Origin of the sequence: Streptomyces olivochromogenes, assembly GCF_021538895.1 — a bacterium.
Classification (GTDB): Bacteria; Actinomycetota; Actinomycetes; order Streptomycetales; family Streptomycetaceae; genus Streptomyces; species Streptomyces olivochromogenes_A.
Genome location: NZ_JADDRL010000083.1, coordinates 1 through 42,469, shown reverse-complemented (window position 1 = coordinate 42,469; position 42,469 = coordinate 1). Strand labels below are relative to the sequence as shown.

The 42,469-nt window shown below is 71.6% G+C and carries 39 protein-coding genes; 15 read left to right on the top strand and 24 right to left on the bottom strand.

Annotated elements, in window-relative coordinates:
- On the bottom strand, positions 1-2,104 hold a 2,104-nt coding region (gene glgX, locus IPZ69_RS32855; RefSeq protein WP_235458311.1), incomplete at its 3' end, for a glycogen debranching protein GlgX.
- Positions 2,105-2,298: 194 nt separating this feature from the next.
- On the opposite strand from glgX, the gene IPZ69_RS32850 reads away from it, so the two are divergent.
- The 4 genes from IPZ69_RS32850 to IPZ69_RS32835 all read left to right on the top strand — a co-directional run bounded on the left by IPZ69_RS32850 (position 2,299) and on the right by IPZ69_RS32835 (position 6,694).
- Positions 2,299-3,117, top strand: a complete 819-nt coding sequence (locus IPZ69_RS32850) for a Tat pathway signal sequence domain protein (RefSeq protein ID WP_235458310.1) — start codon at positions 2,299-2,301, stop codon at positions 3,115-3,117.
- 75 nt (positions 3,118-3,192) lie between these two features.
- Positions 3,193-4,515, top strand: a complete 1,323-nt coding sequence (locus IPZ69_RS32845) for a copper amine oxidase (protein ID WP_235458309.1) — start codon at positions 3,193-3,195, stop codon at positions 4,513-4,515.
- A gap of 103 nt (positions 4,516-4,618) precedes the next feature.
- Positions 4,619-5,866, top strand: coding sequence for an SAV2148 family HEPN domain-containing protein (locus IPZ69_RS32840; protein WP_235458308.1), 1,248 nt, complete (start codon positions 4,619-4,621; stop codon positions 5,864-5,866).
- A gap of 102 nt (positions 5,867-5,968) precedes the next feature.
- Positions 5,969-6,694 (top strand): 3'-5' exonuclease, encoded by a 726-nt coding sequence (locus IPZ69_RS32835; RefSeq protein ID WP_235458307.1) that lies wholly within the window; start codon positions 5,969-5,971, stop codon positions 6,692-6,694.
- A gap of 55 nt (positions 6,695-6,749) precedes the next feature.
- On the opposite strand, the gene IPZ69_RS32830 is transcribed toward IPZ69_RS32835, so the two are convergent.
- Positions 6,750-7,613, bottom strand: coding sequence for a phosphotransferase enzyme family protein (locus IPZ69_RS32830; protein WP_235458306.1), 864 nt, complete (start codon positions 7,611-7,613; stop codon positions 6,750-6,752).
- A 420-nt stretch (positions 7,614-8,033) separates the two neighbouring features.
- On the bottom strand, positions 8,034-10,277 hold the full coding sequence (locus tag IPZ69_RS32825; RefSeq protein ID WP_235458305.1) for an MMPL family transporter: 2,244 nt from the start codon (positions 10,275-10,277) through the stop codon (positions 8,034-8,036).
- Between the two features lie 400 nt (positions 10,278-10,677).
- On the opposite strand from IPZ69_RS32825, the gene IPZ69_RS32820 reads away from it, so the two are divergent.
- On the top strand, positions 10,678-11,229 hold the full coding sequence (locus IPZ69_RS32820; protein WP_374294651.1) for a DUF1697 domain-containing protein: 552 nt from the start codon (positions 10,678-10,680) through the stop codon (positions 11,227-11,229).
- On the opposite strand, the gene IPZ69_RS32815 is transcribed toward IPZ69_RS32820, so the two are convergent.
- On the bottom strand, positions 11,210-12,070 hold the full coding sequence (locus tag IPZ69_RS32815; RefSeq protein WP_235458304.1) for a transglutaminase domain-containing protein: 861 nt from the start codon (positions 12,068-12,070) through the stop codon (positions 11,210-11,212). The two genes, IPZ69_RS32820 and IPZ69_RS32815, sit on opposite strands and share 20 nt — an antisense overlap.
- Positions 12,071-12,126: 56 nt before the next feature.
- Between IPZ69_RS32815 and IPZ69_RS32810 the strand changes: the two genes are divergently transcribed.
- From IPZ69_RS32810 to IPZ69_RS32800, 3 genes are all read left to right on the top strand, one after another.
- On the top strand, positions 12,127-13,149 hold the full coding sequence (locus tag IPZ69_RS32810; RefSeq protein WP_235458303.1) for a ketopantoate reductase family protein: 1,023 nt from the start codon (positions 12,127-12,129) through the stop codon (positions 13,147-13,149).
- A gap of 25 nt (positions 13,150-13,174) precedes the next feature.
- Positions 13,175-13,777, top strand: a complete 603-nt coding sequence (locus IPZ69_RS32805; RefSeq protein ID WP_235458302.1) for a TIGR03086 family metal-binding protein — start codon at positions 13,175-13,177, stop codon at positions 13,775-13,777.
- A gap of 123 nt (positions 13,778-13,900) precedes the next feature.
- Positions 13,901-16,528 carry a right-handed parallel beta-helix repeat-containing protein gene (locus IPZ69_RS32800; RefSeq protein ID WP_235458301.1) on the top strand — a complete coding sequence of 876 codons (2,628 nt, stop codon included), beginning with the start codon at positions 13,901-13,903 and terminating at the stop codon, positions 16,526-16,528.
- A 212-nt stretch (positions 16,529-16,740) separates the two neighbouring features.
- Here IPZ69_RS32800 and IPZ69_RS32795 read toward each other — a convergent pair whose 3' ends face one another.
- Complete coding sequence (locus tag IPZ69_RS32795) at positions 16,741-18,045, bottom strand: MFS transporter (RefSeq protein WP_235458300.1); 1,305 nt, start codon at positions 18,043-18,045, stop codon at positions 16,741-16,743.
- A gap of 56 nt (positions 18,046-18,101) precedes the next feature.
- Between IPZ69_RS32795 and IPZ69_RS32790 the strand changes: the two genes are divergently transcribed.
- Complete coding sequence (locus IPZ69_RS32790) at positions 18,102-19,085, top strand: ArsR/SmtB family transcription factor (RefSeq protein ID WP_235458299.1); 984 nt, start codon at positions 18,102-18,104, stop codon at positions 19,083-19,085.
- 47 nt (positions 19,086-19,132) lie between these two features.
- On the opposite strand, the gene IPZ69_RS32785 is transcribed toward IPZ69_RS32790, so the two are convergent.
- From IPZ69_RS32785 to IPZ69_RS32720, 15 genes are all read right to left on the bottom strand, one after another.
- A complete protein-coding gene (locus IPZ69_RS32785; protein ID WP_235458298.1) occupies positions 19,133-19,885 on the bottom strand; it encodes a sirohydrochlorin chelatase in 753 nt (250 codons plus the stop codon).
- A gap of 5 nt (positions 19,886-19,890) precedes the next feature.
- Positions 19,891-20,775 (bottom strand): ABC transporter permease, encoded by an 885-nt coding sequence (locus IPZ69_RS32780; RefSeq protein WP_235458297.1) that lies wholly within the window; start codon positions 20,773-20,775, stop codon positions 19,891-19,893.
- Entirely contained in the window at positions 20,762-21,547 is a 786-nt protein-coding gene (locus IPZ69_RS32775) for an ABC transporter ATP-binding protein (RefSeq protein WP_235458296.1), read from the bottom strand. The genes IPZ69_RS32780 and IPZ69_RS32775 overlap by 14 nt, the downstream gene beginning before the upstream one ends.
- A gap of 33 nt (positions 21,548-21,580) precedes the next feature.
- Positions 21,581-22,693: an aliphatic sulfonate ABC transporter substrate-binding protein gene (locus IPZ69_RS32770; protein ID WP_235458295.1), complete on the bottom strand. Its 1,113-nt coding sequence runs from the start codon at positions 22,691-22,693 to the stop codon at positions 21,581-21,583.
- 220 nt (positions 22,694-22,913) lie between these two features.
- Positions 22,914-24,248, bottom strand: coding sequence for a sulfate adenylyltransferase subunit 1 (locus IPZ69_RS32765; protein ID WP_235458294.1), 1,335 nt, complete (start codon positions 24,246-24,248; stop codon positions 22,914-22,916).
- A gap of 2 nt (positions 24,249-24,250) precedes the next feature.
- A complete protein-coding gene (gene cysD / locus IPZ69_RS32760; RefSeq protein ID WP_235458293.1) occupies positions 24,251-25,186 on the bottom strand; it encodes a sulfate adenylyltransferase subunit CysD in 936 nt (311 codons plus the stop codon).
- A complete protein-coding gene (gene cysC, locus IPZ69_RS32755; protein ID WP_235458312.1) occupies positions 25,183-25,719 on the bottom strand; it encodes an adenylyl-sulfate kinase in 537 nt (178 codons plus the stop codon). The genes cysD and cysC overlap by 4 nt, the downstream gene beginning before the upstream one ends.
- A gap of 26 nt (positions 25,720-25,745) precedes the next feature.
- Positions 25,746-26,456 (bottom strand): phosphoadenylyl-sulfate reductase, encoded by a 711-nt coding sequence (locus IPZ69_RS32750; protein ID WP_235458292.1) that lies wholly within the window; start codon positions 26,454-26,456, stop codon positions 25,746-25,748.
- A complete protein-coding gene (locus IPZ69_RS32745) occupies positions 26,453-26,635 on the bottom strand; it encodes a hypothetical protein (protein ID WP_235458291.1) in 183 nt (60 codons plus the stop codon). The genes IPZ69_RS32750 and IPZ69_RS32745 overlap by 4 nt, the downstream gene beginning before the upstream one ends.
- Positions 26,632-28,329: a nitrite/sulfite reductase gene (locus IPZ69_RS32740; RefSeq protein ID WP_235458290.1), complete on the bottom strand. Its 1,698-nt coding sequence runs from the start codon at positions 28,327-28,329 to the stop codon at positions 26,632-26,634. The genes IPZ69_RS32745 and IPZ69_RS32740 overlap by 4 nt, the downstream gene beginning before the upstream one ends.
- A 126-nt stretch (positions 28,330-28,455) precedes the next feature.
- Positions 28,456-28,539, bottom strand: a complete 84-nt coding sequence (locus IPZ69_RS47960; RefSeq protein ID WP_310739661.1) for a putative leader peptide — start codon at positions 28,537-28,539, stop codon at positions 28,456-28,458.
- A 148-nt stretch (positions 28,540-28,687) separates the two neighbouring features.
- Positions 28,688-29,260 carry a GNAT family N-acetyltransferase gene (locus IPZ69_RS32735; protein WP_235458289.1) on the bottom strand — a complete coding sequence of 191 codons (573 nt, stop codon included), beginning with the start codon at positions 29,258-29,260 and terminating at the stop codon, positions 28,688-28,690.
- 17 nt (positions 29,261-29,277) lie between these two features.
- Entirely contained in the window at positions 29,278-30,627 is a 1,350-nt protein-coding gene (locus IPZ69_RS32730; RefSeq protein ID WP_235458288.1) for a hypothetical protein, read from the bottom strand.
- A gap of 166 nt (positions 30,628-30,793) precedes the next feature.
- Entirely contained in the window at positions 30,794-32,062 is a 1,269-nt protein-coding gene (locus IPZ69_RS32725) for a GAF domain-containing protein (RefSeq protein WP_235458287.1), read from the bottom strand.
- 305 nt (positions 32,063-32,367) lie between these two features.
- A complete protein-coding gene (locus IPZ69_RS32720; protein WP_235458286.1) occupies positions 32,368-34,005 on the bottom strand; it encodes an acyl-CoA dehydrogenase family protein in 1,638 nt (545 codons plus the stop codon).
- Positions 34,006-34,091: 86 nt separating this feature from the next.
- Between IPZ69_RS32720 and IPZ69_RS32715 the strand changes: the two genes are divergently transcribed.
- Positions 34,092-35,270 (top strand): YihY/virulence factor BrkB family protein, encoded by a 1,179-nt coding sequence (locus tag IPZ69_RS32715; protein WP_235458285.1) that lies wholly within the window; start codon positions 34,092-34,094, stop codon positions 35,268-35,270.
- A gap of 42 nt (positions 35,271-35,312) precedes the next feature.
- Here IPZ69_RS32715 and IPZ69_RS32710 read toward each other — a convergent pair whose 3' ends face one another.
- The gene (locus IPZ69_RS32710) at positions 35,313-36,149 is read right to left on the bottom strand and encodes an NmrA family NAD(P)-binding protein (protein ID WP_235458284.1); all 837 of its coding nucleotides are present in this window, start codon (positions 36,147-36,149) and stop codon (positions 35,313-35,315) included.
- A gap of 82 nt (positions 36,150-36,231) precedes the next feature.
- On the opposite strand from IPZ69_RS32710, the gene IPZ69_RS32705 reads away from it, so the two are divergent.
- The 3 genes from IPZ69_RS32705 to IPZ69_RS32695 all read left to right on the top strand — a co-directional run bounded on the left by IPZ69_RS32705 (position 36,232) and on the right by IPZ69_RS32695 (position 39,384).
- Positions 36,232-37,170 (top strand): AraC family transcriptional regulator, encoded by a 939-nt coding sequence (locus IPZ69_RS32705; RefSeq protein ID WP_235458283.1) that lies wholly within the window; start codon positions 36,232-36,234, stop codon positions 37,168-37,170.
- A gap of 10 nt (positions 37,171-37,180) precedes the next feature.
- Positions 37,181-37,885, top strand: coding sequence for a helix-turn-helix transcriptional regulator (locus IPZ69_RS32700; RefSeq protein ID WP_235458282.1), 705 nt, complete (start codon positions 37,181-37,183; stop codon positions 37,883-37,885).
- Positions 37,886-37,998: 113 nt separating this feature from the next.
- Positions 37,999-39,384 (top strand): FAD-binding oxidoreductase, encoded by a 1,386-nt coding sequence (locus IPZ69_RS32695; RefSeq protein WP_235458281.1) that lies wholly within the window; start codon positions 37,999-38,001, stop codon positions 39,382-39,384.
- A gap of 15 nt (positions 39,385-39,399) precedes the next feature.
- Here the strand turns inward: IPZ69_RS32695 and IPZ69_RS32690 are convergent, their stop codons facing one another.
- A complete protein-coding gene (locus tag IPZ69_RS32690) occupies positions 39,400-39,792 on the bottom strand; it encodes a VOC family protein (RefSeq protein ID WP_235458280.1) in 393 nt (130 codons plus the stop codon).
- A gap of 110 nt (positions 39,793-39,902) precedes the next feature.
- Between IPZ69_RS32690 and IPZ69_RS32685 the strand changes: the two genes are divergently transcribed.
- The gene (locus IPZ69_RS32685) at positions 39,903-40,298 is read left to right on the top strand and encodes a hypothetical protein (RefSeq protein WP_235458279.1); all 396 of its coding nucleotides are present in this window, start codon (positions 39,903-39,905) and stop codon (positions 40,296-40,298) included.
- 31 nt (positions 40,299-40,329) lie between these two features.
- Here the strand turns inward: IPZ69_RS32685 and IPZ69_RS32680 are convergent, their stop codons facing one another.
- Together IPZ69_RS32680 and IPZ69_RS32675 are read right to left on the bottom strand one after the other, a co-directional pair.
- Positions 40,330-41,211 carry an MBL fold metallo-hydrolase gene (locus IPZ69_RS32680; RefSeq protein WP_235458278.1) on the bottom strand — a complete coding sequence of 294 codons (882 nt, stop codon included), beginning with the start codon at positions 41,209-41,211 and terminating at the stop codon, positions 40,330-40,332.
- Between the two features lie 126 nt (positions 41,212-41,337).
- Positions 41,338-41,970 carry a VOC family protein gene (locus tag IPZ69_RS32675; RefSeq protein ID WP_235458277.1) on the bottom strand — a complete coding sequence of 211 codons (633 nt, stop codon included), beginning with the start codon at positions 41,968-41,970 and terminating at the stop codon, positions 41,338-41,340.
- Positions 41,971-42,046: 76 nt separating this feature from the next.
- Between IPZ69_RS32675 and IPZ69_RS32670 the strand changes: the two genes are divergently transcribed.
- Positions 42,047-42,469: membrane lipoprotein (locus IPZ69_RS32670; RefSeq protein ID WP_235458276.1), on the top strand; the 423-nt coding region annotated here is incomplete at its 3' end.

The window sequence follows — 42,469 nt, the reverse complement described above, 5'->3', positions numbered from 1 at the left end:
CGGGCCGCTGCAGCACCGTCAGGCTGCGGTCCACCAGGGTCAGTCGTTCCCCGGCCTGCACCTTCGGGCCCGTGCCGGGCGGTACGCCGTCGACGCGGGCCGTGTCGGCCACGACCTGCCACTGCCGGCCGTGGTCGACCGGCACGACGAAGTCCAGCGGCTTCGGCGAGGCGTTGAACATCAGCAGGAAGGAGTCGTCGCCGATGCGCTCCCCGTGCGGCCCGGGTTCGGAGATGGCGTTGCCGTTCAGGAACACCGTGAGCGCCGAGGCCTGCGCCGAGTCCCAGTCCCGCTGCGTCATCTCGCGCCCCTGCGGGGTGAACCAGGCGATGTCCGACAGCTCGTCGTGCGTGCCCTCCACCGGCCGGCCGTGGAAGAAGCGCCGCCTGCGGAAGACCGGATGGTCCCTGCGCAGCCACACCATCGCGCGCGTGAAGTCCAGCAGGCCGGCCCCGTCCTCGGGCCACTGAAGCCAGGACACCTCGTTGTCCTGGCAGTACGCATTGTTGTTGCCGCGCTGGGTGCGCGCGAACTCGTCCCCGTGGCTGATCATCGGCACGCCCTGGGACAGCATCAGCGTCGCGACGAAGTTCCGCATCTGGCGGGCCCGCAGCTCCCGCACGTCCGGGTCGTCGCTGTCGCCCTCGACCCCGCAGTTCCAGGACCTGTTGTGGCTCTCGCCGTCCCGGTTGTCCTCTCCGTTGGCGCTGTTGTGCTTGTCGTTGTACGACACCAGGTCGTGCAGCGTGAATCCGTCGTGGCAGGTCACGAAGTTGATGGAGGCCAGCGGACGCCGCCCGTCCGACTGGTACAGGTCCGAGGACCCGGTCAACCGGGACGCGAACTCCGCCAGCGCGCGCGGCTCGCCCCGCCACAGGTCCCGTACCGTGTCGCGGTACTTGCCGTTCCACTCGGTCCACAACGGCGGGAAGTTGCCCACCTGGTACCCGCCCTCGCCCACGTCCCACGGCTCGGCGATCAGCTTCACCTGGGAGACCACCGGGTCCTGCTGCACCAGGTCGAAGAACGAGGACAGCCGGTCCACCTCGTGGAACTGCCGGGCGAGCGTCGCCGCGAGGTCGAAGCGGAAGCCGTCGACGTGCATCTCGGTGACCCAGTAGCGCAGCGAGTCCATGATCAGCTGGAGGACGTGCGGGGACCGCATGAGCAGCGAGTTCCCGGTGCCCGTGGTGTCCGTGTAGTAGCGGGGGTCGTCGGCGAGGCGGTAGTAGGAGGGGTTGTCCAGGCCCCGGAAGGACAGCGTCGGGCCCAGGTGGTTGCCCTCGGCGGTGTGGTTGTAGACCACGTCCAGGATGACCTCGATGCCGGCCTTGTGCAGCGCCCGGACCGCCGACTTGAACTCCAGGACCTGCTGGCCGCGGTCGCCCCAGGAGGCGTACGCGTTGTGCGGGGCGAAGAAGCCGATGGTGTTGTAGCCCCAGTAGTTGTTCAGGCCCATGTCGACCAGGCGGTGGTCGTTGACGAACTGGTGCACCGGCATCAGCTCCAGGGCCGTGACGCCGAGCTCCGTCAGGTGCTCGATGACCGCCGGGTGCGCGAGCGCCGCGTAGGTGCCGCGCAACTCCTCGGGCAGCCCCGGGTGGCGCATGGTCAGGCCCTTCACATGGGCCTCGTAGATCACCGTGTGGTGGTACTGGGTGCGCGGCCGGCGGTCGTCGCCCCAGTCGAAGTACGGGTTGATCACGACCGACGTCATGGTGTGCGGCGCCGAGTCCAGGTCGTTGCGCCGCTCCGGGGTGTCGAAGTGGTAGCCGTACACCTCCTCGCCCCAGCGGATCGAGCCGCTGACCGCCTTCGCGTACGGGTCGAGGAGCAGCTTCGCGGAGTTGCAGCGCAGGCCGCGCCCGGGGTCGTACGGGCCGTGCACCCGGAACCCGTACCGCTGTCCCGGCATGACGCCCGGCACGTGCGCGTGCCGTACGAAGGCGTCGCTCTCGCGCAGTTCCACCGCCGTCTCCGAGCCGTCGTCGTGCAGCAGACACAGCTCTACTCGGTCCGCGGCCTCCGTGTAGACCGCGAAGTTGGTCCCGGCACCGTCGTACGTGGCACCGAGCGGATACGCCTCTCCAGGCCAGACCTGCATGGATACGACTCTTCCAGGTGTCCCGCGCCGCCGGGGGTCCCTTGGCTCCGAGTCTGCCGGAAAGTGATGGAACCCCTTGTGACTTATGCCCCTCTTAGCGGGCGACCAGTGCACACCGCGACGAGAGCGGCCGCGTGTGCCGAACCAGTGGGGCAAACACGTACTCCCGGGGACAGGGGGAGTAGGGGGAAGATGTGCGCAAGATAGTGCACCGCCATCTGGGCAAGGTGGTGGCCGGTGCGGCCATAGCGGTGGCCGGGACCGCCGTCATGGTGGGGATCACCCTGCCGGGCACCGCGGGAGCCGATGATTCGGGCGGCAGCGGCCAGAACGCCCGGTCCGCGCAGCAGGCGGGACAGGAGCAGGGCCAGGGCGGCGTGCGGCCCGGCGTCGTCGAGCAGGCACCGGCCGCGGGCAAGACGGGCAAGGGCCGTGACCCGCTGACCGACGACGAGATCTCGCGGGTCGAGAAGATCGCGGTGAACCGTCAGCTGCTCAATTCGAGCGAGAACGTCGACGGGGACCACGGCCCGCAGCGGCTCAGCGTCGACCTCGCCGATCCCGACGCCGACGAGGTGGACGACCCGAACGCGCCGCGCCGGGCCGACGTCACCTTCTACGACTACAAGACCGACACCCTCGTCACCAAGATCGTCGATCTGGCGACGGGGAAGGTCGAGCAGACCTCCACGCAGCACGGCGTCCAGCCGCCGCTGACCCGCGCGGAGAACGCCGAGGCGGCGAACATCCTGATCGCCGACCCGCTGGGCGCGGGCCTCAAGGCCGACTACAAGGACGCCACCGGCCAGGAGCTCACCTCCGCGGACCAGCTGCTGCTCAACGGCGCGGTCTACCGCGCGACTGCGGGGGCCCAGCCCGCCGCGCTGGACAAGTGCGGCGAACACCGCTGCGTGCGGCTGTTCCCGAAGGTCAAGAACGGCGCGTGGATCGACGCCAGGTCGCTGATCATCGACCTGAGCGCGCGCAAGGTCGCCAAGCTCGACCGCGACTGAGCCGCCGCCCGGCCGGCCGCACGCCCTTCAGCTCACCTTTCCAACTTGCTCCTCCTGCTAGGGAGTCATCTCTTCATGCGCGTGAACAGAATCAGCCGTGCCCGCAGGCGGACGGCCGTGGGCCTGTCCGTGGCCGCGCTGGCCGCCGGCGCGACGACCGGCGCGGGACCGGCCGTCGCCCAGCCGAAGACCGCCGGCTCGGCCGCCGCCGCCGAGTGCAGCGCCGCCTACCGGATCGAGCAGAAGCTCTCCACCGGTACGACCTGGCGGATGTGCTGGCGCTACGACAGCAAGGCCGGGCTCGTCCTGGAGAACGTCTCGTACCAGCCCAAGGGCGAGGCCAAGCCGATCCACGTCCTCAACAGCGCCCGGCTCGGCCAGATCGACGTGCCCTACGACGACGGCAGCGTCGAGTACGACGACCTGACGGGCTTCGGCTTCGCTCAGGGCCTGGTGAACCTGGCACCGGGCGAGTGCCCCGGCGGCACCATCAAGAGCGTCAAGGTCCCCGAGGCCTGGGACCCGCAGCACCCGAACGTCAACGGCCTGTGCACCACGACCCGTTCCCGCGGCCACGCCTACCGCATGCAGGGCAACAGCGCGAACAAGGTCTACCAGGCCCAGGGCAAGGACCTGCTCGTCTACACCGTCAACCAGGTCGGCTGGTACGAGTACATGACGGAGTGGCGCTTCCAGGACGACGGCACGATCAACATGAACGTCGGCGCCACCGGCAGCCTCTCCTACGAGGACTACGACGCCGGTGACGGCCGCGGCTGGCCCATCGGCAAGGGCGCCAAGGCCTACGCCACCAGCCACAGCCACAACGTCTTCTGGCGGCTGGACTTCGGCCTCGACGGCTCCTCCAAGGGCAAGGTCGAGCAGTACGACTCCGCGGTCACAGCGCCGCGGCCCGGCCAGGAGGCCCCGACCAACAAGACCACCCGCACCAAGGTCACCAAGGAACTCGCGGGCGACGCCAAGACCTACCGCTGGTGGCGGATGGTCAGCGCCACGGGCAAGAACAAGGACGGGCACGCGCGCTCGTACGAGATCGTCCCCGGGCCCACCACCAAGTACCCGGGACGCAGCTTCACCAAGCACGACGTGTACTTCACCGAGTACAACAAGTGCGAGCAGTTCGCCAGCAACAACCTGGGCAACTGCCCGGCCGGGGCGGGCAAGTCCGTCGACAAGTGGGTCAACGGCCAGACCCTCACGCACCCGATCGTCTGGATGAATGTCGGCTTCCACCACATCGCCCGGGACGAGGACCAGCAGCCCATGCCGGTCCACTGGCAGGGATTCTCCATCGCTCCGCGCGACGTCACGGCTATGAATCCGCTCACTCCGGACGAGCTCGCCTGGCAGAACGGCCACTGGCGGCCCCGCAGTTGAGAAAACGACCTGTCCATCCGGCTGCATCGCCGACCGCTTGCGGAGTACCCTTCCTTGATCGTTGAGACGGGGAGAGCTCGGGGGAGCGGAAGGCGGTGCACGGGTGGGCTCGGGAGGGCTGGAGCTGCCCCCTGGTGACGAGGGTCACGAGGGGAACTCCACGGAGGTCCCGCCCGGCGCGGTGTCCCTGGCGCGGCCCATGGACGCCGGGGCCATCGGGCCGGAACTGGACTGGGACGCCGACGCCTGGCTCGAAGTGCGTACGCGCGCACAGCGGGCCGGCCGGGCCTACATCTGGCTGAACCTCGTCGAACAGCGGTTGCGCGCGGTCGTGGCCGCTGTTCTGCGTCCCATCTACGAACCCGTCCACGGCGACGACTGGGTGGTCGCCGCGGCCGGTCCCGCCGGGCAGGAGTGGGTCCAGCGCGCGGTCGCCGTGCGCGAGGTCAGCCGCCGCAAGGGCTATCTGCTCGACCCGGCCGACGACAACGTCATCAGCTTCCTCACGCTGCCGCAGCTGCGCGAGCTGATGGTGCAGCACTGGCCGTGCTTCGAGCCCTACTTCGACGAACGCCGGGACGTCGAACTCGCCCTGGACGAACTGGAAGTCACCCGCAACGTCGTCTCCCGCAACCGGGCCCTGTCCGAGGCCGTCCTCAACCAGGCCGAACGGGCCTCGGCGCGGCTCCTGGAGATGCTCGGCTCGGGCGGCGACGTGCCCTCCGCGCGCCGGCTGCCCGTCGACGCGGTCGAGGACCTGGTCGGCGACCGGTACGCGGACGTCGTGGCCGTGCATTCCGACCGGGTGCGGTTGATGCGCCAGTTCCCCGCCGAGGACCTGTTCGGCGGCGCCCGCCGCCTCGACGCCATCGGCATCGGCCTGAACCTGCTCGTGCAGAACTTCTCCGGCCGGCGGCTGGTGCGGCTCGCCGAGTCCGGCTGCCGGGTGCGGCTGCTGTTCCTCAACCCGGCCTCCAGCGCGGTCAAGCGCCGCGAGCGCGAGCTCGGGATGAAACGGGGCGAGCTGAGCCGCTCCGTCGAGATGAACATCCTGCACATGCGCCGGGTGCGGTCCCGGCTGCGTGATCCCGGCGCCTTCGAGATCCAGGTGTACGACGAGACGCCCCGCTTCACCGCCTACCTCGTGGACGGCGACGGCACGGACGGCATCGCCGTGGTGCAGTCCTATCTGCGCGGGGCGCGGGGGATGGAGTCGCCGGTGCTGGTGCTGCGCAACGGAAGCCGTCTGGTCAAGTCGGGTGATGTGCCCGGAGCGGACGAAGGCGGTCTCTTCCCGACATACCGCGAGGAATTCGAGTTCACCTGGGCTGATTCACGGCCTGTGTCCTGAACTGTCCGGGCGGACAAGCGGAACGCGATCCTCGGATTGTCAGTGGCGCATGCGATGGTGGAGATCACTGGGGGAAAGCACCACCAAGAAGGGGGGCCGCCCATGGGCTGGCACCAGGAGCTGCTCGTCGGCTTCGACCTGGAGACGACCGGGACCGATCCGCGCGAGGCACGCATCGTCACGGGGGCCGTGATCGAGATCCGGGCCGGGCAGCCCGTGGGGCGGCGGGAGTGGCTCGCCGACCCGGGCGTGGAGATCCCGGCCGACGCGGTGGCGGTGCACGGCATCAGCAACGAGCGCGCGGCGGCCGAGGGCCGCCCGGCCGACCAGGTCGCGGACGCCATCGCGGACGTCCTCGCGGGCTACTGGAAGACGGGCGTGCCCGTCGTCGCCTACAACGCGGCCTTCGACCTCACCCTGCTCTCCGCCGAACTGCGGCGGTACGACCTGCCGTCGCTGTCCGACCGCCTCGGCGGCATCGACCCGGCACCGGTCATCGACCCGTACACCATCGACCGCCGGGTCGACCGCTACCGCCGCGGCAAGCGCAACCTGGAAGCGGTCTGCGCGGAGTACGGCGTCGCGCTCGACTCCGCCCACGACGCCGCGGCCGACGCCCTGGCCGCGGCCCGCCTGGCCCGCGCGATAGCCGACCGCCACCCCAAGATCGCGGCCCTCGGCCCGGCGGAGCTGCACCGCCGTCAGATCGGGTGGTACGCCGAGTGGGCGGCGGACTTCCAGAAGTTCCTGCGCGGCAAGGGGGACGCGGACGCGGTGATCGACGGGGTGTGGCCCCTGCGCGAGCCGGCGGAGAGCCGACCCGCGTGAGGCCGGCCTCGGTGCCGACGCCGCGGGCCTGACGGCACCGGCCCGCGCGAGGGGCTCAGAACGGATACCACCGCACCGTCTCGTCCCCGTCCCGCAGGGACGCCACCCGGCGCCGGAACTCCTCCAGTGCCTTGGGGTTGGCCGGGGCGTGCTGGGCGACCCAGGCGCAGCTGGCCGTCTCGCGGGCGCCGCGCAGCACCGAGCAGCCCTCCCAGGCGCGCACGTCCCAGCCGTAGGTCTGGGTGAAGGAGTCGTAGGCCTCGGCGGGCAGGCCGTAGCGGTCCCGGGAGAGGGCCATGACCACCAGGTCGTGCTCGCGCAGGTCGGCGGAGAAGGTCTCCAGGTCGACCAGGACCGGCCCGTCGGGGCCGATGTGCACATTGCGGGGCAGCGCGTCGCCGTGGATCGGGCCCGGCGGCAGCCGGGGCGTCAGCGCGGCCGCGGCCGCCGCGAAGCCGTCCCGGCGCTCGCGCAGATAAGCGGCGTCCGCCGGGTCGATCGCGTCGCCCGCGAGTCGCAGCCAGCGCTCCACCCCGCCCAGCAGCTCGCGGGGCGGCAGGTCGAAGGAGGGGGCGGGAAGCGCGTGCACGAGCCGGAGCAGTTCGGCCAGATCCCGTGGCTCGGCGGGCCGTACGGGTTCGGGGAGCCGGTGCCAGACGGTCACCGGGTGCTCCTCCACCAGCAGTGGCACGGGCTTGGCCGCCCGTACCGCCGGCACGCCCGCCTCGGCCAGCCATCCGGCGATCTCCAGCTCGCGCCGGGCCCGGTCCAGGAGTTCGGCGTCGCGGCCCACCTTGACCACCAGGTCACCGGCGGCGAACACCGCGTTCTCGCCGAGGGCGAGGAGCCGCGCGTCCGCTGCCGGGCCCGGCACCACGTCCGCATAGGCCAGCACGTTCCGCGCCCGTGCCTCGTCCATCGTCCGCCTCCGTGTCCCGACCTGCGCCGTCCTGCCGTGTCCGGCATCGACCAGTCTCGCATTCGCCCAGGTCGGACCGGGAACGGCGGCCTCAACTTCCGGGACCTGCCGCAGCTCGTGCAGCAGGCGCCCAAGGGCTTCGCCCGGGAGGTGCTGCCCGCTCCCGCGGGCGCAACCTGGTCCTCGACCGCCATCAGCGCTGAGCGGCGCGCAGCGCAAGGGCCTCCTGGAAGTCGGCGCACGCGTCGGTGTACCGCAGGGCCCGGATGGCCGAGGAGGGTGGCACCCGCCGGGCGGCCGACCTCATCGAGGCGGCACTGCGCGCGTAACGGCGTCGCGAGCAACGCACATGACAGCAGGGCCTGTTGGTTCCCCCCGGAAACCAACGGGCCCTGTGTGTCAGGGAGACGTGCGGTCGGATCAGACCCGCACCGGCTCACTCTCGCCGGACCTGACCGGGGCGTGCGCCTCCGGCGACTCGTCGTGGGTCAGGTCGGGCATGCGGTTCAGCCACTTCGGCAGGTACCAGTTGCGCTCGCCGAGCAGTGCCATCACGGCGGGCAGCAGCACACCGCGGATGATCGTCGCGTCGATGAGCACCGCGGCCGCCAGGCCCACGCCCATCTGCTTCATGGACTGCATGGACAGCGTGCCGAAGATCGCGAACACCGCGACCATGATGACGGCGGCGCTGGTGACGACGCCGGCCGTGGTGACCACGCCGTGCTGGATCGCGTCCTTCGTGCTGCGGCCGCGCACCCGCGCCTCGCGGATCCGCGAGACCACGAACACGTGGTAGTCCATGGACAGGCCGAACAGGATCACGAAGAGGAACAGCGGCAGCCAGGTGACGATGGCGCCGACGCCCTCCGCGCCCACCAGCGAGGCGCCCCAGCCGTGCTGGAAGACCGCGACGAGGATGCCGTAGGCCGCGCCCACCGACAGCAGGTTCAGCAGGATCGACGTGATCGCGACGGTCAGCGAGCGGAACGACAGCAGCATCAGCAGGAAGGCGAAGACCACCACGAAGGCGAAGACCGGCACGACCGAACCGATCAGCTGGTCGTTGAAGTCGTGGTTGCCGGCGACCTGTCCGGTGACCGGTGCCTGGACGCCGTCGACCTTGCCGAGCGTGGCGGGCCGCACCTCGTCGCGCAGCTTCTGAAGGTTCTGGCCCGCCTTGTCCATGTCGGAGCCGCCGACCAGCGGCACGGACACCAGGGCCACGTTCTGCGCGTCGTGCAGCTTGATGTCGATCGGACCGCGCGAGGCGCCCGAGTCGATCGCCCGCTGCTTGAAGTCGGCCAGCGCCTGACGCACCTCGGGCGCGTTGATGTCCTTCGCCTTGACGACCACCTGGGCCGGCTCGGAGCCGCCCGGGAAGGCGTCGTTGACCCGGTCGTACGTCTGCACGATCGGCAGCGAGTCGCCGAACTCCTGGTCCAGCGTGAGCTGCGAGGTCTTCATGCCGAGCGCGGGAGCCGTGACCGCGAGCAGCGCGCCCGTCGCGACGACGACCGAGATCAAGGGCTTGGCGAGCACACCCTTGAGGACGGCGGTCCAGAACCGGCTCTCCGAGCCGCCCGCGCGCTTGCGGCGGCGCAGGAAGGGGATCCGGCCCTTCTCGACCCGCTCGCCCAGCAGCGAGAGCAGCGCGGGCAGGACGGTCACCGAACCGACCATGGCGACCGCCACGACCATCAGCGAGGCCAGGCCCATCGCCTCGAACTCGGGGAGCCCGGTGAACAGCATGCCCGCCATCGCGACGCAGACGGTGACACCGGAGACGATGATCGCGCGGCCGCTGGTGGCGGCGGCGATCCTGAGCGCGGCACCCGCGTCGCGCCCGGCCTCCCGCTCTTCGCGCTCGCGGCGCAGGTAGAACAGGCAGTAGTCGACGCCGACGGCCATACCGACCAGCAGCATCACGGAGTTGGCGGTGTCGCTCATCGGCTGCAGGTGACTGACGATGCCCATCAGGCCCATCGTCGCCATGATCGCGGTGACCGCCAGCGCGACCGGCAGCAGCGCGGCCACCAGGGCGCCGAAGGCGATCAGCAGGATGCCGAGGGCGACGGGCACGGCGGAGAGCTCCGCCTTCTGGAAGTCGTCCCCGAAGGCGTCCTTGTACTGCTTCTGCATGCTGGCCGAGCCGATCTCCTCGACCCGCACCGACCCGTGGGCCTTCTGCACGCCCGCGACGGCCTTCAGCACCGGCTCGACCCGGTCGACCGCGGTGTCCGCGTCACCGCGGATGTCGAACTGCACCAGGGCGCTGCGGCCGTCCTTCGAGATGGTCCCGGCGTCGTAGGGCGAGGTGATGCCCGTGACCTTGCCGGTGTTCTCGACCGCCTTCACGACGTCGGTGACGGCGGCCTTGAACGCGGCGTCCGTGGCCTTGACCGAACCGTCCTTCGACTGGACCAGGACCGACTCGCCGGCCGGGTTCTTGATCCCCGCGTCGTCGATGATCTTCGCTGCGGTGTGCGTCTCGCCCTGCAGCTGGTCGGCCTGGTCGACGTCCACCCGGCCCGCCGCGGAACCGAGTCCCATCGCCAGGACGACGAACAGCACCCATATGCCGACCGCCGCCCAGCGGTGCCGTGCGCTCCAGCCGCCGGCCCGGGCGGCTATGCCCCGGACCCGCGTGTCTCCGTTCCCCATGACGGGCTCTCCCCCTTGTGTGCGGTGGCGGTCCCTGCCGCCACGTTGCGCTCCGTACTTCGTTCGATTCGAAGGTATGGGCCGGATAAGAAGATCTCGTCCTGCTGCCCGGTGAAGTCCGGCACCGGCCTCTCACCGCTGAGGAGGATGAAGGCCCCTTACATCTATCCGCGCTTCTCGGGGACGGTGATCAGGGACGGGGTGAGCTCGCACCCGTAGGACGTCCGATCCGTCGGCAGAGATCCACTTTGTGATTACGAAAGCTTGTTGAACAAGTCACAGCTGCGTGTATCGGTTGATCCGGGCCGCCCGATCGGCGAGAGTTTCGCGCAGCCCGGCGACGGGCGGCGGCCGTCGTGCCCACCCCCACGGGGCACGACGGCCGCTCTATGGTGTCCGGATGACGATGTACGCGGCGCTGCTGCGCGGAATCAACGTGGGCGGCAGCAAGAAGCTCCCGATGGCCGAGCTGCGCGCGCTCATGGAGCGCCTCGGCCACGACGCCGTACGCACCCATCTGCAGAGCGGCCAGGCCGTGTTCGCGGCCGGCCACGGCGACGAGGAGTCCCTGGCCGCGGAACTCACCGAGGCGATCGAGAAGCACTTCGGGTTCTTTGTCGAGGTGATCGTGCGCGACCACGCCTATCTGGCGGCGGTGGCCGACGCCTGCCCCTTCCCGGCGGCCGAGCTGCAGGGCAAGGAGCTCCACGTCATGTACTTCTCCGCGCCGGTCACCGCCGAGCGCTTCGCGGAGATCGACCAGGCCGCCCACCTCCCCGAGGAGTTCCGGCTCGGCGACCGCGCGCTGTACCTGTACGTCCCGGCGGGCCTCGGCCAGTCCAGGCTGGCGGCGGTCCTGTCCCGGCCGCGGATCACCAAGGGGCTGATCGCCACGACCCGGAACTGGAACACCGTCATGAAGCTGGTGGAGCTCACGGCCGGGGAAGAGTGACCGTCCGCGGGCCGAGGAAGGGCGAGCAGGAGAGGATCTCGCGGGGTACGGCGAGTCGTGGGTCCTCGTGGAGGTGCCGGTACTCCTCCGTCGTACCGGCCGCGGCAACGGCGTCGATCAGGGCGAAGTCGTCCTCGGTCAGCGACGCGTAGCTCTCCGGTCCCGCGAGCCCCCAGCCGTCCCAGGGCAGTGGCTCGGTGCCGTTGAGGGCCGCGAGGTCCAGGACGACGGAGTTGAACACGAGCCACATGCCCCGCAGTCCGGGATCGACCCAGACCCCGAACGTCTCCGGATCGGCCCGACCTGCCCGGCACGCCCGCCACGCCTGCCCCGCCACGACGAACCGGTCCCGGGGCACGTCCAGCGGGTCGAAGGGTACGTCGTAGAGGTCGGCGGACACCTGGGGGTCGGCCAACCGCCAAGTCCCGTCCGGCCGTTGGTACTCGGTGACCCAGTGGTCGTCGTGGAAGCCGTCGACGAAGTACGTGCCGTAGCCGCCCCGGAGGCGGGCCGGGGTCCCGGTCGCCCGCAGCAGCGCGCACAGCAGGAGGGCGTAGTCGCGGCACGTGCCGACGAACTGCTCGTCGTAGGACCGCTTCTCGGTGAGCGGAGCGTCCTTGCGGGAGCGCAGGATCCGCAGGATCTCCGTGACGTACCGGGACTCGCCGTCGTGGTGCAGCCGCTCCTCGGGGATGTCGTACCCGATCCGCTCGCCCTCCAGCCGATGGAGGATCAGACCGCGTACGACAGCGGTGAGTTCACGCGGATCGCGGGGCAGGCCGACGACGTCGAGGGCGCCCGGGTCGCTGTACGGCGTCTGCCGCAGATAGAGGTCGTCCATGCCCGCACCCTCGACTCTGCCCCAGGGGCAAGGTCAACTGTGCGAGGCTCCTCGGTATGCGCTACATCATCATCGGGGCAGGCGCGGTCGGCGGCACCGTCGGGGGACGGCTGGCCCAGGCCGGGCGCGAGGTCGTGCTCGTCGCGCGGGGCAAGCACCACACGGCGCTGGACGAGCGGGGGCTGCGGCTGCGGGTGCCGGAGGGCGAGCTGACGTACCGGCTGCCCGTCGTGGACGGGCCCGGCCCGCTCGGCGAACTGCGGGCCGACGACGTGCTCGTGCTCGCCGTGAAGACGCAGGACAGCGTGGCCGCGCTGGACACCTGGGGCCCGGTGCCGGTCGCGGGCGGCGGTACGGCGCAGGAGCGACTGCCGCTGGTGTGCGCGCAGAACGGGGTGGAGAGCCCGCGCCTTGCCCTGCGCCGCTTCCGGCGGGTGTACGGCGTCTGCGTCTGGCTGCCCTCGACCCTCGTCGAACCCGGGGTCGTCTCGGCCGCCGGCACCCCGCTCACCGGCATCCTGCACCTCGGCCGCTACCCGCACGGCAGCGACGACACCGCCCGGCGGATCGCCGCCGACCTGGCGGCCGCCCACTTCGAGGCGCCGGTCGTGACCGACGTCGCCCGCTGGCAGTACGCCAAGCTGCTCGGCAACCTCGGCAACGCCGTCGAGGCGATCAGCGGCCCGGTCGAGGACGAGGCCGCGCGGGCCCTGTACGCCCGGGTGCGGGCCGAGGGCGAGCGGGTGCTCGACGCCGCCGGGATCACCCACGTGAGCGCCGAGGAGCAACAGGAGGCGCGCGGCGACAAGGTCACCCTCGTCCCGCTCGAAGGAGCCCCGCGCGGCGGCGGCTCCTCCTGGCAGTCGCTGAGCCGGGGCACCGGCACCATCGAGGCCGACCATCTCAACGGCGAGATCGTCCTGCTGGGGCGCCTGCACGGCGTACCGACCCCGCTGAACGAGCTGCTCCAGCGGCTCGCCAACGCGTTCGCGCGGGAGCGGCGGGCCCCCGGCTCGATGCCCGTCGCCGAGCTCGTCCGGCGGGCGGACGAGGCTGTCGCGTTTGTTCAAGAGGGCTGAGCGCGGCCTGCCTAGCGTGGGGCGCATGACGCACGAAGACATGCACCCGTACATGATCGAATGTGCCGCCGAGGCCGCGCGTGTCGCGCGCGGCGTCCCGGCGGCGCGGCTGGCCGACCCGACCCACTGCCCCGACTGGGACGTGCGCGCCCTCGTCAACCACTGGGTCCTCTACACCTCCTACGGCCTGGAACACCGCGCCCGGCGCACCCAGCTCCCCGAGGAGCTGACCGCCCGCGACTTCACGGCGGACGCGGACTGGGCCGAGGTCTACGCCGCCCAGCTGGACCGTGCCGTCGCCCTCTGGGCGGACCCGGCGGTGTGGGAGGGCGAGGTCGATCTAGGCATGGCGAAGATGCCGGCGGCCGAACTCGCCTCGATGATCATCAAGGAGATGGCGGTGCACGGCTGGGACGTCGCCACCGCCACCGGTCAGGAGTACCGCGTCTCGGAGGGGGCCGCCCGCCTCGTCCACGACGTGGTCGAGACCCACGGCGCTCTCTACCGGCAGTACGACGGCTTCGCCGACCCGGTGCCCGTGCCCGAGGACGCGCCCGTCTTCGACCGGGCGCTGGCGGCGAGCGGCCGGGATCCCCGACTGGGCACGGGAGCGCTCCGCTCCGACTGATCGGATGACTTCTCGGCCAGTCGGAGGATCCGCGTCATTTCCGGTCGCTTTCATTGACTGGCGCATCCAAGTGCTCCTACCTTTCCGGGCGTTGGGTACAGGCTGATCCCACGGGAGGGGTACATGCCCACGCACCGAAGAGCCGCCCTCGTCACCCTCGCCTCCGCCGGCCTCGTCCTCGGGGTGGTGGCCGGGCCCTCGGCCCTCGCCGCCCCGCTGCGGGCCGCCTCCTCGGACGTCCACGTCTCACCCGCCGGCGACGACCACGCCGACGGCACCCCGCGACATCCCGTCCGCACCCTGGAGCGCGCCCGCGACCTGGTCCGCGCCAGGGCCGGGAACCTGAGCGCCGACCTCACGGTCCACCTGGCGCCCGGCACCTACCGCCGCACCGGGCCGCTCGTCCTCGACGCCCGCGACTCCGGCACGAACGGCCACCGGGTGATCTGGCAGGGCACCGGCGACACCGTCATCAGCGGCGGCCGCCGGGTCACCGGCTGGCACCCGGTACCGGGGCGGCCGGGTCTGTGGTCCGCGCGCGCACCTCAAGGGCTCGCCGCCACACGGCAGTTGTACGTCGGCGGAGTGCGCGCCCAGCGGGCCCGCGGGGCCGTACCGGTCACCCTCACCCAGACCGCCACCGGCTACACCGCGTCCTCCGACACCCTCGCCCACTGGAAGCGTCCGGCCGACGCCGAGTTCGTCTACACCAGCGGCGAGGCCCTGTGGAACGTCGAGCGCAACGGGCTGGGCCAGTGGACCGAGCCCCGCTGCCCGGTCGCCTCCGCCGAGGGCACCACCATCACGATGGCCCAGCCCTGCTGGGACAACTCCAACAAGCGGGTCGAGTTCCCCGACATCCCCGGCCGCACCGTCAGCATGGTCGGCCCGGGGCACCTCACCAACGGCGGCAGGCCGTCGTACGTCGAGAACGCCTACGAACTCCTCGACCAGCCCGGCGAGTGGTACCTGGACAAGGGGTCCCGCACCGTCTACTACCTGCCCCACAAGGGCGAGGACCTCGCCCGCGCCGACGTCGAGGCGGCGTCCGCGGAGAAACTGCTCGACGGGCGGGGCACCGCCGACGCCCCCGTCCACGACATCGCCCTGCGCGGGCTCCGGTTCAGCTACGCGACCTGGCTGACCCCCTCCACCCCCGAGGGCTTCTCCGAGATCCAGGCCGGCTACACCATCACCGGCGACAAGGGATGGGCCACCCAGGGGCTGTGCCGGTACGTCGAGGGCGGCACCTGCCCCTTCGCGTCCTGGACGAAGATGCCGGGCAACGTGTCCGTCACACACGGGCGGCGCATCGAGTTCGCCGACGACGTCTTCGCCCATCTCGGCGCTTCCGGGCTGGAGTTGGGGACGGGCAGCGAGGACGCGGCCGTCACCGGCAGCATCTTCACCGACATCTCCGGCAACGGTCTGGAGATCGGCGGTGTGGACGGGCAGACCCCGGCGTCCGGCGTGACGGTGACGAACAATCACCTCTACGGCCTGCCCCGCGAGTACCACGGCGGAGTCGCCGTCCTCAACGGCTACACCCACGACAACACCATCGCCCACAACCAGATCGACCACGTCGGCTACTCCGCGATCTCCCTGGGCTGGGGCGGCTGGCCCGACAAGATCGGCGACCCCGCCACCCCCAACCCGAGCCACGGCAACGCCGTGCGCGACAACCTGATCTTCGACTACATGCAGATGCTCGACGACGGCGGCGGCATCTACACCCAAGGCCTGACCGGCACCTCGATGGCCGACGGCGAGAAGGTCACCGGCAACGTCGTCCACGACCAGTGGGGCCTCGGCAAGAGCGTCTACACCGACAACGGCTGCACCTACGAGACGGTCCGGGGCAACGTGCTCCACCACGCCTCGTACGCCAACGTCGCCTCCCGCCACACCGACTACCGCGACGGCCTCGGCAACAACGACCCGACCCTCGTGCAGGACAACTGGTGGGAGGAGGGCACGGCCGACGGCGACAACAAGGGCCTCGTCACCACGGGCAACCGGATCATGGCGTCCCCCTCCGACGTCCCACCGGAGATCCTGGGCAACGCCGGACTGGAGCGGCCCTACCGCGTCCTGCTGGAGCGCACCGTCGCGGCGCCGTCCGTCCCCGAACCGCCGTCCCGGGTCGGGACGACCACCGCGGGCGTCGACGCCCTGTACGTCACCTTCAACCCCAGCTTCGTGGCCGGGGGTTCACCGGTGACCGGGTACACGGCGCGGGCCTACGACACGTCGGGGGGCAACGTCGCCGAACAGGCCGTCTCCGCAGCGGAGTTCAAGCGCACGGCGCTCGTGCGGATCGGCGGACTGCCCTCGTCCGGCGGGCCGTTCAGGGTGACGGTCACCGCGGCCAACGCCCGCGGCAGCAGTGCCCCGTCCCTCGCCTCGGCACCGCTGGCACCGACGGCCGCGAGCACGCTGCCCGGAGCGCCGACAAGTCCCAAGCTGCGTACGGCGGCAACCGCGGCGACCCTCGCCTGGACCCCGCCGACCGCCACGGGCGACGCGAAGGTCGTCGGCTACCGGGTGACGGTCTCCGACGGCCGGGATCCGATCGGCGTCACCGGCCGGGACGTCCTGGTCACCCAGCCCTCCGCCAAGGGCATGTTCCGGGTGATCGGCGGGCTGCGGCCCGGCACGTCCTACACCGTGACCGTCGCGGCGGTGACGGCGGCCGGCACCGGACCCGCGGCCACGGTCACCGCGACGACCCGAGCAACTGCCCCATAACGGCGGTCTGTTGGCCATTTCGGTTCGACTGCGACGGAAAACTCCCCTGGTGTGACACGTTCGGCGCCGGCGACGCAGTATCAAAAGCGGGATGCGGCATACCGGCTCGGGCGAGCCGGTAGCCGTGTGCCGGCCGGTCGTCCGCGGACCGACGTCACAGGGGAGCGCCGGACCGCGGACGGCCCAACGCCCCGCAGGGCGGGCTCGCCCCGTCAGGCGGGCTCGCCCCGCCAGTCACCGTCCCGTCGTGCCCAGCGCACGGCGGGACGCACCGCGAGACCGGCCGCCGCGAACATCACGCCCAGCAGCGCCCAGCCCACCCTGCCGTGCTGGATCGCGGTCACCGTGACCAGCGCCGGGCCCGCCATCATCCCGGCCGACATCCCCGCACCGAACACACCCTGGTAGACGCCGTGGGCGCGGGCGTCGGCGAGTTCGTAGCCCAGCGTCCAGCCGCCCGCGGCGGCCAGCACCTCGGCGAAGACGTGTACCACCGCGCCCACGGTCAGCGCCAGCACGGCCCACACCGCGGGCAGCCCCGCCGACACGGCGTACACGGCGCAGGACGCGGTGAGCAGCGGGCCCGCCCAGCCCATCGCCCGTACCGCGGAGGGGACTTGGGAGGCACCGCGGGCCACCCGCACCTGGAGCAGCGCCACCAGCACGCAGTTGACGATCAGCAACAGGGCCGCCGTCCAGCGCGGCGCCTCGGTCCGCTCGACGATCCACAGGGGCAGACCGACCTCGATCAGGGTGTACTGCACGCACAGCACCGCGTTCAGCACGGTCACCGTCAGATACGGCAGGTCCCGCACCGCGCGCCAGCGGTCGGCGGCCGGTGCGTCGGCCGCGTGCGGCTGCCGGTCCCGTGCGTGCGGCGCCAGCGGCAGCCGGCGCACCATCAGGGCGGGCCCGAGGAACGACAGCGCGTTCAGCACGATCGCCATCACATACGCGGCCCGCGTGTCGAGTTGGAGCGCCACAGCCCCGAACACCCCGCCCACGCCGATGCCCACGTTCGTGACCATCCGCAGATAGGCGCGCGCCTCCACGCGGGTGGCCGCGGGCAGCACGTCCGCGTAGACCGCGCCCTGCACCCCGCGACTGGCCATCTGCAGCCCGGTCGCGCACACCACCGAGAGAAGGAAACCGGCGTACGAGTCCACCAGGACGTAGGCCGCCGTGGCCACCCCGGTGCCGCCCCACAGCAGCGCCCCCACCTGCCGGGCGCCCCACCGGTCGGCGGCCCGTCCCGCCGGGACGCCCGCCACGACCCCGACCAGCCCGGCGACCGTCATTCCGAAGCCGACCGCGGTGGCGTCGAGGCCGACGATGCGGGTGAAGTACAGGACGCCCAGCGGGAAGTAGAGCCCGTTGCCGAGGGAGTTGACCACGGTGAGGAGCGTGGCCCTGCGCAGGGCCGGATCGGCGGGGAGCAGTCCGGCGGCTCGGGTGGCGCGCTCCGGGCGCGCGTCCGTCCCTGGGCCGGAGGCCGGGGAATCCGGTGTCGTCGTCATGGAACCAGCGAAACCCCGGGCCATGGGATGCCGACAATCATTTAGCGTGGCGCTCAATGATTGAGTTCCGCTTCGCCGTCGACGACCTCGCCACCACCTCCTTCGCCTACTCCCCGCTGCAGGAGGCGGTGTTCTCCCTGCGCTGTCTGCACGACCCGGCCCGCTATCCCCACCACCGGCCCTGGCTGCGCCGCATCCGCCCGCGCATGGAGTCCCTCGACCGCGAACTGCTCACCGCCCTCGTCTCGCCCTGGCTGTGGCTGCCGGACTTCGTCACGCCGCGCCCCGAGCGGGCCCGCCCCGCCTTCGCCGACGAACTGGACCAGGTCCGCGCCACTCCGGTGGACGTGGTCGTCGCCGACTTCCGGGCCACCTACCGCACCGAGGACGCCCTGCCGCCCGTCGTCGCGCGCGGCCTCGCCGACCCCGCGGCCTTCCTCGCCCGGCTCGCGGACGCGGTCGACGCCTACTGGCGCACCTGTCTCGCCGCCGACTGGTGGCCGCGGGTGCAGACCATCCTGGAGGCCGATCTCGCCCACCAAGCGCGGGTGCTCGCGGAACAGGGCGCGGGCGCGCTGTTCTCCGGGCTCGATCCGCGGCTCGTGTGGAGCGACGAGCACCTGTCGCTGACCCGGCCGCCGGACACCGCCCCCTGGCCTTCGGGTGACATCCGCATCGCGGGGCGAGGCCTGGTGCTGATGCCGACGATCTTCGCCAAGGGCGCGCAGACGGTGCTGGACCACTCGCTGCCCCCGGTGCTCATCTATCCGGCACGCGGCCGGGCGATCCTCTCCGAGGAACCGCCCCCGGTCACCGACCGCGCCCTGATCCGGCTCCTGGGCCGCCCCCGGGCCCGCCTGCTCCTGCTGCTCGCGGAACCGGCGTCCACCACGGAACTCGCCCTCCGCCTGGGCGTCACGGCCGGTGCGGTCAGCCAGCACCTGGCCGTCCTCTACGACGCGGGGCTCCTCGGCCGCACCCGCAGCGGCAGGATCGTCCGGTACGCACGGACCCGGCTGGGCGACGAGTTGTGCCGTTAGACACCCGCAGCCGTCAGGCCCCCGCAGCCGTCAGGTGCCTACGGCCGTCAGGCGCCCACGGCGGCCAGCATCGGGGCGCGCGCCGCGTCGTACCGCTCCAGCAGCAGCCGTGCCACCTCCGGCGCCGGGCCGAGCACGTCGGCGAGGACGTCCGCCTCGGCCGCGCCCCGCGCGATGCGGTCCGGCAGGAAGCCGGGGGCCAGGACGTACGGGGCGACGGCGACGCGCTCGCAGCCGAGGGCGCGCAACTCCCGTACGGCGTCCTCGGTGCGCGGGACCCCCGCGGGAAATGCAGCGGAGGCGAACGCAGGTCGCACGGCGCACCAACCGGTGTGCCGCCACTCCCGCGCGATTTCTGCGATCACTGCGATCGCCTCCGGGTCACTGGACCCCGCCGAGGCCAGGACGACCCCGGTCGAGGACTTGTCGGCGGGTGTCAGGCCCGCCTCGTACAACCGTCGCTCCAGCGCCGACAGCAGCAGCGGGGAGGGGCCGAGCACCTCCGCCTGCCGGATCCGCAGCCGTGGCGGCGCGTCCCGCAGCACCGCGGGGATGTCCGCCTTCGCGTGGAAGGCGCGGGTCAGCAGGAGGGGTAGGGCCACGACGTCGCGTACGCCCTGTGCCGCCAGGGACTCCAGCACCCCGTGCACGGACGGGACGTTGAAGTCCAGGAAGCCGGTCTCCACGCGCAGCCCCGGCCGCAGCGACCGCACCCGCCGCACCAGGGCGTGCACGGTCGCGGCGTGCCGCGGGTCGCGGCTGCCGTGGGCGATGACCAGAAGGACCGGCTTGGGGGACATGGGTATCAGCTCTTCACCAGCAGGCCGCGGCTGCGCAGCACCCACCGCTCCAGCGGGCTGAAGATCAGCAGGTCGATGGCGATGCCGACGAACAGGATCAGGAAGATCGCCTCGAACACCATGGCCATGGAGCTGGCGTTGCGGCCGTTCTCCAGCAGCGCGCCCAGGCCGATGCCCAGGTCGGGGGAGGAGGCGATGATCTCCGCCGCCATCAGCGAGCGCCAGGAGAACGCCCAGCCCTGCTTGAGACCCGCGAGGTAGCCCGGCAGCGCGGCCGGCAGGACTATGTGCCAGGCGCCCTTCAGGCCCGTCGCGCCCATCGTGCGGCCGGCCCGCAGGAACAGCGGCGGCACCTGGTCGATGCCGGAGACCAGGCCGTTGGCGATGGAGGGGACCGCGCCGAGCAGGATCACCGCGTACATCATCGAGTTGTTCAGGCCCAGCCAGATCACCGCCGGCGGCACCCAGGCCACGGACGGCAGCGACTGCAGTCCGGACAGCACCGGGCCGATGGCCGCGCGCACGAACTTCACCCGGGCCACCAGCAGACCGAGCGGGGTGCCGATCGCCAGCGCGAAGGCGAAGCCCAGCAGACCGCGCGAGACACTCGTCCAGATGTAGCCGAGCAGCTTGCCTTCCAGCCAGGCGCTCTTGAACTCGTTGCCCACGTCGGCGGGCGACGGCAGCTTCGTCGGATCGTCGACGATCTTGAACGAGATCAGCGCCTGCCACACGACCAGCACCACCGCGGTGGCGACGAGCGGCGGCAGGATCTTGCTGGTGAAGGTCTGCCGGAACGGCGTCCGGCCGGCGACGGCGGTCTCCAGCGCGTCCAGGCCGGCCTCGACGCTTCCCGCGTCCGTGGCGGTCTTCGTCTCAGTGCTGGCCATGACGGCGGATCTCCCCACGCAGTACATCGGTGATCTCAAGGGACAGTTCGGCGACCGGCGCGTCCTCGATGCGCCGCGGCTGCGGGATGTCCACCCGCCACTCACGGGCCACCCGGCCCGGACGGGACGACAGCAGCACCACCCGCTGCGCGAGCCGCACCGCCTCGCGCACGTTGTGCGTGACGAACAGGACGGACAGCCCCGTCTCCGCCCAGATCCGGGTCAGTTCGTCGTGCAGCAGGTCACGGGTGATCGCGTCCAGCGCCGCGAACGGCTCGTCCATCAGCAGCAGCCGGCTGTCCTGCGCCAGCGCCCGGGCCAGCGCCACGCGCTGGCGCATACCGCCGGACAGCTCGTGCACCCGCTTGCCGTACGAGCCCTTGAGCCGTACGAGTTCGAGCAGCTCCTCGGCCCGGCCGCGGCGCTCGTTCTTCGGAACTCCCCCCAGCTTCAGGGCGAGTTCGATGTTCTTGCCCGCGGTCAGCCACGGGAACAGGGCGTGCTCCTGGAACATCAGGGCGGGGCGCCCATGGGTCGCGATGCTGCCGGCGGAGGGCTGGTCCAGCCCCGCCACCAGGTTCAGCAGGGTCGACTTGCCGCAGCCCGAGGCCCCCAGGAGGGTGACGAACTCGCCGGGCGCGACATCCAGCGTGATGTCGTCGAGGACGAGTTGCTGCCCGGCGGGCCCGGCGAAGGACTTCGAGACGTGCTCGATGCGGGCGGCGTACTCGACCACCTCGACGTCATCGGCCTTGGCGAGGGCGGTTGCCATGATCGTCACCTCCTGGGAATCTCGGATCCGGACTTACTTGACGCCGAGACCGGCGTCGTTGACGGAGCGCTGACCCGCGGCCACGAGGACCTTGTTCAGCGGGGCGAGGTCGTAGATGCCGGCCAGCTTCGGGTTCTCGAGGAGACCCGCCTTCACCGCATGCTCAGCCTCGGTGTCGAGCGTGGCGGCCAGCGGGTCGTCGGTGATCTGGATGGACTTCCACGCCGGGTCCAGGACGTCGGCCGGCAGCGCCTTGCCGGAGTCGATCCCCAGCTGCCTGTTGGCAGCGGCCTTCGCCAGGTCCGGGTTGGCGTTGATCCACTTGTTGGTCTCGACCGAGGCCTTCAGGACCGCCTCGACGGCCCGCGGGTGCTCGTTCAGGAACTTCTGCGACACGACGATGTTCGTGATCACGAACTTCTTGTCCGGCCACAGCGCCGACTCGTCGAGCAGCACCTTGGCACCCTCGGCGACCAGCTTGGACGCGGTCGGCTCCGGCACCCAGGCGCCGTCGATCGAGCCCGACTTGTAGGCGTCCGGCGTCACCTTGTTGTCGGTGCGGACCACCGACACATCGCCCCGGCCGCTCTGCGCGTCGACCTTCCAGCCCTGCTCCGCGACCCAGTTCAGGAACGCCACGTCCTGCGTGTTGCCCAGCTGCGGGGTCGCGATCCGCTTGCCCTTGACGTCCTTCAGGGACTTGATCTTCTTCGGGTTCACCACGAGCTTCACACCGCCGGAGGCCGAACCGCCGACGATGCGCAGGTTCTTGCCGTCCGACTTGGTGTAACCGTTGATCGCCGGGGAGGGACCGATCCAGCCGATGTCGACGGAGCCCGAGTTGAGGGCCTCGATCTCCGAGGGCCCCGCGTTGAAGACCTGGTACGCGGCCCGGGTGGCGCCGAGCTCCTTCTGGAAGAAGCCCTTCTGCTTGCCGACCAGGGCGGTGGCGTGGGTGAGGTTGCCGAAGTAGCCGATCTTGACGGAGTCGAGGCCGTCGATCTTCTTGGCGCCGGCGGCGACCTGCGCGCCCGTGGTGTTGTCGTCGGCCTTCGACCCGTAGCCGCAGGCGGCGAGCGCCAGCAGGGGGAGGGCGGCGACCACGGCCAGGCCGCGGCGGTGGAGCGATGAGCGGGAGGCAGGCACGGGAGGGGTTCCTCTCGTTGGCCCGGCGGTCACGGTCCGTCAGATCGTGGCCGGGAGATCGGCAGGTCTTCGCTTGCGGTGGGGGGCGAGGGCGCGCAGGCAGTGCGCGTACGTCACCGCACACATCGCGCGACTCCGCCCTGCCCGCTGCCGAGGGCGCCGCTGCCGACGCGGCCGCCCTCCTTCGCGAACGACGAGAAGAAATCCGTCGACTTCATGGTCAGAAGTCCCAACCGTCGTCTTCGGTCTCGTCCTTGACCGGCTCCGGGGCGGCGAACGACTCGCCGACCATGCCCGCGGTGAGCGTGGTGCCGTCGCTCGGGTCGATCAGGATGAAGGAACCCGTGCGGCGCGAGTCCGCGTAGGAGTCCACCGGCAGCGGTTCGGCGGTACGGATCTTCACCCGGCCGATGTCGTTGGCGACGAGCTGTCCCGGGTGCGGGTGCAGGGACAGGTCGTTGAGCGTGAGCCGGGACGGGATGTCCTTGACGATCGCCTTGACCGTGCGGGTGCCGTGCTTGAGCAGCACCCGGTGGCCGACGGTGAGCGGCTGGTCGGCGACGTGGCAGACCGTGGCCTCGACGTCCTGGGTGGTGGGCGGGGCATCCGTGGCGGGCACGATCAGGTCGCCGCGCGAGACGTCGATGTCGTCCGCCAGCAGGACGGTCACCGACTGCGTCGTCCAGGCCACGTCGACCGGCTCGCCCAGCAGGTCGATACCGGCGATCGTCGTCGTCCGGCCGGACGGCAGGACCGTCACCCGCTCGCCGACGCGAAACGTTCCGGCGGCGATCTGGCCCGCGTAGCCCCGGTAGTCCGGGTGCTCGGCGGTCTGCGGCCGGATCACGTACTGCACGGGAAGCCGGGCGTGGCAGTGCGCGAGGTCGTGGCTCACCGGGACGGTCTCCAGGTGCTCCAGCACCGTCGGGCCGCCGTACCAGTCCATGACGGCGGAGGGCTCCACGACGTTGTCACCGGCGAGCGCCGAGATCGGGATCGCGGTGACCTCCGGGACGCCCAGCTCGATCGCGTACGCCGTGAACTCCTCGGCGATGGCGGCGAACACGGACTCCTCGTAGTCGACCAGGTCCATCTTGTTGACGGCGAGGACCACGTGCGGGACGCGCAGCAGGGCGGCGATGGCCGCGTGCCGCCGGGTCTGCTCGACGACGCCGTTGCGGGCGTCGACGAGGACCACGGTGAGCTCGGCGGTGGAGGCGCCGGTGACCATGTTGCGGGTGTACTGCACATGGCCCGGGGTGTCGGCGAGGATGAACCGGCGCCGGGGCGTGGCGAAGTAGCGGTAGGCCACGTCGATGGTGATGCCCTGCTCGCGCTCGGCACGCAGGCCGTCCGTGAGGAGCGCCAGGTCGGGGCCGTCCTGGCCGCGGCTCGCCGAGGCCCGCTCCACGGCCTCCAGCTGGTCGGCGAGGACCGACTTGGAGTCGTGCAGCAGCCGGCCGACGAGGGTGGACTTGCCGTCGTCGACGGAGCCCGCGGTGGCGAACCGCAGCAGGGTGGTGGCCGAGAGTTCCTCGGTCGTGGTCGTGCTCATGGTTAGAAGTACCCCTCGCGCTTGCGGTCTTCCATCGCGGCCTCGGAGAGCTTGTCGTCGGCGCGGGTGGCGCCGCGCTCGGTCAGCCGGGACGCGGCGATCTCGGCGATGACCTGGTCCAGCGTCACCGCGACCGAGTCCACGGCGCCGGTGCAGGACATGTCGCCGACGGTGCGGTAGCGCACCTTGCGCTTCTCGACGGTCTCGTCGTCCTTCGGGCCGCCCCACTCGCCGGCGGTCAGCCACATGCCGGCGCGCCGGAACACCTCGCGCTCGTGCGCGAAGTAGATCTGCGGCAGCTCGATGCCCTCGCGGTCGATGTACTGCCAGACGTCCAGCTCGGTCCAGTTGGACAGCGGGAAGACGCGGACGTGCTCGCCGGGCGCGTGCCGCCCGTTGTAGAGGTTCCACAGCTCGGGGCGCTGCCGGCGCGGGTCCCACTGGGAGAACTCGTCGCGCAGGGAGAACACCCGCTCCTTCGCGCGCGCCTTCTCCTCGTCCCGGCGCCCGCCGCCGAAGACGGCGTCGAACTTCTCGCTCTGGATCTTCTCGGTGAGCGGAAGCGTCTGCAGCGGGTTACGGGTTCCGTCGGCACGCTCCTTGAGCACACCCCGGTCGATGTAGTCCTGTACGGAGGCCACGTGCAGGCGCAGCCCGTACTTCTCCACCGTGCGGTCCCGGTACTCCAGCACCTCGGGGAAGTTGTGGCCGGTGTCCACGTGCAGCAGCGAGAATGGCACGGTCGCCGGGGCGAAGGCCTTCAGCGCGAGGTGCAGCATGACGATGGAGTCCTTGCCGCCGGAGAACAGGATCACCGGCCGCTCGAACTCACCCGCCACCTCGCGGAAGATGTGCACCGCCTCGGACTCCAGCGCGTCCAGGTGGCTGAGGGCGTACGGGCTGTCCGTGCCCCCTTCGAGCTTCACGGCGGCGGTCATGCCAGTCCCCTTTCGCTGAGCAGGGCGTACACCGACGCCGCGGACTCCCGCACCGTCTGGTTCTGCGACTCGATCCGCAGGTCGGGCGTCTCGGGTGCCTCGTACGGGTCGTCGACCCCGGTGAGCCCCGTGAGCTCACCCGCGGCCTGCTTGGCGTACAGACCCTTCACGTCGCGCACGGAGCACACCTCGACCGGGGTCGCCACGTGCACCTCCAGGTACGCCGTGCCGCCCTCCTCGTGGCGCTTGCGGACCGCCTCGCGGCTGTCCGCGTAGGGCGCGATCACCGGCACCAGGGCCTTGACCCCGTTGCGGGCCAGCAGTTCGGCGAGGAAGCCGATGCGCTGCACGTTGGTGTGCCGGTCCTCCCGGCTGAAGCCGAGGCCCGCCGAGATGAACTCGCGGATCTCGTCGCCGTCGAGCACCTCGACGAGGTGGCCCTCCGCGCGCAGCCGGCCGGCCAGCTCGTACGCGATGGTGGTCTTGCCGGCGCTCGGCAGACCCGTGAGCCAGACGGTGGCTCCGGTCGTCACGTCGTTCTCCTGTATGTCGGTCATCGTCAGCCGTGCAGCCCGCACTCGGTCTTGGCGCGTCCGGCCCAGCGGCCGGCGCGCGCGTCCTCGCCCGCCAGGACGCGGCGGGTGCAGGGGGCGCAGCCGACGGAGGCGTAGCCGTCCATCAGCAGCGGATTGGTCAGGACGCCGTGCTCGGCCACGTACCTGTCCACGTCGTCCTGGGTCCAGCGGGCGATCGGCGAGATCTTGACCTTCCGGCGCTTCTCGTCCCAGCCGACGACGGGCGTGTGGGCCCGGGTCGGGGACTCGTCGCGGCGCAGACCGGTCGCCCAGGCCCGGTAGTCCTTCAGGCCCTCCTCCAGCGGCTGGACCTTGCGCAGCTTGCAGCACAGGTCCGGGTCGCGGTCGTGCAGCTTCGGGCCGTACTCCGCGTCCTGCTCGGCCACCGACTGCCGCGGGGTGAGCGTGATGACGTTGACGTCCATCACCGCCTCGACCGCGTCACGGGTGCCGATGGTCTCCGGGAAGTGGTAACCGGTGTCGAGGAAGACGACGTCCACGCCCTTCATCGCCCGGGAGGCGAGGTGGGCGACCACCGCGTCCTCCATGGAGGAGGTCACGCAGAAGCTCCGGCCGAACGTGTCGGCCGCCCACTGGAGGATCTCCAGCGCGGAGGCGTCCTCCAGCTCGCGTCCCGCCCGCTCGGCGAGCGCCTTCAACTCGGCGTCCGTACGCTGTTGCTGAGCCGTGGTCATATCCGCTCGTCCCCTCCGTCGTCGGCTCGCTCAAGACCCCGGGCCAGCAGGCCGAGGAACTTCAGCTGGAAGGCCCGGTTGCACGCCGCGCATTCCCAGGCGCCGTGGCCCTGTTCACTCGGTCGCAGGTCCTCGTCACCGCAATAGGGGCAGTAGAAGGGAGCGGCCCGCTCACTCACGACAGAGCCTCCTCTGAAGCCCGCGTGACCCAGGTGGCGAACCGTTCGCCGGTCTCGCGCTCCTTCTGGAACCGCTTGAGCACGCGCTCGACGTAGTCGGGCAGCTCCTGAGACGTCACCTTCAGGCCGCGGACCTTGCGGCCGAACCCGGCCTCCAGGCCGAGCGCGCCGCCCAGGTGCACCTGGAAACCCTCGACCTGCCGGCCCTGGTCGTCGAGGACCAGCTGCCCCTTGAGACCGATGTCCGCCACCTGGATACGGGCGCAGGCGTTCGGGCAGCCGTTGAGGTTGATGGTGATCGGCTCGTCGAAGTCCGGGATACGGCGCTCCAGCTCGTCGATCAGCGAGATGCCGCGCGCCTTCGTCTCGACGATGGCGAGCTTGCAGTACTCGATGCCGGTGCAGGCCATCGTGCCGCGCCGGAACGGGGACGGGTGCACCGTGAGGTCCAGCGCCTGCAACCCCTCGACCAGGGAGTCCACCTGGTCCTCGACCACGTCCAGCACGATCATCTTCTGCTCGACGGTGGTGCTCACCCGGCCGGAGCCGTGCGCCTCGGCGAGGTCGGCGATCTTGGCGAGCGTCGTGCCGTCGACCCGTCCGACGCGCGGCGCGAAGCCGACGTAGAACCGTCCGTCCTGCTGCCGGTGCACGCCGACGTGGTCGCGCCAGCGCTCCACGGGCTGCGCGGGCGCCGGTCCGTCGACCAGCTTGCGCTGGAGGTACTCGTCCTCCAGGACCTGCCGGAACTTCTCCACGCCCCAGTCGGCGACCAGGAACTTCAGGCGGGCGCGCGTGCGCAGCCGCCGGTAGCCGTAGTCGCGGAAGATCGAGATGACGCCCTCGTAGACGTCCGGGACCTCGTCCAGCGGCACCCAGGCGCCCAGCCGTACACCGATCTTGGGGTTGGTGGACAGACCGCCGCCGACCCACAGGTCGAAGCCGGGCCCGTGCTCGGGGTGGACGACACCGACGAACGCCACGTCGTTGATCTCGTGCGCCACGTCGAGCAGCGGCGAGCCGGAGACCGCGGACTTGAACTTGCGCGGCAGGTTGGAGAAGTCCTTGTTGCCGATGATCCGGCGGTGGATCTCGTCGATGGCCGGCGTGCCGTCGATGATCTCGTCGGCCGCGATACCGGCGACCGGCGAGCCGAGGATCACGCGGGGCGTGTCACCGCAGGCCTCGGTGGTGGACAGCCCGACGGCTTCGAGGCGTTCCCAGATGGTGGGCACGTCCTCGATGCGGATCCAGTGGTACTGCACGTTCTGCCGGTCGGTGATGTCGGCGGTGCCGCGCGCGAACTCCTGCGACACCTCGCCGATGACGCGCAGCTGCTGGGTGGTCAGCCGTCCGCCGTCGATCCGCACCCGCAGCATGAAGTACTCGTCGTCCAGCTCCTCCGGCTCCAGGATCGCCGTCTTGCCGCCGTCGATCCCGGGCCGGCGCTGGGTGTAGAGCCCCCACCAGCGCATACGCCCGCGCAGATCGTTCGGGTCGATCGAGTCGAAGCCGCGCTTGGAGTAGATCGTCTCAATGCGTGTCCGCACATTGAGACCGTCGTCGTCCTTCTTGAACTGTTCGTTGCCGTTGAGCGGGGTGAAGTGACCCGCGGCCCACTGACCCTCGCCGCGGTGACGGCTCACCTTGCGGCGGGGCGCGGACGCGGCAGGGTTCTGCGGGGTGGCGGCCATGGTTCTACGTCCTTCGGGACAGGCGGAAAGCGGCTCTGACCTGCGCATATGGGCGCATACGGGCATACGCGCGCGTCGTTGCGCAGGGGAGGGGGAAGCAGAAGATGTCGGCGTTCGCCGGTGCGGTCAGCTCGCCGGACAGATGGCGCTGGACATGCGGCCGAGGTCGACGTGCCGCCGACTCACCAAGGCAATTCCAGTTCCAGGCATGACGGAAGCGTGTCATGGCAATCTGGACACAGTCCAGCTTCGTCCGTCATGTGGACACCCTTGTCCCACAATGTGGAACAAGGGTGTCGTCGATCACATAGGCGGTACGAGGTCTTGTCGATGCAGGTCAGGAACGGTATGTGGCGGTTCAGGCAGGGTACGCGCCGGGCCAGGGACCCGGGGTCTGCTTCTCCTGCTCCGGCTCGACCTTGGTGTCGAACAGCTTGAAGCCCCGCCGCTGGTAGTTGTCCATCGCGAACTCGCCGTCCTTGCTGCACGTGTGCAGCCACACCCGCTTGGTGGGGACGCGCTGCGGCCAGCGCTCCGCCAGATCCCAGGCGCGGGCCGTGCCGTACGCGAGCAGGTGACCGCCGATGCGCCGGCCCCGGAAGCCCGGAACGAGGCCGAAGTAGGCGATCTCCACGACACCGTCGTCCTGGGGGTCGAGCTCCACGTATCCGGCCGGCGTGCCGCGGTCGTAGGCCACCCAGGTCTCCACGCCCGGCCGCTCCAGCTGCTCCCGCCACTGGGCGTAGGTCCAGCCGAGCCGGTCGGTCCACAGGATGTCGCCGCCGACCGAGGCGTACAGGAACCGGCTGAACTCGGGGGAGGGGACCTCGGCGCGGACGATCCGGACGTCACCCTCGGGAGCGGTGGCGGCGAGGAGGTCGGCCGGGGACGTCTGCTCCAGGGACCAGGTGGTGACGCTGATGGTGCTCATGCGGGTCAGGGAATCATCTAACCCAGCGAACTGTCGATCGAGCCCAGCGGGACGGAGAAGAGCATCCGGCCCGACAGCGACCACACCTCGTCCCTCTCCTGCCCGTAGGAGAGTGACCCGGGCTCCTGGGCCCAGCACAGGTGTGTCGCGTCCGCGCCACAGCGTGTGGCCCGCGCGCCGTCCGTGTTCTGACGCCACAGGCCGCCGTGGCCGGACCGGGAGTCGGGGACGTGTCCGAGGTAGAAGGCGGGCCGCGCGGACCCGGTCCGGTGGTAGGCCAGCACGCCCCGGATCCCGGCCGCCCGGGTCCGGTACGCCTCGACCGCCTTCACCCGGCCCTCCGCATCGGTGTCGAGCAGGCCCGCGCGGGACGGGTCCACGCTGAAGGCATAGCGCCACAGACGGGCGCGGTGGTCGCTGTCGGCGGGGGTCCACTCGCTCGCGACCAGGCCGGCCGTCGCCGGGCCGCGGTCGAGGGAGAGCGTGCCCGGGCACGGGGCGTCCGTGTCGTCGGACCCGCACGGGCCGGTCGTGAACCGGTAGCTGCCCACCGCGGGCATCACGTACCCGTATCCGTCGGCCGACCAGCCGCCGGGCACCCTGCCGATCGCCGGGGCGGCCACGGTCGTGCGCTGGATGCGGTTCAGGTCGTAGACGTAGAGGGCCTCGGCCGTCCCCCGGCCGGCCGTGACCAGGAGCTTGTCCTGGTACCGGACCATTCCGGAGACGGGCGAGACGAGGCCGCGGTAGTCGCGGCCGTCGACCGTGGGGACGGCGAGCAGCACCCAGCGGTAGGCGAGGCGCGCGGGGTCGGTGGCGTCCACGAAGGCGACCCGGGCCAGTCCGCGCTCCGCGCTCGATCCGGCGGTGGCGCTGTGGGTCCAGCCGGCCAGGATCACCCGGTGCGACTCCCGGGTGCCGGCGTGGGCGGCGTCACCGGAGGCGGTCACCGACGCCGGCCGCCAGTCGGGCGTGGCGGTGTCGGCGGGGTCCCAGCAGTAGGCGCGGGTGGCCGCCGGGGCGACGGGCAGCGTCGCCCGCTCGGCGGAGGTGCAGTCGGCCGCGTCGAGCAGGGCGCGGTCGGCGCTCCTGAGGACGGCGTCGACGCCGACCGGGCGGCCCATCGCCGTGGCCAGGCGGTCGAGCGTGCGCCGCGGTACCAGGTGTTCCCGCAGGCGCAGCGGTGCGGTGTCGGAGGGGGAGGTGAGCGGCTTCAGGGCGCCCGGGTCATTGGCGACCGTGGCCTGTGAAGCGCTGATCATGGTGGCGGCCGCGGTGAGCGCGAGCGCGGTTCCCGCCAGGAAGCCCCGTAGGGCCCGGCCCCGTTTGCGTCGACGGTGTCTTCCGCGTTTGCCGCGTTGCTTCATGCTTCCTCCCGAGGCGGGCCAACTGCGCCTGGTGGTCCGTACGTTGACCGAGGAGCAGGTGGGGTGACCCGTAGAGCGATGCTACGGCAGTCGGGCCCGCCGGACGGTGAAGACCGCGCAATTATGCGGAAGATGCTCCCCGGATGCACCGAATCGGTCACCCTGTTCAGGGGTGGCGCACCGCCGGGGCCGTGGAGTGCGGCAGCAGGTCACGGGGGTCGTCGGGCAGTAGCACCTCGACGTCGACGTCCTCGCAGAAACGATACGGCCGATGGTCCAGGACCGCCCCGAGATACCGCCGTATGCGGGACATCTCGGCACGGACCGTCACCGTGCGGGACGCGTCCGCGAACATGTCCTCGGCCAGGCCGGACGCGCTGCGGCCGGACCGGCGCACGGCCAGCAGGTAGAGCAACTCGGCGTGCCGGGGACTGAGTTCGCGGCACCAGGAGCCCGCGGAGCCGTAGACCGTCACCGACCAGCGGCGCGGCTGGGCCAGGTCCAGGACGACCCGGGTGGCGGCCGGCGGCACCGGTTCGTCCACCAGGCGCACCAGCCAGCCCCCGGCCAGCGGCTCCAGTTGGCACAGGCCGAGCGTCGGCAGCCACCGGCGGCCCGCCGCCGGGGACTTGGGCAGCCCGACGCGCCGGACGTACGCCAGCCCCGTGACCGCGGCGGTCCAGCCGTCCCGGTCCACCACCAGGGCCCGCCCGTCGATCCGGGCCAGCACCGGCGCCCCCACCGCGCGCAGCCGCTCCAGCGCCTCCTGGTGCATCTCCCGCAACCGCGCCTCGGCGAGCCCGGCCACCGAGGCGACCCAGGCGAGCGTGGCCGGATGCATCGTCTCCAACGGTCCGCTGACGTCGACGACGCCGATCAGACTGCCGTCCCTGGGATCGGTGATGGGGGCGCCGGTGCAGGTCCAGGAGGCGTAGGAGCGTACGAAGTGCTCGGCGGCGAACACCTGGACGGGCCGGCGCGCCACGACGGGGGTGCCCACGCCGTTGGTGCCGACGACGTCCTCCCGCCAGTCCGCGCCCGGTTCGAAGCCGATCCCGTCCGCCTTGCGCAGCACCGGCGCGGAGCCCTCGCGCCACAGCACCCGGCCGTCCGCGTCCGCGATCACCATGATGTGCTGGGTGACGTCGGCGACCGAAAGCAGGCCCTCGCGCAGCACCGGCAGGACATGCCTCAGGGGCGATTCCTCCCGTCTGCGCCGGACTTCGTCGGGACTGAGCAGCCCCGTCCGGAAGTCGTGGTCCGGGTCGACGCCGCCGCGCAGCATCCGGCCCCAGGACTGCTCGATCACCGGGCGCGGCGCGATCCGCGCCGGCTCTCCGGCGAGCGTGGCCTCGCGCAGCTCGCTGAGCAGCCGTGCCGCCTGTGCCGCGTCGACGGCGGCGAGTCGTGCCACGTTCAGCGGCGGGTTCGCCACAGGAATCCTCCTGGAACGGACATATGAACACTCGTCTGTCAAGCGGTCCCGGCGGCGGTTTCCGGTCCGACTGCAGCTCTCATACTGCCGTTTGCCCGCGGAGGAGGGATGCACTCCGCGCATATATGCCAGGAACTTGCAACCCCTTGCAACCCTGGTGGACGGGCGGAGGGTGTCTGAAACTTGAGCAGCGCCGCCCCGAGCGGCGTTCGTGGCCTCGAACGGGCCAGGAAGCGGGGGTGGTGCCGTGTCGGCGCAGCACCACCCCCGCGACGCCCGCCAGCGGCCTCGGCGCTGCCCGGCGGTCAGGGCTGCGGCCGGGCCCGAGCCACGATCGAGGCCAGGTCCAGGGTGTCCGGCAGCGTGCCGAAGGCCGCACCCCAGTCGCCGCCCAGCCGGGACGCGCAGAACGTGTCGGCGACCTCCGGCGGCGCGTACCGCACCAGCAGTGACCCCTGGAGCACCAGCGCCATCCGCTCGACGAGCCGCCGCGCACGGCCCTCGACCCGCTCCAGGTCGCCGAGTTCGGTCAGCAGGTTCTTGACCGCCGCGTCGAGCCGGTGGTCGGCGCCCCGCGCCCGGCCGACCTCCACCAAAAAGGCGTCGAGCGCCTGCGGCTCGCGCTGCAGCGCCCGCAGCACGTCCAGCGCCTGGACGTTCCCGGCGCCCTCCCAGACGGAGTTGAGCGGCGACTCGCGCACCAGGCGCGGCATCCCCGACTCCTCGACGTAGCCGTTGCCGCCCAGGCACTCGGCCGCCTCCACCGTCACCGGCGTACAGCGCTTGGTCACCCAGTACTTGGCGGCCGGCACCGCGAGCCGCAGCAGTGCCCGCTCCTGCTCGCCGTCGTCGTCGTAGGCGGCCGCAAGTCGCAGCGCGAGCGCGGTCGCCGCCTCCGACTCCAGCGCGAGGTCGGCCAGGACGTTGCGCATCAGCGCCTTGTCGACCAGCTTGCCGCCGAACGCCTCGCGGTGGGCGCAGTGGTGCACCGCCTGGGCCACCGCCTGCCGCATCAGCCCCGCCGAGCCGAGCACGCAGTCGAGCCGGGTCGCGGCGACCATCTCGATGATGGTCCGCACCCCGCGCCCCTCCTCGCCGACCCGGCGCGCCCAGGTCCCGTCGAACTCGACCTCGCCGGAGGCGTTCGACCGGTTGCCCAGCTTGTCCTTCAGCCGCTGGATCAGGAACGTGTTCCGGGTGCCGTCGGCCAGGATCCGGGGGACGAGAAAGCAGGTCAGCCCGCCGGGTGCCTGGGCCAGCACCAGGAAGCCGTCGGACATCGGCGCCGAACAGAACCACTTGTGCCCGGTCAGCTCGTACGTCCCGTCCTCGGCGAGCGGCCGCGCGGCGGTCGTGTTCGCCCGTACGTCGCTGCCGCCCTGCTTCTCGGTCATCCCCATCCCGAAGACCGCGCCGGCCTTGAGGTGGGCGGGCCGCAGCTCGCGTTCGTAGATGGTGGAGGTCAGCCGCGGTTCCCACGCGGCGGCCAGCTCAGGGTCGGTGCGCAGCGCCGGCACCGCCGCGTGGGTCATCGACAGCGGGCAGCCGTTGCCGGCCTCGACCTGCGTCCAGACCAGAAACCCGGCCGCCCGCCGCACATGCCCGGCCGGGCGCACCCAGGCGGTGGTCAGCCCCGCCGCGACGCCCTTGCCGAGCAGCCGGTGCCAGGACGGATGGAACTCGACCTCGTCGATCCGCCGGCCGTAGCGGTCGTGCGTGCGCAGCCGGGGCGGGTTCTCGTTGGCCTGCACACCCCACTCCTGCACCTGCGCGGAGCCCGCGGACCGGCCGAGCGCGGACAACTCGTCGAGCACCTCGTCGAGCAGACCGGGGTCGGTGTGGCGTTCGACCGCCTCCACCAGGGCCCGGTCGGCACCGAAGACGTCGTATCCGACCAGCGGTGGAGGCTGGTTCGTCACGGTGTGGGTGGTGATGCGTGCCATGTCTGCGAACCTACCCGGGGCGGCGGCGGTGGTCACCAGACTGCCACGAGGTGAGTGCGGTGCGGCGCGGCGGATACCTTTAGGTCGTGCAGCCAGCAAGTGAATCCTCTGAGCGGCCCGCGGGTCGCCTCCACCGGGCCAGAGCCCTGTACCGGAACGTCTCCAAGCGCAGGACCGTCTGGCTGCTGCTGAAGGACACCGTCGACTCGTGCATGGAGTACCGCATCCTCGGTCTCGCCGCCGAGGCCGCGTTCTTCACCCTGCTGTCGGTGCCGCCCCTGCTGCTCAGCCTCATCGGGCTGCTCGGTTATGTCGACGACTGGACCGGCGCCGACACCATCCAGAGCCTGGAGAGCAACCTCCTGGAGGCGTCCCGGACCGTGCTGTCCGACCGGGGCGTGAAGGAGATCGCCGAGCCGATCCTGCACGACGTGATGCGGGGCGGCCGGCCCGATGTCATCTCCATCGGCTTCCTGTTCGCCCTGTGGTCGGGTTCCCGCGCGGTGAACGTCTTCATCGACACGATCACCGTGATGTACGGCCTCGACGGCGTCCGGGGCATCGTCAAGACCCGGGTGATGTCCTTCCTGCTGTTCATCGTGGCGCTGCTGATCGGCTCGGTCGCGCTGCCGCTGATGGTCGCGGGGCCGGACGCGGTGGTGCGGATCGTGCCCTGGTCGGAGACGGTGGTGCAGGTCCTGTACTGGCCCGTCGTGATCGTCCTGTCGATCGTGTTCCTGACGACGCTGTACCACGTGTCCGTACCCGTGCGCTCCCCGTGGATCGAGGACGTGCCCGGAGCCCTGGTGGCCCTCGCCATGTGGGTGCTCGGCAGCTTCCTGCTCCGCATCTACCTGACGAACACGATCGAGGGCGCGACGATCTACGGCTCCCTGGCGGCCGCCGTGGCCGTGCTCCTGTGGATCGGTGTGTCCGCCTTCGCGGTCCTCGTCGGCGCGGCGGTCAACGCCGCCATCGACCGGGTCTGGCCGGCCGCCGCCACGGCCGCGGCCCGCGCCGCCAACGAGCGGCTGCGCGAGGCCCAGGTCGTCGAGTACGTCACCCGTGCCGCCGCCGCCCGCGAGGCCGACCCCGACGACCCGGACATGCCGTCCGAGTTCCCGGAACGCTGGTCCCGCTTCCTGCCCCCGGAGGACGTCACGGCCCGGCTGCGCGCCCATGTGAAGAGCACGCACCACCACACCCACAAGTCCGGCGGGGGCACGGCTCAGACCAACGGGAAGACCACGCACCCCGACCAGTGACCTCGGCGCCTCACCGGGCCGCCGGGGTGGTCCCTTTCGCTCTCAGGGCTTCCACGTTCCGGCCGCCGCGGCCTCCCGGGCGAAGTCCGTGAAGTCGCGCGGCGCGCGGCCCAGCACCTGCCGCACGCCGTCCGAGAGGTAGGCGTTCCGTCCGTCGAGCAGCGACTCGAACACGTCGACCAGGAACTCGACCTCCTCGGCCGGCAGCCCGAAACCGGCCAGGATCTCGCCGTACTCACGCGCGGGAACCGGCCGGTACGTCAGCTCGCGCCCCGCCGCCGCCCCGATCTCCGCGACCGCCTCCCCGAACGTCAGCAGCCGGGCCCCCGAGACCGCCACGGACCGGCCGATGTACCGCTCGCTCGCGGCGAGCACGCCCACCACCACGTCCGCGATGTCCCGCACGTCGACGAACGGCTCGCGCACCTCCCCGGCCGGGAACACCAGCTCCCCGGTCTCCCGCAGCCCCTCCACCAGCGGTCCCTCGCTGAAGTTCTGCATGAACCAGGAGGCCTGGACGACCGTCCAGTCGGCGTTGGACTCCCGCAGCGCCTCCTCGGTCGGCCGCGCCGACTCCTCGCCCCGCGCCGACAGCAGCACCAGCCGCCGTACGCCGAGGGACACCGCCTCATGGGCGAGCAGCCCCACCGCCCGGGCCGCCTCCAGCGACCCCACGTCCGACGGGTGCACCAGATACGCCGCGTCGGCCCCGCGCAACGTGTCCGCCCAGGTCGACCGGTCCGTCCAGTCGAAGCCGTGCGCCCGCGTGGCCGGCCGCACGGTCAGCCCCGCGGCCCGCGCGGACTCCGCCACCCGACGCCCGGTACGACCCGAGGCGCCCGTCACCACCACCGTCATCTTCCGCCTGTCCTGTGTCATGCCATCGAGTCAACCCCCGCGAGTTCTCACCGGCCATCGCTGAACGGCTCATTCCCATACGCGCGCGTCTACGCTGACCCCCATGGACCCCCTCGCAGGCCTCTTGGAGGGCCCACGCGCGCGTGGCGCCTTCATGATCCGGGCGTGCTTCGACCCGCCGTGGTCCGTCCGTGTGGAGGACCACGCCCCGCTGACGGTCATGCTCATGGTGCGCGGGGACGCCTGGATCACGCCGGACGGCGGCGGCGAGCGGATCCGGCTGCGGGCCGGCGACCTGGCCATCGCGCGCGGCCCCGACCCGTACACCTGTGCCGACGACCCGGACACCGCCCCGCAGGCGCTGATCCTGCCGGGCGGTGAGTGCAGCTACCCCGACGGGACCTCCCTGCGGGGCTCCATGGACCTGGGCGTGCGCACCTGGGGCGACCGCCTGGACGGTTCGACGGTCATGCTGATCGGCACGTACCTGATGCAGGGCGAGATCAGCGGCCGGCTGCTGGACGCGCTGCCGCCGCTGCTGTCCCTCACCGCGGACGAGTGGCCCTGCCCGTTCACCCCGCTCCTCATGGAGGAGATCGTGCGCGACGAGCCGGGGCAGGAGGTCGTCCTCGACCGGCTCCTCGACCTGCTGGTGATCGCCGCCCTGCGGGCCTGGTTCTCCCGGCCCCAGGCCGAGGCCCCGGCCTGGTACCGGGCGCTGGCCGACCCCGTCGTCGGCCGTGTCCTGCGGCTGCTCCAGGACGACCCGGCGCACCCCTGGACGGTGGCGTCCCTCGCCGCCAAGGCCGGGGTGTCGCGCGCCGCGCTGGCCCGCCGCTTCACGGATCTGGTGGGCGAGCCGCCGATGTCGTACCTCACGGGCTGGCGCCTCGCGCTCGCCGCCGACCGGCTGCGCGACTCCGAGGACACCATCGCCGCCATCGCCCGCCAGGTCGGCTACGGCAGCGCGTTCGCCCTGTCCGGCGCCTTCAAGCGGGTGTACGGCGTCAGCCCTCAGGAGCACCGGACGCGCGCGGCGTAGCCTGGCGTACGTGTACGAGGAGCGGGCGTCCCGGCTGACCGGCGCCGTGGTGTGGTGGCGCACCCTGGAGGATCCGGTCGTGTGGCCCGTCCTGCCGGACGGTTGCATGGACCTGCTGTGGAGCGAGGGACGGCTGCTGGTGGCCGGCCCCGACACCCGTGCGTACGTCCCCGGGGGCCCGCCCGCGCGCTGGGCGGGCGTCCGTTTCCGGCCCGGCGCCGCGCCCGCCTACCTCGGCGTCCCGGCGCACGAACTGCGCGACCGGCGCGTGGAGTTGGCCGATCTGTGGCCCGCCGGTGCGGTACGACGCCTGCGCGCCCGGCTGGAGGCGGCGCCGGACCCGGCGGCGGCGCTGGAGGAGATCGCGCTGGAGCGGGCGGCGGAGGTCGATCCGCCCGAGGCGTACCTGGGCCGGCTCGTCGCGGCCCTGGAGGCGGGCCGCCCGGTGGCCGCCGTCGCCGACGAACTCGGCCTCGGCGCCCGCCAGTTGCACCGGCGCTGCCAGGGCGCCTTCGGCTACGGGCCCAAGACCCTGGCCCGGATCCTGCGGATGCGCAGGGCCCTCGCGCTGGCCCGGGCCGGGGTGCCCTTCGCGGAGACGGCGGCGCGCGCCGGCTATGCCGATCAGGCACATCTCTCGCGTGACGTGCGGGAGTTGGCGGGCCTGACGCCGAGCGGCTACCTGGCGATCGGCAACGCGTCGACCCCGGCTTGAGGTCGACTCCGGCTTGAGAAGGCTTCCAGAGCGGACGGCCAGACTCTGCACACCGCCACGGCCCCGCGGCCGGACGGCCCGAAGTCTGTCGCCCGACCGGAGAGTTGATCCCCATGTCACTGGCCCCTGTCCAGCACACCGCCGACGGCCTGGAGTCGCTGCGCTCCGGCGTGACGGGCTCCGTGTTCGCGCCGGGCGACCCCGAACTGCCGTACGAGATCGCGGGGTTCAACCCGGCCGTGGTGCACCGGCCGCTCGCCGTGGTGGCCGTCACCGGTTCGCGGGACGTGCAGAACGCGGTGCAGTGGGCGGCCGAGCGCGGTGTCCCGATCGACGTCCGGTCCACGGGGCACGGTGCCGGCGCCTCCGAGGGATCGCTGATCATCAGCACCCGGCGCATGCACCGGGTCACGGTCGACGCGCAGCGGCGCGTGGCACGCGTGGAGGCCGGAGCCCGCTGGCGCGAGGTGGTCGACGCCGCCGCCGCGCACGGCCTCGCGCCGCTGTGCGGCTCGTCCTCCGGGGTCGGCGTCGTCGGCTACACGCTCGGCGGCGGGGTCGGACTGCTCGGCCGTGAGTACGGCTTCGCCGCCGACCACGTGCTCGCGATCGGCCTGGTGACCCCCGACGGCCGGCTGCGGCACGTCACGGCGGACAGCGAGCCGGAGCTGTTCTGGGCCGCGCGCGGCGGACAGGGCAACTTCGGCGTGGTCACCGCCCTCGACATACGGCTCTTCCCGGTGAAGACCCTGTACGCGGGCGGGCTCTACTTCCCCGCCTCGGCGGCCTCCCGGGTGCTGCACGCCTACCGCACCTGGGCGCCCACCCTCCCCGAGCCCGCGAGCAGCTCCGTCGCCCTGCAGCTGCGGCTGCCGCCGCTGGAGGCGGTGCCGGCGCACCTGCGCGGACAGTCCCTGCTCCACCTGCGGTTCTCGCACCACGGCCCGGCGCGGGAGGGGGAGGCGCTGCTGGCGCCGATGCGGGCGGTCGCGGAGCCGATCATGGGACAGGTGGGGGAGATCCCGTTCCAGGCCGTGGACACGGTGCACCAGGACTCGAAGGACCCCATCCCGAGCTGGCACCAAGGGGCCCAGCTGCACTCCCTCGACGCCGACACGGTGGACACCCTGCTCGACGCCGCCGCACCCGAGGCGGACCTGCCGCCCCTCATCGTGGAACTCCGGCAGCTCGGCGGCGCGCTGGCGCGTCCCGCGGCCCCGCCCAACGCGGTGGCGGGCCGCGACGGCGCGTACTCCGTGCACGTGGTCGGACCGATGTTCCCCGGCCTGGAGAAGACCGTTCCGGCGCTGGGCACGGGCGTCCTGAACGCCCTGAAGCCCTGGAGCACCGGCACCGCGCTGCTCACCTTCCTCGGCGAGACCACGCCGGAGGAACTGGCGGCCAACTGGACCCCGGCCGCCGGTGCGCGCCTGCGCGAGGTCAAGCGCACCGTCGACCCCCGCAACCTCTTCCGCTTCGGCCACGCCCTGGGCGTGTGACGAGCGCCGGGCGGCCTACGGAAGCGGCGCGAACAGGTCGACGCCGTTGCCGTCGGGGTCGTGCACGGTGGCGTACCGCTGCCCCCAGAAGGCGTCCCACGGCTTGAGTTCCCCGTGGTACCCGGCACCCACCAGGTCCTCGTACACGGCGTCCACCTCGGCGGGCGAGTCGCACCGGAAGGCGAGCGCCACCCGGCCCCCACCGGCGGGCGCCCGCCACCCGGTATGGAACGAACGAACGGTTTCCTCGGTGTCCAGAGCGAGCACCAGCCCACCGGGCAACTCGGCCTCGACATGCGGCTGTTCCTCGGCCCCCTCGGGAAACACGAGCCCCAGACGACGGTAGAAGGCAAGCGAGGCGGCCAGGTCGGAGGCCACCACACCGATGACGGCGAATCGTGGAGTCATGCCGCCACGGTAGGCCGCCGGCCGGGGCATGGTCTTGAACGAATCGGACGTGAGCGATCCGATACCTTCGGACCGGGTGCGAGGCCTACCGGGATGGAGACGGTCCGTTGATGAACTCGAGTGAGCCGGGGGACTGGGGCGCCGGCGGGGCCGGCGGGGTGCTTGAGCTGAGTCCGGAACGATTCGGCGTCGTCTTCCAACTGGCCAAAGAGCTGCCGAATATGCCGGACTCCGCCCTCGCGTCCGAGGAGTGGACGCGCGCCGACGCGAACGCCTTTCTGGACACCCTCCGCTCGCGCAGGGGCGACCCCCTCTCCATGACCTCGGCCATTGAATTCGCGGCCTCTCCGGAGGAATTGGTGAAGTGGCACCGCATGCTTGAGACGGTCTGCACGGCGTTGGGACCCGAGGAGCTGTTCCTGCGGAGTGGTTACCGCGCGGGGGAGATACGAGAGACGCTCGATGCTTGGAGACAGTCGGTCCGGGCCCGGCCCCGTTCCGTGTGAGCGTGGTGCCGGTGCTCGTGGGAGTGGTGTGTCACCACTCGATGGCGCGTCCGTCGACGGTCGTTCCGGGGTAGAGGTGTTCGGCGGTCAGGGCCAGCATGGCGGGATTGATGCGGTCCAGGTGGCGCAGCACCATCAGATCGGCGAACTCCTTGGCATGGCGGGCGACGGCGGCCACTTCCTCGGTGTCGTGCAGGTACTTGCGGGTCTCGTCCAGGTGGCGGGGGTCGTCGTCGTTGGCGGGGTTCTTGTGTCCGGCGACGACGGCGCGAGGATGGACCGCGGCGATCTTGTCGATGGCGGCGATCCAGTCCGCGCGCCGCTCGGGCAGCGGCCGGGCCTTCTCGCCGCCGGCGAGGTAGAGGTGGACGCCGTTGTAGACGATGTCGCCCGCGACGACGAGGCCGATGGACGGCACGTGCACGAACGTGGTGTCCGGTGCGTCGCTGTCGCCGGCCTCGACGAACCGGACCTCCTCGCCCTCCAGGAGAAAGGTGTGGTCGTCGATCACCTCGGGCAGCACGATGTCCTTGACGATCTGGCCGGGGAACTGGCTGTTCCAGAACTCCATACGCTTTCCGGCGTGGAACTCCGCCAGGGCCACGGTGCCCTCGGTGGCGATCATCCGCGCGTCGGGAAAACGCTTGGCGACCTCGGAGAATCCGAACCAGTGGTCGCCATGCCCGTGAGTGGCGTACATCGCGACCAGGTTCTTGCCCGAGACCACCACCCACTCGGCCACCTGCCGGGACTGCTCCTCCAGGTGCGGGGCGTCGATCAGGATGGCGTCCCGCTCCCCGTGGATGAGCGTCGCCGACATCGGGGACCAGGCCGGCAGCGGCCGGACCGACGAACCATCGGGCAGGACCGCCCGGGGAGGAAGGGTGACGAGGACGTCGTATCCGAGAGCCATGGCTGTCTGCTTTCTGTACCTTCTGCGCCGTATTCCACTGTTTGCGAGGAACAGCAGAAATACTCCCATCCACGGTCCCTGCCCGCGTTTTCACACGCGCCCTGTGGCGCCGTCCCTGGAGGCCCGTCAGCAGAAAGTCACGAACCCCTTCGGCGTTTCCACGGTGAAGGAGAAGCCGACCGGGCCCTCGGTGAGGTGGAGTCCGGTGTTCAGGGCCGTCAGCAGGGTGCGGATCTCGTCCGGGGCGGGGGCCGTGGCCGTGACTTCCACCAGAGGAGTGGTGGGGAGGCCCGAGGTGGTCGGGTGGGGTGAGGTGCCCCAGTCGATGAGGAACGGCACCAGGCCGGAGGGGTGGGCCGTGTCGCTGTCGGTCAGGCGCCATTCCAGAAGGGTGCCGTCGGGTCTGCGGCGGTTCATCGGGTGCGGTGTGCCGGGGTCGTAGCCCTGGGCCCGCGCGGCCGCCACCGCCGCGTCCAGGTCCGGCGGGCTGATCGCCCACGTCACCGTGCGTGCTTCGGTGAGCCCGTCGACGCCGAACGAGTGCGCGCCCTCCGGCAGCGACCGTTCCGGGTCCGGGCCGATGATCTCCAGGTAGCTGCTGCCGCCCAGCGACACCAGGTAGTTGCGAGTGCCGAGGTCCGGGTGGGCACCGCCGACGACCGGTGTCACACCGGTCCGTCCGGCGAACTCGGCGACCGTGGAAGCCAGATCGGGGGTCGCCAGCACGAGGTGGTCCAGGAGCGGGGGGATGGCATTCATTCCGGCCGAGGCTAAGGGCGCCCGTGTCCCCGTTCAAGAGACATGTCCATCAAGTGACATGCGGCAGGATGAACACATGTTCCGTACCGCGAGAGTTCTGCCGGTGTTACTTCTCCTCCCCGCCCTGCTCGCCGTCGGCTGCGGCACCAAGAAGGCCGACGTCAGAGCCGAGGGCGGCGCCTCCGCCACCCCCGACACGGCCCAACTCGATTCCCGTGTACGTGCTTTGGGCGTCGCGCCCGAGCTCGTCTACGTCACCGACGCGTCCGGATTCATGCCCGCCCAGCAGTCCGTCGGTGTGAACGGCGACGACGGCTGGTCCGTCTCCTACTGGTCGAAGGACGGCGGCATCCTCCACCTGTACGTCGACAGCGGCACCGCGACCGCCGCCGGCTGCCCGAAGCAGGAGGAGTGCGTGGCACCCGCGAAGGGTCAACTGGTCCACATCAGTGGGGAGAAGGTCTCCCGCGCGGTCCTGCGCGAGGCGGCTCACGCCGTC

What these genes read in the sequence shown, in the direction of transcription:
- IPZ69_RS32835 (WP_235458307.1), top strand. Translation starts at nt 5,969, where the DNA reads ATGGGCTGGCACCAGGAGCTGCTCGTCGGCTTCGACCTGGAGACGACC.
- IPZ69_RS32780 (WP_235458297.1), bottom strand. Translation starts at nt 20,775, where the DNA reads ATGGCCAGCACTGAGACGAAGACCGCCACGGACGCGGGAAGCGTCGAG.
- IPZ69_RS32825 (WP_235458305.1), bottom strand. Translation starts at nt 10,277, where the DNA reads ATGGGGAACGGAGACACGCGGGTCCGGGGCATAGCCGCCCGGGCCGGC.
- IPZ69_RS32800 (WP_235458301.1), top strand. Translation starts at nt 13,901, where the DNA reads ATGCCCACGCACCGAAGAGCCGCCCTCGTCACCCTCGCCTCCGCCGGC.
- cysD (WP_235458293.1), bottom strand. Translation starts at nt 25,186, where the DNA reads ATGACCGCCGCCGTGAAGCTCGAAGGGGGCACGGACAGCCCGTACGCC.
- IPZ69_RS32845 (WP_235458309.1), top strand. Translation starts at nt 3,193, where the DNA reads ATGCGCGTGAACAGAATCAGCCGTGCCCGCAGGCGGACGGCCGTGGGC.
- IPZ69_RS32690 (WP_235458280.1), bottom strand. Translation starts at nt 39,792, where the DNA reads ATGACTCCACGATTCGCCGTCATCGGTGTGGTGGCCTCCGACCTGGCC.
- IPZ69_RS32735 (WP_235458289.1), bottom strand. Translation starts at nt 29,260, where the DNA reads ATGAGCACCATCAGCGTCACCACCTGGTCCCTGGAGCAGACGTCCCCG.
- IPZ69_RS32740 (WP_235458290.1), bottom strand. Translation starts at nt 28,329, where the DNA reads ATGGCCGCCACCCCGCAGAACCCTGCCGCGTCCGCGCCCCGCCGCAAG.
- IPZ69_RS32810 (WP_235458303.1), top strand. Translation starts at nt 12,127, where the DNA reads ATGCGCTACATCATCATCGGGGCAGGCGCGGTCGGCGGCACCGTCGGG.
- IPZ69_RS32775 (WP_235458296.1), bottom strand. Translation starts at nt 21,547, where the DNA reads ATGGCAACCGCCCTCGCCAAGGCCGATGACGTCGAGGTGGTCGAGTAC.
- IPZ69_RS32790 (WP_235458299.1), top strand. Translation starts at nt 18,102, where the DNA reads ATGATTGAGTTCCGCTTCGCCGTCGACGACCTCGCCACCACCTCCTTC.
- IPZ69_RS32720 (WP_235458286.1), bottom strand. Translation starts at nt 34,005, where the DNA reads ATGGCACGCATCACCACCCACACCGTGACGAACCAGCCTCCACCGCTG.
- IPZ69_RS32805 (WP_235458302.1), top strand. Translation starts at nt 13,175, where the DNA reads ATGACGCACGAAGACATGCACCCGTACATGATCGAATGTGCCGCCGAG.
- IPZ69_RS32705 (WP_235458283.1), top strand. Translation starts at nt 36,232, where the DNA reads ATGGACCCCCTCGCAGGCCTCTTGGAGGGCCCACGCGCGCGTGGCGCC.
- IPZ69_RS47960 (WP_310739661.1), bottom strand. Translation starts at nt 28,539, where the DNA reads ATGCCTGGAACTGGAATTGCCTTGGTGAGTCGGCGGCACGTCGACCTC.
- IPZ69_RS32710 (WP_235458284.1), bottom strand. Translation starts at nt 36,149, where the DNA reads ATGACACAGGACAGGCGGAAGATGACGGTGGTGGTGACGGGCGCCTCG.
- IPZ69_RS32785 (WP_235458298.1), bottom strand. Translation starts at nt 19,885, where the DNA reads ATGTCCCCCAAGCCGGTCCTTCTGGTCATCGCCCACGGCAGCCGCGAC.
- IPZ69_RS32680 (WP_235458278.1), bottom strand. Translation starts at nt 41,211, where the DNA reads ATGGCTCTCGGATACGACGTCCTCGTCACCCTTCCTCCCCGGGCGGTC.
- IPZ69_RS32765 (WP_235458294.1), bottom strand. Translation starts at nt 24,248, where the DNA reads ATGAGCACGACCACGACCGAGGAACTCTCGGCCACCACCCTGCTGCGG.
- IPZ69_RS32675 (WP_235458277.1), bottom strand. Translation starts at nt 41,970, where the DNA reads ATGAATGCCATCCCCCCGCTCCTGGACCACCTCGTGCTGGCGACCCCC.
- IPZ69_RS32685 (WP_235458279.1), top strand. Translation starts at nt 39,903, where the DNA reads ATGAACTCGAGTGAGCCGGGGGACTGGGGCGCCGGCGGGGCCGGCGGG.
- IPZ69_RS32730 (WP_235458288.1), bottom strand. Translation starts at nt 30,627, where the DNA reads ATGAAGCAACGCGGCAAACGCGGAAGACACCGTCGACGCAAACGGGGC.
- IPZ69_RS32830 (WP_235458306.1), bottom strand. Translation starts at nt 7,613, where the DNA reads ATGGACGAGGCACGGGCGCGGAACGTGCTGGCCTATGCGGACGTGGTG.
- IPZ69_RS32815 (WP_235458304.1), bottom strand. Translation starts at nt 12,070, where the DNA reads ATGGACGACCTCTATCTGCGGCAGACGCCGTACAGCGACCCGGGCGCC.
- IPZ69_RS32695 (WP_235458281.1), top strand. Translation starts at nt 37,999, where the DNA reads ATGTCACTGGCCCCTGTCCAGCACACCGCCGACGGCCTGGAGTCGCTG.
- IPZ69_RS32750 (WP_235458292.1), bottom strand. Translation starts at nt 26,456, where the DNA reads ATGACCACGGCTCAGCAACAGCGTACGGACGCCGAGTTGAAGGCGCTC.
- IPZ69_RS32820 (WP_374294651.1), top strand. Translation starts at nt 10,678, where the DNA reads ATGACGATGTACGCGGCGCTGCTGCGCGGAATCAACGTGGGCGGCAGC.
- IPZ69_RS32795 (WP_235458300.1), bottom strand. Translation starts at nt 18,045, where the DNA reads ATGACGACGACACCGGATTCCCCGGCCTCCGGCCCAGGGACGGACGCG.